At 31.9% G+C, this 57,671-nt stretch carries 59 protein-coding genes and 1 tRNA gene (1 of these 60 running past the window's edge); 11 read left to right on the top strand and 49 right to left on the bottom strand.

The window, feature by feature from the left end:
* From ACJTHF_RS00005 to bshC, 18 genes are all read right to left on the bottom strand, one after another.
* Positions 1-442: hypothetical protein (locus ACJTHF_RS00005; protein ID WP_407812512.1), on the bottom strand; the 442-nt coding region annotated here is incomplete at its 3' end.
* A gap of 287 nt (positions 443-729) precedes the next feature.
* Entirely contained in the window at positions 730-3,480 is a 2,751-nt protein-coding gene (gene ileS / locus ACJTHF_RS00010; RefSeq protein WP_058591345.1) for an isoleucine--tRNA ligase, read from the bottom strand.
* Between the two features lie 201 nt (positions 3,481-3,681).
* Entirely contained in the window at positions 3,682-4,266 is a 585-nt protein-coding gene (locus tag ACJTHF_RS00015) for a DivIVA domain-containing protein (RefSeq protein WP_025904594.1), read from the bottom strand.
* An 18-nt stretch (positions 4,267-4,284) separates the two neighbouring features.
* A complete protein-coding gene (locus ACJTHF_RS00020) occupies positions 4,285-5,058 on the bottom strand; it encodes an RNA-binding protein (protein ID WP_058591344.1) in 774 nt (257 codons plus the stop codon).
* Between the two features lie 71 nt (positions 5,059-5,129).
* Positions 5,130-5,426: a YggT family protein gene (locus ACJTHF_RS00025; RefSeq protein ID WP_048542438.1), complete on the bottom strand. Its 297-nt coding sequence runs from the start codon at positions 5,424-5,426 to the stop codon at positions 5,130-5,132.
* A gap of 13 nt (positions 5,427-5,439) precedes the next feature.
* On the bottom strand, positions 5,440-6,015 hold the full coding sequence (locus tag ACJTHF_RS00030) for a cell division protein SepF (RefSeq protein WP_025904597.1): 576 nt from the start codon (positions 6,013-6,015) through the stop codon (positions 5,440-5,442).
* Between the two features lie 11 nt (positions 6,016-6,026).
* Positions 6,027-6,698: a YggS family pyridoxal phosphate-dependent enzyme gene (locus tag ACJTHF_RS00035; protein WP_106417738.1), complete on the bottom strand. Its 672-nt coding sequence runs from the start codon at positions 6,696-6,698 to the stop codon at positions 6,027-6,029.
* Positions 6,699-6,706: 8 nt separating this feature from the next.
* On the bottom strand, positions 6,707-7,498 hold the full coding sequence (pgeF, locus tag ACJTHF_RS00040; protein WP_058591343.1) for a peptidoglycan editing factor PgeF: 792 nt from the start codon (positions 7,496-7,498) through the stop codon (positions 6,707-6,709).
* 59 nt (positions 7,499-7,557) lie between these two features.
* Complete coding sequence (gene ftsZ / locus ACJTHF_RS00045) at positions 7,558-8,715, bottom strand: cell division protein FtsZ (protein ID WP_025904600.1); 1,158 nt, start codon at positions 8,713-8,715, stop codon at positions 7,558-7,560.
* Positions 8,716-8,743: 28 nt separating this feature from the next.
* Positions 8,744-10,117, bottom strand: coding sequence for a cell division protein FtsA (gene ftsA, locus ACJTHF_RS00050; protein ID WP_232156497.1), 1,374 nt, complete (start codon positions 10,115-10,117; stop codon positions 8,744-8,746).
* A 109-nt stretch (positions 10,118-10,226) separates the two neighbouring features.
* Entirely contained in the window at positions 10,227-11,171 is a 945-nt protein-coding gene (locus tag ACJTHF_RS00055; RefSeq protein ID WP_181294762.1) for a cell division protein FtsQ/DivIB, read from the bottom strand.
* A gap of 27 nt (positions 11,172-11,198) precedes the next feature.
* The gene (gene murD, locus ACJTHF_RS00060) at positions 11,199-12,548 is read right to left on the bottom strand and encodes a UDP-N-acetylmuramoyl-L-alanine--D-glutamate ligase (RefSeq protein WP_232156499.1); all 1,350 of its coding nucleotides are present in this window, start codon (positions 12,546-12,548) and stop codon (positions 11,199-11,201) included.
* 1 nt (position 12,549) lies between these two features.
* On the bottom strand, positions 12,550-13,515 hold the full coding sequence (gene mraY, locus ACJTHF_RS00065; protein ID WP_058591341.1) for a phospho-N-acetylmuramoyl-pentapeptide-transferase: 966 nt from the start codon (positions 13,513-13,515) through the stop codon (positions 12,550-12,552).
* Between the two features lie 44 nt (positions 13,516-13,559).
* The gene (locus ACJTHF_RS00070) at positions 13,560-15,815 is read right to left on the bottom strand and encodes a penicillin-binding protein (protein ID WP_106417739.1); all 2,256 of its coding nucleotides are present in this window, start codon (positions 15,813-15,815) and stop codon (positions 13,560-13,562) included.
* Positions 15,802-16,182 carry a cell division protein FtsL gene (gene ftsL / locus ACJTHF_RS00075; protein WP_037587528.1) on the bottom strand — a complete coding sequence of 127 codons (381 nt, stop codon included), beginning with the start codon at positions 16,180-16,182 and terminating at the stop codon, positions 15,802-15,804. The genes ACJTHF_RS00070 and ftsL overlap by 14 nt, the downstream gene beginning before the upstream one ends.
* A 19-nt stretch (positions 16,183-16,201) precedes the next feature.
* Positions 16,202-17,137 carry a 16S rRNA (cytosine(1402)-N(4))-methyltransferase RsmH gene (rsmH, locus tag ACJTHF_RS00080; RefSeq protein ID WP_048542422.1) on the bottom strand — a complete coding sequence of 312 codons (936 nt, stop codon included), beginning with the start codon at positions 17,135-17,137 and terminating at the stop codon, positions 16,202-16,204.
* 11 nt (positions 17,138-17,148) lie between these two features.
* The gene (mraZ, locus tag ACJTHF_RS00085) at positions 17,149-17,580 is read right to left on the bottom strand and encodes a division/cell wall cluster transcriptional repressor MraZ (protein ID WP_048542420.1); all 432 of its coding nucleotides are present in this window, start codon (positions 17,578-17,580) and stop codon (positions 17,149-17,151) included.
* A gap of 145 nt (positions 17,581-17,725) precedes the next feature.
* Positions 17,726-19,342, bottom strand: a complete 1,617-nt coding sequence (gene bshC, locus ACJTHF_RS00090; RefSeq protein ID WP_058591339.1) for a bacillithiol biosynthesis cysteine-adding enzyme BshC — start codon at positions 19,340-19,342, stop codon at positions 17,726-17,728.
* A 134-nt stretch (positions 19,343-19,476) separates the two neighbouring features.
* Here bshC and ACJTHF_RS00095 point away from each other — a divergent pair, with 134 nt between their 5' ends.
* Positions 19,477-19,923, top strand: coding sequence for an N-acetyltransferase (locus ACJTHF_RS00095; protein ID WP_049319203.1), 447 nt, complete (start codon positions 19,477-19,479; stop codon positions 19,921-19,923).
* A gap of 48 nt (positions 19,924-19,971) precedes the next feature.
* Here the strand turns inward: ACJTHF_RS00095 and ACJTHF_RS00100 are convergent, their stop codons facing one another.
* Positions 19,972-20,967: a YdcF family protein gene (locus ACJTHF_RS00100; protein ID WP_229412510.1), complete on the bottom strand. Its 996-nt coding sequence runs from the start codon at positions 20,965-20,967 to the stop codon at positions 19,972-19,974.
* 162 nt (positions 20,968-21,129) lie between these two features.
* Here ACJTHF_RS00100 and ACJTHF_RS00105 point away from each other — a divergent pair, with 162 nt between their 5' ends.
* Complete coding sequence (locus ACJTHF_RS00105) at positions 21,130-22,188, top strand: aminotransferase class IV (protein ID WP_107603346.1); 1,059 nt, start codon at positions 21,130-21,132, stop codon at positions 22,186-22,188.
* 212 nt (positions 22,189-22,400) lie between these two features.
* Here the strand turns inward: ACJTHF_RS00105 and ACJTHF_RS00110 are convergent, their stop codons facing one another.
* The gene (locus ACJTHF_RS00110) at positions 22,401-25,748 is read right to left on the bottom strand and encodes an endo-alpha-N-acetylgalactosaminidase family protein (RefSeq protein ID WP_232156502.1); all 3,348 of its coding nucleotides are present in this window, start codon (positions 25,746-25,748) and stop codon (positions 22,401-22,403) included.
* A 169-nt stretch (positions 25,749-25,917) separates the two neighbouring features.
* Positions 25,918-26,154: a hypothetical protein gene (locus ACJTHF_RS00115; RefSeq protein ID WP_058591336.1), complete on the bottom strand. Its 237-nt coding sequence runs from the start codon at positions 26,152-26,154 to the stop codon at positions 25,918-25,920.
* A gap of 155 nt (positions 26,155-26,309) precedes the next feature.
* Here ACJTHF_RS00115 and ACJTHF_RS00120 point away from each other — a divergent pair, with 155 nt between their 5' ends.
* The 3 genes from ACJTHF_RS00120 to ACJTHF_RS00130 are packed head-to-tail and all read left to right on the top strand — an operon-like array spanning position 26,310 to position 27,812.
* Positions 26,310-26,747 carry a GNAT family N-acetyltransferase gene (locus ACJTHF_RS00120; protein WP_058591335.1) on the top strand — a complete coding sequence of 146 codons (438 nt, stop codon included), beginning with the start codon at positions 26,310-26,312 and terminating at the stop codon, positions 26,745-26,747.
* A gap of 30 nt (positions 26,748-26,777) precedes the next feature.
* The gene (locus ACJTHF_RS00125) at positions 26,778-27,347 is read left to right on the top strand and encodes a GrpB family protein (protein ID WP_078355670.1); all 570 of its coding nucleotides are present in this window, start codon (positions 26,778-26,780) and stop codon (positions 27,345-27,347) included.
* Positions 27,348-27,374: 27 nt separating this feature from the next.
* Positions 27,375-27,812, top strand: coding sequence for a GNAT family N-acetyltransferase (locus ACJTHF_RS00130; RefSeq protein WP_058591333.1), 438 nt, complete (start codon positions 27,375-27,377; stop codon positions 27,810-27,812).
* Positions 27,813-27,988: 176 nt separating this feature from the next.
* Here ACJTHF_RS00130 and ACJTHF_RS00135 read toward each other — a convergent pair.
* From ACJTHF_RS00135 to zapA, 16 genes are all read right to left on the bottom strand, one after another.
* Positions 27,989-28,062: transfer RNA gene (locus ACJTHF_RS00135), tRNA-Arg, on the bottom strand.
* 122 nt (positions 28,063-28,184) lie between these two features.
* Positions 28,185-28,400, bottom strand: coding sequence for a hypothetical protein (locus ACJTHF_RS00140; protein WP_037587508.1), 216 nt, complete (start codon positions 28,398-28,400; stop codon positions 28,185-28,187).
* 182 nt (positions 28,401-28,582) lie between these two features.
* Positions 28,583-29,089: a metallophosphoesterase family protein gene (locus ACJTHF_RS00145; RefSeq protein WP_058591332.1), complete on the bottom strand. Its 507-nt coding sequence runs from the start codon at positions 29,087-29,089 to the stop codon at positions 28,583-28,585.
* On the bottom strand, positions 29,086-29,670 hold the full coding sequence (locus tag ACJTHF_RS00150) for an XTP/dITP diphosphatase (RefSeq protein WP_048542319.1): 585 nt from the start codon (positions 29,668-29,670) through the stop codon (positions 29,086-29,088). Before ACJTHF_RS00150 ends, ACJTHF_RS00145 begins: the two co-directional genes overlap by 4 nt.
* Positions 29,671-29,682: 12 nt before the next feature.
* Positions 29,683-30,480, bottom strand: coding sequence for a glutamate racemase (gene racE, locus ACJTHF_RS00155; protein WP_048542317.1), 798 nt, complete (start codon positions 30,478-30,480; stop codon positions 29,683-29,685).
* Complete coding sequence (locus ACJTHF_RS00160; protein ID WP_048542315.1) at positions 30,477-30,911, bottom strand: MarR family winged helix-turn-helix transcriptional regulator; 435 nt, start codon at positions 30,909-30,911, stop codon at positions 30,477-30,479. The genes racE and ACJTHF_RS00160 overlap by 4 nt, the downstream gene beginning before the upstream one ends.
* 151 nt (positions 30,912-31,062) lie before the next feature.
* Positions 31,063-31,872, bottom strand: coding sequence for a succinate dehydrogenase iron-sulfur subunit (gene sdhB / locus ACJTHF_RS00165; RefSeq protein ID WP_232156504.1), 810 nt, complete (start codon positions 31,870-31,872; stop codon positions 31,063-31,065).
* 2 nt (positions 31,873-31,874) lie between these two features.
* Positions 31,875-33,638 carry a succinate dehydrogenase flavoprotein subunit gene (gene sdhA, locus ACJTHF_RS00170; protein WP_058591331.1) on the bottom strand — a complete coding sequence of 588 codons (1,764 nt, stop codon included), beginning with the start codon at positions 33,636-33,638 and terminating at the stop codon, positions 31,875-31,877.
* Between the two features lie 32 nt (positions 33,639-33,670).
* Positions 33,671-34,282 (bottom strand): succinate dehydrogenase cytochrome b558 subunit, encoded by a 612-nt coding sequence (locus tag ACJTHF_RS00175; RefSeq protein ID WP_058591330.1) that lies wholly within the window; start codon positions 34,280-34,282, stop codon positions 33,671-33,673.
* Positions 34,283-34,477: 195 nt separating this feature from the next.
* Positions 34,478-36,259, bottom strand: coding sequence for an excinuclease ABC subunit UvrC (gene uvrC, locus ACJTHF_RS00180; RefSeq protein ID WP_048542309.1), 1,782 nt, complete (start codon positions 36,257-36,259; stop codon positions 34,478-34,480).
* A gap of 150 nt (positions 36,260-36,409) precedes the next feature.
* Entirely contained in the window at positions 36,410-36,724 is a 315-nt protein-coding gene (gene trxA / locus ACJTHF_RS00185) for a thioredoxin (RefSeq protein ID WP_025904628.1), read from the bottom strand.
* A 111-nt stretch (positions 36,725-36,835) separates the two neighbouring features.
* A complete protein-coding gene (locus tag ACJTHF_RS00190) occupies positions 36,836-37,582 on the bottom strand; it encodes an enoyl-CoA hydratase/isomerase family protein (protein ID WP_048542307.1) in 747 nt (248 codons plus the stop codon).
* Positions 37,583-37,702: 120 nt separating this feature from the next.
* Entirely contained in the window at positions 37,703-40,051 is a 2,349-nt protein-coding gene (locus ACJTHF_RS00195) for an endonuclease MutS2 (protein WP_232156506.1), read from the bottom strand.
* Positions 40,052-40,077: 26 nt separating this feature from the next.
* Entirely contained in the window at positions 40,078-41,781 is a 1,704-nt protein-coding gene (polX, locus tag ACJTHF_RS00200) for a DNA polymerase/3'-5' exonuclease PolX (RefSeq protein WP_106417626.1), read from the bottom strand.
* Between the two features lie 61 nt (positions 41,782-41,842).
* Positions 41,843-42,370, bottom strand: a complete 528-nt coding sequence (locus tag ACJTHF_RS00205; protein ID WP_048542302.1) for a CvpA family protein — start codon at positions 42,368-42,370, stop codon at positions 41,843-41,845.
* Positions 42,367-42,639, bottom strand: a complete 273-nt coding sequence (zapA, locus tag ACJTHF_RS00210) for a cell division protein ZapA (RefSeq protein WP_025904633.1) — start codon at positions 42,637-42,639, stop codon at positions 42,367-42,369. The genes ACJTHF_RS00205 and zapA overlap by 4 nt, the downstream gene beginning before the upstream one ends.
* Before the next feature lie 176 nt (positions 42,640-42,815).
* Here zapA and rnhC point away from each other — a divergent pair, with 176 nt between their 5' ends.
* On the top strand, positions 42,816-43,742 hold the full coding sequence (rnhC, locus tag ACJTHF_RS00215; RefSeq protein ID WP_058591327.1) for a ribonuclease HIII: 927 nt from the start codon (positions 42,816-42,818) through the stop codon (positions 43,740-43,742).
* A gap of 175 nt (positions 43,743-43,917) precedes the next feature.
* On the opposite strand, the gene pheT is transcribed toward rnhC, so the two are convergent.
* The 5 genes from pheT to ACJTHF_RS00240 form a co-directional block, all read right to left on the bottom strand.
* Positions 43,918-46,323, bottom strand: a complete 2,406-nt coding sequence (gene pheT / locus ACJTHF_RS00220; RefSeq protein WP_058591326.1) for a phenylalanine--tRNA ligase subunit beta — start codon at positions 46,321-46,323, stop codon at positions 43,918-43,920.
* A complete protein-coding gene (gene pheS, locus ACJTHF_RS00225; protein ID WP_025904636.1) occupies positions 46,323-47,381 on the bottom strand; it encodes a phenylalanine--tRNA ligase subunit alpha in 1,059 nt (352 codons plus the stop codon). The genes pheT and pheS overlap by 1 nt, the downstream gene beginning before the upstream one ends.
* 297 nt (positions 47,382-47,678) lie before the next feature.
* Positions 47,679-48,419, bottom strand: coding sequence for a TrmH family RNA methyltransferase (locus tag ACJTHF_RS00230; protein ID WP_058591325.1), 741 nt, complete (start codon positions 48,417-48,419; stop codon positions 47,679-47,681).
* A 122-nt stretch (positions 48,420-48,541) separates the two neighbouring features.
* Positions 48,542-48,715, bottom strand: a complete 174-nt coding sequence (gene rpmF / locus ACJTHF_RS00235; protein ID WP_025904638.1) for a 50S ribosomal protein L32 — start codon at positions 48,713-48,715, stop codon at positions 48,542-48,544.
* A 38-nt stretch (positions 48,716-48,753) separates the two neighbouring features.
* Positions 48,754-49,296, bottom strand: a complete 543-nt coding sequence (locus ACJTHF_RS00240; RefSeq protein WP_025904639.1) for a YceD family protein — start codon at positions 49,294-49,296, stop codon at positions 48,754-48,756.
* A gap of 125 nt (positions 49,297-49,421) precedes the next feature.
* On the opposite strand from ACJTHF_RS00240, the gene ACJTHF_RS00245 reads away from it, so the two are divergent.
* Positions 49,422-50,567, top strand: a complete 1,146-nt coding sequence (locus tag ACJTHF_RS00245) for a nucleotidyltransferase (RefSeq protein WP_058591324.1) — start codon at positions 49,422-49,424, stop codon at positions 50,565-50,567.
* Between the two features lie 19 nt (positions 50,568-50,586).
* Here the strand turns inward: ACJTHF_RS00245 and coaD are convergent, their stop codons facing one another.
* Positions 50,587-51,081 carry a pantetheine-phosphate adenylyltransferase gene (gene coaD / locus ACJTHF_RS00250; RefSeq protein ID WP_037587476.1) on the bottom strand — a complete coding sequence of 165 codons (495 nt, stop codon included), beginning with the start codon at positions 51,079-51,081 and terminating at the stop codon, positions 50,587-50,589.
* Complete coding sequence (gene rsmD / locus ACJTHF_RS00255; protein ID WP_058592394.1) at positions 51,074-51,628, bottom strand: 16S rRNA (guanine(966)-N(2))-methyltransferase RsmD; 555 nt, start codon at positions 51,626-51,628, stop codon at positions 51,074-51,076. The genes coaD and rsmD overlap by 8 nt, the downstream gene beginning before the upstream one ends.
* Positions 51,629-51,709: 81 nt before the next feature.
* Between rsmD and ACJTHF_RS00260 the strand changes: the two genes are divergently transcribed.
* Positions 51,710-52,099: a hypothetical protein gene (locus ACJTHF_RS00260; protein ID WP_058592395.1), complete on the top strand. Its 390-nt coding sequence runs from the start codon at positions 51,710-51,712 to the stop codon at positions 52,097-52,099.
* Here the strand turns inward: ACJTHF_RS00260 and ACJTHF_RS00265 are convergent, their stop codons facing one another.
* Positions 52,100-52,366, bottom strand: a complete 267-nt coding sequence (locus ACJTHF_RS00265) for a YlbG family protein (RefSeq protein WP_037587474.1) — start codon at positions 52,364-52,366, stop codon at positions 52,100-52,102. It abuts the gene before it with no gap.
* Between the two features lie 158 nt (positions 52,367-52,524).
* Between ACJTHF_RS00265 and ACJTHF_RS00270 the strand changes: the two genes are divergently transcribed.
* Positions 52,525-53,439, top strand: coding sequence for a glycerophosphodiester phosphodiesterase (locus ACJTHF_RS00270; RefSeq protein ID WP_048542289.1), 915 nt, complete (start codon positions 52,525-52,527; stop codon positions 53,437-53,439).
* Between the two features lie 50 nt (positions 53,440-53,489).
* Here the strand turns inward: ACJTHF_RS00270 and ACJTHF_RS00275 are convergent, their stop codons facing one another.
* Together ACJTHF_RS00275 and ACJTHF_RS00280 are read right to left on the bottom strand one after the other, a co-directional pair.
* Positions 53,490-53,930, bottom strand: a complete 441-nt coding sequence (locus ACJTHF_RS00275; protein ID WP_048542287.1) for a YlbF family regulator — start codon at positions 53,928-53,930, stop codon at positions 53,490-53,492.
* Between the two features lie 15 nt (positions 53,931-53,945).
* A complete protein-coding gene (locus ACJTHF_RS00280; protein ID WP_048542285.1) occupies positions 53,946-55,013 on the bottom strand; it encodes a CAP-associated domain-containing protein in 1,068 nt (355 codons plus the stop codon).
* A 168-nt stretch (positions 55,014-55,181) separates the two neighbouring features.
* Between ACJTHF_RS00280 and ACJTHF_RS00285 the strand changes: the two genes are divergently transcribed.
* Together ACJTHF_RS00285 and ytvI are read left to right on the top strand one after the other, a co-directional pair.
* Complete coding sequence (locus ACJTHF_RS00285) at positions 55,182-55,553, top strand: YugN family protein (RefSeq protein ID WP_048542283.1); 372 nt, start codon at positions 55,182-55,184, stop codon at positions 55,551-55,553.
* Between the two features lie 80 nt (positions 55,554-55,633).
* The gene (gene ytvI, locus ACJTHF_RS00290) at positions 55,634-56,680 is read left to right on the top strand and encodes a sporulation integral membrane protein YtvI (RefSeq protein ID WP_048542280.1); all 1,047 of its coding nucleotides are present in this window, start codon (positions 55,634-55,636) and stop codon (positions 56,678-56,680) included.
* Positions 56,681-56,731: 51 nt separating this feature from the next.
* Here ytvI and ACJTHF_RS00295 read toward each other — a convergent pair whose 3' ends face one another.
* Complete coding sequence (locus ACJTHF_RS00295) at positions 56,732-57,193, bottom strand: DUF420 domain-containing protein (protein ID WP_037587463.1); 462 nt, start codon at positions 57,191-57,193, stop codon at positions 56,732-56,734.
* 11 nt (positions 57,194-57,204) lie between these two features.
* On the bottom strand, positions 57,205-57,671 hold the 3' end of the coding sequence (gene ctaG, locus ACJTHF_RS00300; RefSeq protein WP_048542279.1) for a cytochrome c oxidase assembly factor CtaG. Its footprint extends 487 nt past the window's final position; the window shows 467 of its 954 coding nt (coding positions 488-954); its start codon lies beyond the right edge, outside the window; the stop codon is at positions 57,205-57,207.

A 57,671-nucleotide genomic window follows, 5' to 3' on the forward strand; every position in this document is an offset into this window, starting at 1 on the left:
CAGATTTAGGTTCATCTTTTGGATTATTTACATTGTTATCATCAGAAGTTTTATCAGACTTAGGAATAAACGTTACACCATCTAATGGTCTAGGATGCTCTCCAACGAATAAATCAGCAGTTCGACCTTTTGATATATAAAAATTCATATATTCTCGTTGATTTTTTATATGATTATATTTAGGATTAACTTCTTTTGTTTCAACTCCATCTTTATATACATAATAATCATTAGGTTTTGGTGCGACGACCTCTAATTCAGTTTCTTCTGGTATAGTCATAGATCCATCAGAATTAATATAAATAGGACTAGCTTTCCCACCAGATTTGAACACATATTTCACTGGTTTGTCTTGTTTCACTTCTTCTGCATTTACTTTACCAATAACTGGTGTAGAAAGTGTTGTACATATTAATGTTGATAGTAATATTTTCTTTAACATAAACTTCTCCCCTTTTGAATACAAATATAGTATTTTAAATTTTTAACCTTCATATAACTTTCTTATATTTTGGTTTATTTTTTTATCACCTATATTTTATCTGTATTGAAGAAATTTATACATCAGATTAATTAAGGATATTATACAATGTAAATTTTTACCATTCAATATTTTTTTACATATTTCATATTAAATAATTACTGATATAAAATGTGTTAGACATACTTTTTTCCACAAAAAAACTCACGAGATTTTTATCTCGTGAGTTCGTTTTATGATTGATTATTTTATACTAAAGTTTTAACAACAGCTTGACAGCGTGGGCATAGGTTATCTAATTCGCCTACTGAACCTAGTTCGTCTGAATAGTTCCAACAGCGTTGACATTTTTCTCCGTCAGCGTGTTTCACTTTAACTTTCACATATTCATATTCTTCACCGTCTGTTAATTCATCAACGACATCTACTTTAGATACAATGAAGAGTTGTTGTAAGTCTTGGAATTGACTTAAGAATTCAACTGTATCAAAGTCTTCTGAATTTGATAATGTGATGTGTGCTTCTAATGATTTACCGATTACTTTTTCATTACGTGCAACTTCTAATGCTCTGTTAACATCGTCTCTTAATTTCATCAGTTTAGACCATTTTTCCACTAATCCTGTATCAACTTCATGTGGGTTTGGCATATTTGTTAAATGAACACTTTCTTCTTCAACATGTGGAATATGTCCCCAAATTTCATCAGCTGTATGTGGAATAATTGGTGCTAAGATTTTAGTTAATTTAACTAATGTTTCATAAAGCACTGTTTGCATACTACGACGTTTTAATGAATCTACTTGTTCGATATAAAGGATATCTTTACCGTAGTCTAAGTAGAAGTTACTTAATTCTACATTAATGAAGTTTTGAATATCTTGATAAATATCTAGATAGTCGAATGCTTCATAGTGAGATAATGTACGGCCAATAAATTGATTTAATCTATTGTGCATATATTGATCGATTTCAAGCATATCTTCATATTTCACACTATCTGTTGCTGGATTGAAATCATTCACATTACCTAATAAGAAACGGAATGTATTTCTAATTTTACGATATACATCAGAAGTTTGTTTTAAGATGTCGTTTGAGATACGTACGTCAGCTAAGTAGTCTACACTACTTACCCATAATCTTGCGATATCAGCACCCATTTGTTTAACAATTTTATCAGGAACGATTACGTTACCTAATGATTTACTCATTTTCTTACCTTCTCCGTCCATTACAAAACCGTGAGAAAGTAACATTTTGTATGGTGAGATACCTTTAGTTGCTACTGATGTTGTGATTGAAGAGTTAAACCAACCTCTGTATTGGTCACTACCTTCTAAATAAATATCAGCTGGGTATGATAATTCTGGACGTGTTTCTAACACACCTCTATGTGTTGAACCTGAATCGAACCATACGTCCATAATATCTGTTTCTTTAGTGAATTCACCATTTGGGCTACCTTCATGTGTGAAGCCTTCTGGTAATAAGTCTTTCGCTTCTCTTTCAAACCAAATATTTGAACCGTGTTGCTCGAATAGATTTGCAACATGATTAATTGTTTCTTCAGTCATGATAATATCGCCATTTTCAGCGTAGAAGACTGGTAGAGGTACACCCCATACTCTTTGACGAGAGATTACCCATTCTCCTCTATCTCTGATCATATTGTAAAGACGTGTTTTACCCCAATCGATTTTAAACTTCGTATCATCAATTGCATCTAAAATATCTTGTCTTACTTTACTGATTGAAGCGAACCATTGTTCAGTAGCTCTGAAAATAACTGGTTTTTTAGTTCTCCAGTCATGTGGATATGAGTGTTTGAAGAATGTAAGTTTTAATAATGCGCCAACTTCGTCTAATTTTTCTGTGATATTTTTATTAGCTTTATCATAGAATAGACCTTCAAATTCTCCTGCTTCTTCAGTGAATACACCTTTATCATTAATTGGACTTAGCACACCAAGACCATATTTTTGACCTACGATATAGTCATCTTCACCATGACCTGGTGCTGTATGAACACAACCTGTACCTGCATCAGTTGTAACGTGGTCACCTAAAATTAATAATGAAGTACGATCGATAAATGGATGTTGCGCTGTTGCATATTCTAATTCAGCTCCACTGAATTCTTTATCAATTGTAATTGTTTCTTTATTCCAGTCTAATGCTTCACAAACTGAATCAAGAAGTGCTTGGGCAACAACGTATTTTTTGCCTTCTACATTTACTTGTACGTAGTTTAATTTAGGATTAACAGCAATTGCTAAGTTTGATGGAATTGTCCAAGGAGTTGTTGTCCAAATAATAAATGCTGCATCTTCATCTACAACACCTTTACCATCTACTACATTAAATGCTACATAGATTGAAGGTGATTTTTTATCTTGGTATTCAATTTCAGCTTCAGCTAATGAAGATTCACTTGAAGGAGACCAGTAAACTGGTTTTTTACCTTTATAGATTAAACCTTTAGCAGCCATTTCACCGAATACTCTAATTTGCGCCGCTTCAAACTCAGGTTTTAACGTAATATATGGATTATCCCAATCACCGTTTACACCTAAACGTCTGAAATCAGCTTTTTGTAATTCAATTTGTTCTAATGCAAATTCTTTACATTTTTCTCTGAATTCAGCAACTGACATTTCTTTTCTTTTAACACCTTTGTTTGTTAAAGCTTGCTCGATTGGTAAACCATGTGTATCCCAACCTGGCACGTATGGTGCATAATATCCAGACATTGCTTTTTGTCTAACGATGATATCTTTTAAAATTTTATTTAAAGCGTGACCCATGTGTAAATTACCATTAGCATATGGAGGACCATCATGAAGAATAAATGGTGAATTACCTTTATTTTTTTCTAAAATTTTATTGTATAAATCTTTCTCTTTCCACTCTTCTTGAATTTGTGGTTCTTTATTTGGTAAACCACCTCTCATTGGAAAACTTGTTTTAGGCATAAGTAACGTATCTTTGTAATCCATAAGTCTTAATCTCCTTCTTAATAAAAATAATATAAAAAAACTCTAAGCTGAAATAATAGGGACGACATACATCGCGGTACCACCCTTATTAACTCAACTTAGAGTTCACTCATTAAACATATATCATATTCGCAAACAGGTGATACCTAAAGAAATGAATTTATTAGGCTCTCACTATCCCTAACTCGCTTTTCAATTCGTTTATTCTTCAGACTTGTCCTCTTCACTTTTAACTGCTTGATTATTTATCTGTTCTTGATTATTTTCTTCTTCTTTGTTCAAAATGTCAATATTTTCTTCAGTAACTTTTTGTTGATCGACATCATAGTTCAGTAAATAATCCCAATCTTCATTTTTCAATAAATCTAATTGCGCTTCAACTAACATGCGGAAACGTGAACGAAAGACTTTTGATTGACGTTTCATATCTTCAGTTTGGAAACTGATATGACGCGCTTTTTGAAGTGCATCATTAACGATTTGATCAGAACGTCCTTCTGCTTCTTTAATAATAGCATCTGCTTTTAAAACAGCAGTATGTTTCGTTTCTTCACTTGTTTTTTGCGCTTGTAATAATACGTCAGAGATTGTATTTTCGACTGCTTTGAATCGACTAATATTCTCTTCTTTATCATCTATAATACTTTGCAAATGCGCTTTATCTGATTTTAATTTTTCAATTTCATCACTTAAAGTTTGTAGATATCCACGTACTTCAGTTTCATCTAATCCTTTATGAACTCTACTAAATTCTTTTTGTTTGATTTCCTCTGGGGTAAATGCCATAAGTTTTCCTCCTCAGCACTATTTAAACAATGTTCGATAAGCTATTCTTATCTTGCCTTTTTTTGAAGTTCCATTATTTTGAATGATCATCGCACGTCCATATCCTTTAATAGAAATCAAGTCATTTTCTTCGACTATAAAGTCTACTTGTTCGATTTCTCTATGATTGACTTTAACGCGTTTACTTTCAATCAATTTTTTACTAATTGTTCTACTCGTATTTGTAAGGTGCTTAATGACTACATCCAGTCTTAATGCACTTACAGTTGCGTCATGTGTCTGCCAATTCTCACTTGATTGTATCATATTTTGGAATGGAATAGAACTCAATTTGATTCCTGCACCTTTAATCTTTGTTAATTCCATCATAATATACGATTCAAATCTCTTTGTCAAAACAAACTGTATACGGTCATTAACAATAATATCCCCTAGTTGATTTCTATCAATCCCAAGCGACATGATCGTACCTAATACATTACGATGCGTCAATTTAACAAATTTTGAAGGATAAGTAAGTTCAATAAGCACCATCTCATAATCCGCTTCAGTCGGTTCAAAATAATCAGGTGCAACTATTGCACGCTTTCTTTCTGATTCTTCATTACCACCAAAGTAATGTACATTTAAATCATCGAAGCCACCCACGATTGTTTGTAAAATAAATTGTTCTCTAGGGTCTAGAAATTCTGTAAGCACTGGTTGGTAATTTCGTTCAGCAACTTCACATCTATTTAAAAATAAATCAATAATCTCTTTTTCTTCTTTTCTAAAGTGTTGATATATATCCATTTTGACACCTCTAATTCAATAAAAAATAGGATGTGACATTACGTCTCACCCTACTGTCATTTATCGTTTAATTATAATATTGGCATTACAGGTACAATCATATTAAATATATTGACTAAACCAACATAGAATAAACTTAACGTTATAAATGCCACGATTGATGATATGTCTAACATACCTAATGGTGGGATAATTCTTCTAAATGGTTCTAAAAATGGTTCATATATTTTCCCTAAAAATTGTCCAAATGCGCCTTCCCTAACGCCTGGTAACCATGATGTAAGGAAATAAACGATCATACCATATTGATAAATTTTAACGACGAATAATACAAAGCCTAATATCGTACTTAATAGTCCACTATCCATATCTTAATTTCCTCTATTCTTGGTAAGGTTCAACTTGTTCTAATTGTTCAGTAATTGATCCTGCTACTTCAACATTATCAGGTGTACATAAGAAGATGTCTGTTCCCACGCGTCTTATATCTCCACCAATTGCATAAACAGTACCGCTCAAGAAGTCTATAATTCTTTTAGCTGATACTTTGTCAATGCGTTGTAAGTTCACTAATGTTGTACGTCTATTTTTAAGTTCATCAGCGATATCCTGCGTATCTGAAAATACTCTTGGTTCAAATAAGCACATTTTTGAACTTTGCGCAAAATCCATATTCCCGCTCATACTAACGACATTCGTTTGAGATGAATTTGTACGTTTCTCAGTCATAGCCTCTTTCCTTTCAGGTTTTTTGAAATCACGAGAACGTTGTGATTGGTATCTAGTAGTATTTGATTTTTGTGTTGGTACACTTTTTAAAGATTGTTGTTTTGGTTTTTGTTCTTGTATGGATGATTCTTGTTGTGGTGCTTTCGTTTGTTCTCTTTGTGGCTCTTCGTATACTTCTTCTTCTTCATCAACTACGAAAAAGCCTTTAAATACATCTTTAATTGCCATAATTTACACTCCTATTCGCCAACTAATTTTGTACCAATTCTTATATAAGAAGCACCTTCTAATATTGCTTCATTAAAATCATTGCTCATGCCCATAGATAATTCAGTGCAAGGTGCATATGATAAGTTTAAGGATTGTACTTTCTCTTTCAATAATCTTAGTTGGTTAAAATATTGTCTTAATTTTATTTTGTCTTCAGTTAATGGTGCCATAGTCATTAAACCAACTATTTCAATATGTTTAAAATCCTTAAGCTCTTGAATAAATGGGATAACATCATCAGGCGACATACCATGTTTTGATTCTTCTCCCGAAACATTCACTTGAACAAAGCATTTTACAACATTTTCTGCACGTTTTTCAATTTCTTTAGCTAATTTTAATCTATCTAATGCATGTAAATAATCAATTTCATTAATGATGTCTTTTACTTTTCTTGTTTGTAATGATCCAATAAAATGCATGATAGCATCATCTGGAAGATGCTTTTTCTTTTCCAAAAATCCTTCAATACGATTTTCTCCAAAGTTTTTCAAGCCAGCTTCATAAGCTTCTTTAGCTCGGTCTATTGTAACATATTTTGTCACAACAATCACTTGAGGCGCCGTATTAAATTCTGATTCTTCGCTACTGTTACAAATTTGTGAATTGATTTCTAATAAATTTTCTTTTACTGATTTCAAATCTATACCTACTTTCTACCTATAAATGCAAGCATTCTACCAGTTTGTCCTTTTTCTACTCTATATGAGAAGAATAAATCTGTTTCACTAGCCGTACAATGATTCGTCTTTACAATATGTTCAGGACTAACACCATAATGTATGGCAAGTAATGCATTTGCCTGTTTTAAATCTATGCCATATCGATCTTGTCCTCTTTGCACAATGTATGTTTCAGAGTCTATCGGTAATGTTTTGAACTTTTGATAAATGTCTTCGTTAATTTCATAACTGTCAGATGTGGATGGACCTATAACGACTCTTAAATTAGAAACGTCACCTTTATATTGTTCAATCATCTCTTTAATAATTTGGGAATATGTGCCTCTCCATCCAGCATGACAAAGACCAATATAACCATTTTGAGTATCATATAAATAGATTGGTACACAATCTGCAAAGCACATCGTTAATAATAGATCAGATTCATAAGTATAAAGTCCATCTATTCCATGTAGTTCTTCAGTTAGTGCATTGATATTTGTACCTTTATCCTTTGAAGATACTTCTCGAACTTTATTCTCATGTGTTTGAATTGGAAATACCCAATTGGCACAACTGAAGTTGATTTCATTGGCTAAAATTTGCTGATGCTTTGAAATATTATCTGGATCGTCATTGATATATCTTGCCATATTAAAAGCATTCTCTGGATATGGACTATAACCACCTTGACGAGTTGTAATACCTATCGTTAAATCACTTTTGTCATCGGCTTCATATGATAAATAATGATTATGTTGATTAAAAATCTCTTTCATTTCATCTCTCCTAACAAAAAAAGTCATCAGGACTTAGCCTGATGACTTTTTAAGTTCATTTATCGTCTAGAGCGTCTAGAACGTCTATCTTCTCTATTTCGAATGAAACTTGGAATATCACTATCATCAGTTGATTCATTTGTTGATTTATTTTCAAATGAAGCTTTTCTTCCTAGTGATTCTCCTTCTTCTCTTTTAGAAGCAGGTTCTTCTGTAGTTCCACCAAATGCACCGCCACCTTGTGGTTTACGAGCATTAGAAGGTTTGTCATTAAATCCAGTAGCAATTACTGTAACAACTAATTCGTCTTGTAATTCTGGGTTAATAACTGTACCAAATATCATGTTAACATCTTCGTCTGCTGCATCTTGAACAATATCTGCTGCTTCTTGAGCTTCAAATAGTGAAAGTGACTCTCCACCTGTAATGTTCATTAAGACACCTTGTGCGCCAACGATTGAAGTTTCTAATAATGGTGAAGAAATAGCTTTTTTAGCAGCTTCGATTGCTCTATTTTCACCAGAAGATACACCGATACCCATTAATGCTGAACCTTGGTTAGACATAATAGTCTTAACGTCAGCAAAGTCTAAGTTAACTTCACCAGAAACAGCGATTAAGTCTGAGATACCTTGTACACCTTGACGTAATACATTATCTGCTTCTTTGAATGCTTCCATCATAGGTGTTGACTTATCAACGATATCTAAAAGACGATCATTAGGAATAACGATTAATGTATCTACTGCAGCTTTCATAGATTCTACACCGGCAGCAGCTTGAGTTTGACGTTTACGTCCTTCAAAGCTAAATGGACGTGTAACAACACCAACTGTTAATGCACCCATCTCTTTTGCGATTTTAGCAACAACTGGTGCAGCACCTGTACCAGTTCCGCCACCCATACCAGCAGTAACGAATACCATGTCAGCGCCTTGAATAGCATCTTCTATTTGTTCACGTGATTCTTCAGCAGCTTTTTTACCGATTTCTGGGTTTGCACCTGCACCTAAACCACGTGTTAATTTTTCACCAATTTGAATTTTAGATGAAGCTTTAGATAAGTTTAAAGCTTGACCATCTGTATTAATAGAAATAAATTCTACATTGTTCATTCCATGATCTATCATACGGTTAACAGCGTTATTACCGCCACCACCAACACCAATTACTTTTAAAGTAGCTAAATGATTAAACCCTTGCTCAAATTCTAACATTTATTATCCTCCTAATCTTTATGACCCATCAATCAAATAACGATTTCATTAATTTTTTTAATACACTTGGCTTCTCTTCTTGACTTTCCGAATCATATTCTGCTTCGGAGACTCTGTCATGCTCAGAATTTGAAGCTTTTGCGTCATTGTTTTTGTTTGATTTCTTTTTAAACCATTGTTCATATGGTTTAGCTTTAGTTTCTTGAGTTTCTTCTTCATATGTTTCTTCTTCGACATTATCAACGTCATAATTATTCATTGTAACATAATCTAGTAGCTCATCAAAGTTAATTCCACTAGATATAGTAGATATACTAGAAGTAAACTCAGGTTTACGTATACCCATTTGAGATGGTGTATGTACACGTACTTTTTCATTAACCATATCTTGTAATAATTCTTTAATACCAAGTAAGTTTGAAGTACCACCTGTTACGATGAATCCACCGTTAACATTTGTAATACCCATATCTTGTAATAAATTAAATATTTCAAAGAAAATTTCTTCTACTCTTGATTCAATAATTTCACTTAATTCTTTTTGAGTGAATTGTGCATGACCATCTTCGTTAATTTGTTCAACACTAAAGACATCTTGATCAGATGCAGAGTCGTAGAATGCATGTCCATATTGTTGTTTAATCTTCTCGGCATTGTCATATGTAGTATTTAATGATTTCGCAATATCAGTTGTTATGCTTCTACCTGCCATTTCAATCGTATCGGCATCAACTAAATTGCCTCTCTCATAAAAACCTACTTGCGTTAAATCTTCACCAATATCAATGACGCAAGCACCAAGTTCAACTTCTGTTGGAGATAATATAGATTGATAGTTATAAGCATCAGAAAATACTTCTAAAACATCTACTCCACAAGATTCAACACATTTAATGATGTTGATTAATAATGATTTTGATGTTGCGATAACACCTGCTTCTACTTTTAATGATTGTGTTGCAACCATTTCTTTAGGATCTGAAACTTCATGTAAGTCATCTACAATAAATTTCATTGGGAATACACCAATGACTTCAGTTTCCGGAACATCATTTAATTCCCTAATGCCCTCTAATACTGATTCTATATGACTGCCATTTATTTCAGTTTCTGTACCATCAAAAGGTATTTCAAATTTTTCGTCGTAAATCTCTGTATTCACGATAGGCATTTTTAAAAATACTTCTTTAATATCTATTCCAGATGCAATTGCTGCTTTTTTGATTGTATCTTTAATTGCTTGTTTAGCGATATCAAAATCATCTATACAACCATTTCTTATACCATTCGTATAAGTTTGCCCTGTACCTATCACGTTAATGCCATTATGAAATTTTTCTCCTACTATTACTTTTACACTCGATGAACCTATATCTAAACTAATATAGTAATGTTCCTCCATCGATAGGCACCTCCTCTAACACATGATAATCAAATTTAAACTATTATTAGTTTACATGATACTTGATTTAATGTGAACTAATTATAGGTTTATTTATTGATTTTTTTACTTATTCTTCTGATTTCTCAGTTGATTCTGGTTCTTCTCCAGATTTATCCAATTCTTTAGATAAATCTTGTAATGCTTGGTCTAATTTTTTCTGTTCTGTTTTCGTGCTTTCATCTTGTTTTGTTTCTTTTTCTGAACGCTCTTTTTGCTGTTCTTCCGTTTCATATGGTAAGAATGTCACACCAACTTGTAAATCTAAAAATCCAGGTGTTTTGAGCGCACCAGAATTGTCTCTCTCTAATTTATCAGAAATACTCGGATAATAGTTGATTTTATTCGCAAAAGTTTGAATATCTCCTACAACTTCCACATTATCTGTCATAAATAGTTGGATTCTATTCTGATTGTTCTCACCAGGTTTATAATTTATTTCCGATATCATTGATTTAACTTTAGGTTTAACCTTTTTCAATTCAGGAATCATTTTATTTAACTTTTTAGAACTAAAGTCATTCAAAATCGGAACATCAATTGGTAAATCTGTTGATAAATTTTTAATTGTTTTCCCATTTTCTAATAACGGTACGTAATGTTTTTTCTCTTTAACTAATCCAATTGTTTCATACTCATTTACATTAACCGTTAAGTCATTTGGAAAATGACGTTTAATTTCAACACTTTTAACGCCTTCAATTTCTTCGATTTTCGATTTCATATCACTTACAGGGATATTGTATATTCTAGAATCTTTTTTGATATCTAAAGCTTTATCAATATCGTTTTTAGATACGATTTCTTCACCTTTAATGTCCACTTGATCAACTTTACTGATGTCTGTAAACATATACAGTAAAATCAAGATAACAAGGAGTATAACACCTATGAATACACCTAATTGAATTTGACGTCTACGTTTTCTTTTCTTCTTTAAAATTTCTAATCGTTCATCTTCCGTAGTCGTTTCAAATTGCAATATATCATCATTGTTTTCAGAACTTTTATTCACGGTTGTCACTCCTTTTTTTCACAATTTCTAAAATGTTGGTAAATATTTTTGGAAACTTTCAATAAATTCGTCGCCACGAGCTTCAAATGTATCATATTGATCCCAGCTCGCACACGCTGGTGATAGCAAGACAACATCGTTAGATTGTATATAATCCTGAATCAAATTAACGGCATCTTTAACGTCATTTGCCTGCAAGACTTCTTTACCTTGACTCGCACCTAACGCTTTTAATTTATCTTTTGTTTCACCAAATGTAACCATCAAACGGACATTATCCATATAAGGTATTAAATCATCAAAGTCATTCCCTCTATCTAATCCACCACATAACCAAATGATTGGAGAATTAAATGAACTTAAGGCAAATCGTGTTGCTAAAGTATTGGTCGCTTTAGAATCATTATAATACTTGTTGCCTCTATTGTTCCCAACATATTGAAGTCTATGTTTAATACCTGAGAACGTTGTTAAAGTATGTACAACTGACTTCACGTCAACACCTGATAATAATGCAGCTAATACAGCTACAAGTACATTTTCTAAATTATGTTTACCAGGTAATACAATATCTTGCGTATTGATAATTCTTATGCCGTTATATACGACATAATCATCTTCAATATAAATGCCATTCACTTTTTGATTAGTTGAGAAATATAATATTTTAGATTTAATATCATCTGTATTAATTAAATGTCTTTGTTCATAGTTGAAAATTAAATAATCGTCTTCGGTTTGATTCTTAAAAATATTTTTCTTAGCATTCTGGTATTCTTCTAAACTACCATGATAATCTAAATGTGCTGAATAAATATTTGTAACAATCGCGATATGCGGACGATAATGTATTGTTCCTAAAAGTTGGAATGAAGATAATTCAGTAATAAGATAATCGTCTTTCGTAACTTCTTGCGCAACTTTTGATGCAACTACACCAATATTACCGGAAACTTGACCATTTACTTTACTATTACCAAACATATCACCTATTAAAGAAGTCACTGTTGTTTTACCATTTGTACCTGTAATACCGATAATAGGTGCTTCTGAAATGTAATAACTTAATTCAACTTCTGTAATGATATCCAACCCTTGATTCATCGCTTCTTGCAATAGTGGAATATTGTAAGGTATACCAGGATTTTTTACGATTAACGGTTTATTATAAAGTAATGACAATGGGTGTTCACCACCGATCACACGTACTCCTTGCTGCACTAATTCAAGTGCGTGGGGATCAGATGATAAATCTTTACCATCATTGACAGTTACATCAGCACCTAATTTATGGCATAACTTTGCACTTTCATATCCACTTTTTGCTAAACCTAAAATAAGAACAGGTTTCTCTTTTAATGCATCATATGCTTTCATTTTACATTACCCCTATCCATAAACCAATTGCACCAGTAACGATACCTGTACCCCAGAATACTAATACTATTTTCCATTCACTCCAACCAACTAGTTCGAAATGGTGATGCAATGGGCTCATTTTAAATATTCTTTTTCCTGTAAGCTTGAACGATGTTACTTGTATCATCACTGATAATGTTTCAATTACAAATACTAAACCGATTAATAATAATGTTATTTCTTGGTTAAGCATGATTGAAATCGTTGCGAAAATACCACCAAGCGCTAAGCTTCCAGTATCTCCCATGAACACTTTTGCTGGGTACTTGTTGTAAATTAAAAATCCAAATAAACTTGCAAGCATCACTAAACAGAATAACCCAATTTCTGGTTTATCAAGAATAAATGATAGTGCCGCGTAAAAACCAAATGCAATGATTGATAATCCAGTTGAAAGACCATCTAATCCATCTGTTAAGTTGACAGCATTACTGAATCCAACTTGCCAAAATACTATGAATATAATATAGAAAACAGACAATGGCAATGACCAATCTGTAAACGGTATGTTAATCGCTGTTTCAAATTCATAGTTTGGTAATATAACACTTACGATATAGAATACAACGGCTATCGCAATTTGAGCTAAGAATTTTTGTTTACTTGTTAAACCTTGGTTATTTTTCTTAACGACAATAATATAATCGTCTATAAAACCAATAAGTCCAAATCCAAGTGTTACAAATAATAACAGAATGAGCGGACCTACTTGCTCAACATAAAATAACGCGATGATTGTTACAACGATTGTTGCTAATAAGAACGTTAATCCACCCATAGTTGGTGTTCCTGTTTTCTTCATATGACTCTTAGGTCCTTCTTCTCGAATACTTTGGCCAAATTTCAATTTTTTAAGTGTTGGAATTAAAACGGGTACAAGTATCAAAGTCAATAAAAACGCAATGACAGGTAGCGTAAAATTCATAATTGTTCACCTTTTCTTTTGTATATTATCTATCATCCTGTGATTTATGATTCACTAGATGTTTTTTCTTCTTTTTCATCTTTTTTATCATCTTTACTTTTGCTTTCATCTTTAGATGTTTCTTCATCATCTGGAACTTGTCCTATTGAATCATCACCATTCGGATGATTGTTAGAAAGCGTAAACTTAACTTTAGTACCAGATTTAATTGTTTGGTTCTGACTGACAGATTGCTCAGAAACATAACCAGAACCTTCTGATTCTACTTCAATACCTGTCGCTTCTTGTAATTTTAATAAGTCTCGTTTTGTCCAATTTTCAGTATCAGGCATCGTCATTTCACCGTCAGTAACAAGTAAAATCCTTTCTTTATCTTGGACATTTTTACCTTTAAGCGGTATTTGTTTCTTAATTTTATCACCTTTACCAACTACAATTGGCTCAAGTTTTTTACCTTTTATTGCATTAGTTGCTTTTTGTGTACTCATATTAACAACATCTGGTACATCTGAAGCATTCGTTTTAGCTTTGCCTTCAGTTTCTTCTACATCTAAATATTTTAATGTATTTTCCATAATCGGATTGAAACCTCTTGACACACCATATTCATAAGCCTCTAGGTCACGTTTTTGTGCAAGTGACATACCAGCATAAACAACTACTTCAGGATCTTTAGCAGGCGCATAGCCCATAAAGCTTACGAAATACGGATTTGCACCATCTACATAACCACCGTTTTTAGTATCTGGCACTTGAGCCGTACCAGTTTTACCTGCAACTCGGTATCCATCTATTTTATAGTTTGTAGCGTGACTTTCTTTACTATTTACTACTTTATCTAATTCTGTCATCGTCTTCTTGGCTGTATCTTTAGATATTGGATTACCGACTACTTTTTTCTCGCCTTTTTTAATCGTTTCGTTACTTTCTTTGTTTTGAATCGATTTTACATAATAAGGTTCGAGCATATTACCTTGATTTAAAATTGCTGTTTCAGCTTGAAGCATTTGGACTGGTGTAACAGTAGTAGACTGACCAAATGAAGATGTCTTTCTTTGAAGTTCATTATCAAATGCAATATTCCCTGGTGCTTCACTATCAAATAAACCACCTGTTTTCTTACCAAAACCAAATTTTTCATAATATGCCTTAGCTTTATCAGCGCCAACTAAATCTTGAAGTTTCATCATTAGCGTATTCGCAGAATATGTAAAACCAGTTGTCATAGGAATATTTCCCCAACCATCATCGTTCCAATCATAAATTTTAAATCCATCTATTTCTCTATGACCAGATTTAAATTTCTTGTTTGGTTCGAATTTACCTTCTTCAATTGCTGCAGCTAAACCATATGTTTTGAATGTAGAACCTGGTTCATAAGTATTTTGATATAAATCATTTGCCCATTTTTTCCCGAAGTCTTTTTTCGTATCAGGATTAAACGTAGGTCGCTGACTGTAACCTAAAATTTCACCAGTTTTTGCATCCATTACAACCGCAAATAAATCTTTAGGTTCATAGCGGTCTACCATTTCGTCAAGTGCATTTTCAACAAAGACTTGAATATTAGAGTCTAGCGTAAGATGTACATCATCACCATTTTGAGCTTTAATACTATCTTCGCTGTTCGGAACGAGCATACCCCATATATCTTGCTTATAAGAGTTTTTACCCGTTTTTCCTTTTAAATAGCTATCAAATACTTTTTCAGCACCTGATACACCTTTTAATTTGTTGGTATCTGGATCTTTATCTGCTAAACCGATAAGATGAGATGCGAAGTTACCATTAGGATAAAATCTTTTTTTCTCCGTTTCAAAAGTCAGTCCAGGTAATTTAAGCTTTTCAATTTGTGTTTTTTGTTTATAAGTTAAATCTTTACCTTTTTGACCAAACTCAACTTGAAAGGCATTTTTAGTTTTAAGTTTACTTAAAATATCATCTTCATCCATATCAAGAATTTTAGCTAATGCTTTAGCTGTTTTTTTCTTGTCTTTTACGTGTCGAGGCTTATCGCTACCTTCGCTCATTTTTTTATCTAATATTGCCACTAATTTATAACTATCTGTATCTTCGGCAAGCACTTTACCATTGCGATCGTAAATTTTCCCACGTTCAGGTTCTGCAACTGTTTGTCTTAAATATTTTTCACTTGCCCTGTACGCTAAATCTTCACCAGCTGAGTGACCACTGATCATTAAATACGAATATCTTACGGCCAATATAAAAAAGAGCAGTCCGAAAAAACTTACTAAGAGGACTGCTCCTATTTTATTTTTCTTTATTTTAATTTTGGGCATCACTACGCACTACCTTTACATTGTCATTATTCAACTTTAGACCGTAGTCTTCAGCTTTTTCGTAGATGCGTTCGTATGACGATTGTTTCATTGATTCCGTCTTCAAATCACTGTTTGTTGTTTGTTGTTGCTCAATTTTACTGTCTAATTCTGCGATTTGTGTCTTGTTATTATACGCATCCATTTTTAAAGATAGCATATAAATACTTATCAACGCAATCATAGTTATTAATGATATGTATACGACTTTTTCGATCCTCGATATTCCTACTACCTTGGTCTTTTTTACTTTTTTCTTTTGTGGTTCGAGTTGTGGCTCTTGCCACTCATCAGGTCTATAATTCGGATATACTCTTTCTACTGCCATTCAATTGCCACTCCTCTGTTTACTTCAAAATTTCCGCAACTCTTAACTTTGCACTTCTCGCTCTATTGTTATGCTCAAGTTCTTGTTCATCAGAAATAATTGGTTTTTTGTTTACTCTTTTTAGTTTCGGCTTGTACGCTTCCGGTATAACCGGCAATCCCCTTGGTACATCTGGGCCTTTTTCATATTCTTGAAAGACTTGTTTACACAAACGATCTTCTAAAGAATGGAATGTAATAACTGAAATTCTTCCGCCAACTTTAACGTGTTGTATTGCTGCTTCAATAGATGTTTCAAATGCACCTAATTCATCATTAACTGCTATTCTAATCGCTTGGAAGACACGTTTAGCAGGGTGTCCACCCTTTCTACGTTTAGCTGCTGGAATACCTTCTTTAATTAAATCCACTAGTTCGAAAGTCGTTTCTATAGGTGCTTGTTCTCTTCTTGTTTCAATCTTTCTAGCTATTTGTTTTGAAAATTTCTCTTCACCATATCTAAAAAAGATTTTGACAAGTTGTTCATATGACCATTCATTTACCACTTCATATGCTGATAAAGATTGTGATTGATCCATTCTCATGTCTAACTTAGCATCATAATGGTAACTAAATCCTCGTTCTGGTGTGTCAAGTTGTGGACTGGATACACCAAGGTCATAAAGTACACCATCTACTTTACTAATATGTAGTTCTTCTAATATATGTTCTAAATTTCTAAAGTTGTTTTGTACAAAAATTACTTTATGCATATGGTCCTTTAAGATACCTTTAGCATGTTCAATCGCAGTTTCATCTTGATCGATTGCTATAAGTCGGCCTTGGTCATTCAATTGTTCAACTAGGTACAAACTATGACCAGCTCCACCTAATGTACAATCAACGTAAGTACCATCTGGTTTTATGTCTAATTTATCTACTGTTTCTTTCAATAGTACGGATACGTGATGAAACATTTAATTCACTCCTAAAAATCAAAGTCAATGAGATCTTCCGCAATGTCCTCAAAATTGTCTTCAGATTCATCATAAAATTCATTCCACGTAGAACGATCCCATATTTCAATTCGGTTAGAAACACCAATAACAGTACATTCTTTACTTAAATTAGCGTAACTTCTTAAATTTTGAGGGATGTTAATACGTCCTTGTTTGTCTAGTTCTACTTCAATCGCACCTGAGAAGAACATTCTCATGAATTTACGGGCATCTTTTTTTGTTATAGGTAAGGTTTTGAGTTTTTCTTCGATGCGCGCCCACTCTTCAAGTGTGTAGCCAAACAAACATTTATCTAGGCCCCTAGTGATAATAAAACGTTCGTTCAAATCATATCTGAATTTAGAAGGCACAATCATACGCCCTTTAGTATCCAATTGATGTTGATATTCACCCATGAACATTTTATCTCACCTCACCTTATTTATAATTTACCACATTCCCCCACAATCCTCCACTATTTATACAAGATTTCTTAAAATTTGTGTAAATAGTAAAAAAAACACCCAATTTACGATTTCGCAAATTGGGTGTTAATCCTTGTTATGACTATAGTTCAAGCGTTATATGTTTAAAAGTGTAACGAAGTGGTGGATAAGTGGAGGGACTGAACATAGTAATCCCAAATTGATTCATTACTTGAATAGGACTCCACACTCTTTCTTGTAATCCATGGTGAGGATGTAATGTATGCTCCACTATTTCAAAATGTCTCATACTGATTTCATTTTCTCTTTCGACATTTAATAAATATCTATCTATTAAATATTGATATTGGTGCTGATGTATTTGATTATTTTTTTCGACTAATTTTCTGTTTTGATAATCATCGCCAATTTCTTTAATCAGTTTTTGATGAAATTGAGATTGGCTTTCTTTCATTTCTTCAATTTCTCTTAACACTTCATCAGAAGCTTTTGCTCTAATAAATTTTTCTTTATCGTTTTGAATACCATCTACTAAAACAGTATCTAGATCTAAGTTATAGTTATCGATACATTTTTTTGCTTCTTGCGTTAAATAACTAATTCGCATACGAGGTGTAACTATAGGCATTTCAATATTAAATAAATTGAATACACCTTTCAGTTCACCCCAATAAACAATTTCGCTTGGCCCACCAATGAAACTTAATGTATTAAATAAATATTCCTCCATTAGAGGTCTTGTTACGACATTATTAGAAAATCGTTCAGGATGTTCTTCTACAAGACTAAGCAATTCATCTTTTGTAAAAGTTACGTCTGTATCTTTATTTAAATAGAACTTTTCATTTTCACACATAATGAGCTGTCTTTTATCGTCATACTCATAGAATAAGTGAACATTGCCATCGGTTAAAATCATGCGCTTCTTAATAACTTCAGCAAATTGGTCTTGTGTAGCTCTAAATGCTGAATCTACCGCTTCATGATTTTCAATAATTTCCTTGAAGAATGGTACTTCTAATGTTCTTAGTTCTGGATCATTTGCATCAATTAATAACAAACCATATTCTTTAAATACTTCATGTGTCATAACCTTAAAAATTTCACTCCATGATTCAGAAGACTCGATTGCTTTATGAATCAATAATTGAATATCTTTAGAGTGAACAGTCTCCCCGATAGAACTGAACATGTCGTTTAAAGCATCTTTGATCAATGCTTTATCAAAATGATAATGAGAAACACTCTTTTCTGGTGGTTCTAACGTACTATATTTTACTTTATTTAACTGTCTTGAAATACGATCATACGCATATGTATGATTCACTTCATCAAAATCATGATCTTCGCCTGCTATCCAAAAAACAGGAATGACTGGCGTATTTAATTTTTCACTTTGTTCGTTTGCTAAAACGATAATCGAAATGATTTTATGGAATGTATATAAAGGACCAGTAAAGAGTCCGGCTTGTTGACCACCTATAATGACTTTGTGACCATGTTTTAAATTTTCAATATTTTCATGTTGTTTATCTGTTAAATTTAATTGAGACATATAATTAAATATGACTTTTGAAAGTGCTTCTTCTCTGCCATTAGCTGATAAATTCGAGCGTTTTTCGAATTCAGATTGGTCCCCTGGTTTATATCCATAAAAGTTTATAATTTCAGTATTATGATTTGTATATCTCTCTATAAAACTATTTTGTTGATCAATTACAGTCTTCTTACAGTCCATACGAGTCTTTCTCCTTCGAAATTAATTACTATCAATAGTATAAAGATTGTAGATAAATAAAACAATCTAACGGCTTATAATTTAAATTTTTATTCAAATGAAGTATAATTAAGGAAAGAACAAGGGGGATTATCATGGCTAAAGTAGAACATTTACAAATTAATTACAAAACTGAAGAAGCATTCGAACAATTTCGTAACTTCGGAAACGAAGGTTTATATATGGTTGAAGAATTAAAAGGAAAAATGATCGATGCTAGTTCAGATTCACCATTTTACGGTATTTATGTTGGCGACAAATTAGTTGCAAGAATGTGTTTATTTAAACAAGATGAAGTAGAAAAAACATACTTCCCAGCATTTAATGATTACCACATTTTATGGAAATTAGAAGTATTAAGAGATTATCAAGATAGAGGATACGGCAAACAATTATTAGATTATGCTAAAAGCTTCGATTTACCAATCAAATGTATTGCCCGTAATCAATCCAAAGATTTCTTCTTAAATCACGGTTTCCAAGATATCGAGCAACAAAATCAATCCGGTGAAGACATTGTTATATGGACACCAGATAAATAAAATACTAAAAGTCCCGTAGAGTCTGTGCTCTACGGGACTTTTAGTATTTTATATTCCCCACAATGTGTAGGAAGTAACTGCCAATAATAATATAATTATGATTAGTGCATGCGTCTTTTTAAACATATAAATGATTGCTAAATATTCTCTAATGTATGCATTTGGATAGAAATAAGATTTCGATGATCCACCCGTAACGCTTGCGTTCATTTTAACTTTCTTGGATAAAAATGCTGCTCTTAAAATATGAAAATGATTAGAAACAATTGTTGCAAGTGCATGTTTTTTATAAGTATCCATTTTCTTCATAGAGAACACTAAATTTTCTTCTGTGTTAGTAGATTTGTCTTCCATTATAATTTCTTCATTACGTATACCTTGTTCCACTAAATATCGTCTCATCGCTTCAGCTTCACTGATTGCTTCATCCGAACCTTGACCACCACTTACAATCATTTTAGTATCTAAACTTTTTCGTTTTAATTTAATCGCTTTATCTAATCTCGCTTTCAAAAGTGGTGTTACTCTTTCGCCTATAATCCCTGCACCTAATACGATAATAAAATCTTGTTTCTTTCTTTTTGAAATACCACTTACAATCCAAGCATATAAGTTATGCAATATAAATATTAAATTTAAATAGTAAAACAAAGTTGAAATGGCAATTAATATTAATCCGTTCCATAATTCTACTAATAGATATGGTTTAAAAATAATGATTAAAAAATTAATTAAGATGAAAGAACCGTAACCAATGACAATCATGTTTGTTACAATTTTTCCTTCATTTGCTATTCGTTTTCTAGTATTTAATAAAGCTAAGAGCATTACCACAATAACAATTAAACAGTAAATAATATTAGCTATGATTATATAATTAATATTTAGATTTAAACCCAATGCTGGCACAATGATTTCAATCAATATCGTACTCATTAAACTGATAATGAATAGTCCTAATAAGAAGACATTTTTATATTGTCTAAAATCCACTATATAACTAATTATAAATAAAATTAAAAATGCTAACGTAACAAACATCATCGTCACCTCCTAGCCTATTATTTTCACAATCAAAGTATATCATCATAACCGACAAGATACACATAAAATTATTTTCAGAATTTTCAAAATAAATATTGAATTAGGTCAATATAGCTGATATACTATTTCACATTACTTACTTAAATATAGGAGGCAATTTATATGGAATATCAATCATCAAGTAGTCAAACAAAGGACGAATGTGGATCCACTTTTGGTAACAAAATGTTAACAATGTCGTATCAAGCATCAAAAGGATGGTCTTCTCCTATCATTAAAGATTATGCACCTATCACTATTTCTCCAAGTGCACAATGTCTTCATTATGGTCAAACTGTTTTTGAAGATATGATTGCCTATCAAATCAATGACAATATTCATATCTTTAAACCTTTCGAACACTTTGAAAAGTTCAATCAATCATTGAACCGAATCGAAATGCCAGCTATAAATAAAAACGCATTACTTTTCGGTATCCAACACCTTATTAATCAAGAACGTCAACTATTCGATTTACATGAACATCACCCTGTTAACATTAGAACAGTTATGTTTGCATCAGAGAATAAATTAGGTGTTAGTAAATCTGATACATATGAACTCATTACGTTCTTATCTCCACTACCTAAAAAGCTGAATTGCCAAACACCAGAACTTATAAAAGCACACGTAGAAGATGAATATGTTAAATCTGTTACAGGTGGTGCTGGTTTTACACAATTTGGTGGTAACTACGCCGCTTCTTACGCTGCAAAATCTAAAGCAGCTCAATTTGGATACGACCATGTACTATGGCTAGATGGAACAGAGAGATCTTATATAGAAGAATTACATAATATGAACATTTTCTTTGTTATCAATCATACACTGATTACGCCAGCTTTAGATGGTATTACAGTACCAGGTGTAACTCGACAATCAGTTATTGATTTAGCAAAAGAATTAGGCTATCAAATAGAAGAAAGACAAATTAGCATTGAAGAAGTGCTTCAATCATATAAAGATGGATTATTAACAGAAGTATTTAGTACGAGTACATTGAATGCCATCACTCCTGTTTGTGAAATCAAATATAAAGACAATATTTTAACAATTCATAACAATAAAATCGGACCTATTACACAACATTTATTTACAACTTATACATCTATTCAGCAAGGTAAGCTTCCTGATATACATCAATGGAACTATACAATAGAACGAGAACCAATTGAAATGTAATAGCTGTAAAAGACTGGCACAAAAAATGTACCAGTCTTTTTTATATGGAAAAATCAAGGTGAACGTTAGGTTCTATATTGCTTGTTTGTGGTGTCTTGCAATATTCAGCCTCCCAACATTGCTTGTCGCAACCCACTTGCAATATTCAGACCCCTATTTCTGAAAATATGGAAAAGAGTCTAGAACATTTCTGTCCCAGACCCATTTTTAACTTAATCCTCTTTTACTTCTTTAATGACTAAATTATCTAATACGAAATCTTTAGTCCCTTCAAAGTTCACTTGACCTTCATTTTTAACACCTTTATTGTCTGCCTTTTTATCTGTTGATGCTATGCCAATCCATGTTTGACCATTTTTATGACCTTTAATTTTTGTTTTAAATTGACGATGTTTCTTACTTTCTACAGTACCTTTCAATGGTGTTTCTTTGTATTTTTGATTATCAATACTGTCGCTACCTGTAGCAAAAGCATATGTGTCATCAGATCCTGCTTCATAATCAAACGAAACTTCATATGTCTTATTTGGTTCAAATCTAAAGTTTTGCGGTATCGTTTGATAAGCAAGTTTATTCTTTTCTACTTGACCATTAATTTTTAATGACCATGTACCCTCGATAACATCACTTATACGTTTATTATTCCATCCGCGTTGTGTATATGGGACATGTTTTTCAGATAAGTGTGTTCTATTATCTTCTACGCCTTCAATATCAGACACAACAAATGGGAATATGCCTTGAGGTACTTTTTCGAAATTTTGTTTAAACACTTTATCTTGTGAATATAATTGTTGATCATTTTCGAAAATTCGAATGTCATCAAAATAAGTGAGACCTTCGCCTTTATCTCTAGAAATTGTTAAAATTGCTTTACCATTTTTAGGTGCTTTAAAGTGCACATACATATTTTGGAAGTAACTATCGTTACCTTTAGTTGCTGATTCTTTAGTTGTATTATGAGTGTTAGCTTTAACATAATTTTTAGCAATGGATTTAGTAGTATAATTTTGATGTGTTGTACCATCTGCATCTACTCTAATACGTGCTTTATGATCACTTCGATTATCCACACCTACATATACTGCATATTGTTTACCTGGTTTCAAATCTGTTAATTTTTGTTTCAATTCAACATTTTTCTTCGGATTGTTAATCGTTACCATATTGTCGCTACTGTTTGATTTCGTAATAGAAACAGCTTTTTTAGATCCTTTAATTTTCCAATCTTTAAGATTTTCTGCATTAAATCCTGGATCTTTAATGTGCATATCTTCTCCGTATTTCACTTTCTCTTTATGTTGTTTTGATTTATACAATACATATGGTGTATTCGCTTTGACATTGCTTAAGGTAACTTTACCATCTCTAACACGAACATTATCAACATATTGGCGACCATGCTCAGTTAATTGGTATAATTTTAAATGCTTACTGTTCCAACCTTTTGGTAATTCCCAAGTTGATTCTCCACCATCTTCATTATAATGATAAAGTTTTTGTTTCTTACTGCTTAATTGTTTACCATTTTCATCCCAGTTCCACGGAATTAAATATTTATTGCCATCCAATATTTTTTGACCATTTAATGTGATCGTTCTAGATCTATAATTTTCTTTATCATTTTCATAATCATTAGATTTACGCTTAATAACTATTTTGTCTTTACCATTTTTTAATTGGATTTCCATTTCAGGTGTCCAATCAACAGTTTGGTCATTTGCTGTCATTTTGACTGGCTTGCCATCTACCCACTTCGTAACTTCAAAGTGCTGTAGGTATTTCGTAGATAAATTTGTTTTAAAAATATTATTAATGTATTCATCAAAGTTGTTTCTACCTTGCCAACCTTCAAAGTCTTTCATATCATATCCACCGAGTAATGGATAATCAGCTGCACCTGAATAAGTTTGGTAATTACCTACCCAAGAGTCTTTCTCGTGGTTTCGAATAAATCTTGCGACTTTTGAATTAATACCTTTGTTTTCATAACCACCATAAGTTAAATCTGCAGCCCAATGTTGGAATGTTGAATCATATTCCATACCGTGCCCCCATTCAACAGCCACTCTCCAACCTAAATCTTGAATTTCTTTTGCTAATTGATGGGACATCCAAGCTTGGTTATCACCTGATTGACCATTGCCCCATACATCTACATAAATAAAGTTTAAATCTTTACCTACTTTATCTTTAAAAGCATTTAATCGATCTTTTCTACCATGCAACATATCATATTTTGCATCAATGTTAATACCTTGATCTAACCAATTCCAACCATAATTATACGTACCGTCTTCATTTTTTCTTAAACGGTCAGGATTAAATGCTTTAGACTCTGGATATGTTTCACTCGCATTAATATGTACACCAAACTTTGCACCATATTTCTTACCGTTCTTAAGTAATTTCTTCATATCTTCAGCGCCACCGATACGTTGACCAATATTATCATAATCAAGATGACCAGAATCGTGACCCTCACTACCATATCCTTTTAATATAATTGACTGACCTAATCCATCTGTATTTAAATTAACTTTTTTAACACCATCAAGCGATTTTAAGAATGGATTTTGTGCTTGTGAACCGAAATTCATTGCGATACGGTGTGCAACTAAATCTGGTACAGATTCTGAACCTGTCGGATGATTCATGATAGCTCTATATGCAATAGCACCATCTTGCCAGTCTGTTTTTCCATCACCATTTTCATCATCCGTTATAACAACTTTTGTTTTTGGCATTAAATGTTGTTCTTTAGCATTTTCATAACTTTGACCCGGCTGCAATATCCAGTTAGAACTAGATAAACCGACATATTTATCTTTATCTACTTGTTTAGAAGTCGCATTTATTCTCGTATAATCAAGCTCTCCTGTTCCTTCAGAATGTTGTGAATTACTCCAAACACCTGCACTCGTCTTATCGTTTGAAACAAAACCATACATCATTGGATAATTAAAACCATCTTCAATATCTTTATTGACTTTAAAGTTTTTGTCGCCACTTTTCATCGTATTTGTAGACATACGTGTTGTTTGTAAGTTAGCATTTTTCTGTTTAGAATTCACAGAAACTAATGAATGATTAGGTATCTCAAAATCTTTTATAACAGTATCATCACTTTTACCATCCAACTTATTTTGGTAATCCTTCATATCAAAATGCAATTGGTTATCTTTAACTTTCATCTCAATTGTAAATTCAGCATCTATTTTTTTATCCTTATTAGAAGCAATTAATTGATATTGAGCTGCATGCGCATTAATTTTTTTATACTTAACTTTCGGTTGAACCGATTTACCATTCACTTTAATCGTCTTAATCTCTTTAACTTGGCCATCCATCTTTTTACCATTTTTCAAAGTATATTCAATAGCCCTTGGAAACGATTTATCAACCTTCACTTTCATCTTATTACTCTTTAATACGTCCCCTTTGACTTTTGCTTCTACATGATGATTCATCAGTGTAAATAAACTTAACAACATAACTGAAACAATTGAAACGACAAACAGTTTTTTCCTCCATACAAATGTTTTATTACTTAAATTCAAATTAAACACCCCTTATTAAAATTTGAAAACTTACATTAATTGTAGACTTTTATCTTATGATAGTCTAGCGTTTTTGTTCTATATTGTTTGATTTTACTTTCTGTTTTGTTCATATAAACAAAAAGAACGAAATGATGAGATTCATCATTTCGTTCACATTTCATACTATTTATTTATAATTTTTAATTACTCTAACAATCAGTGCAATCATAGGAAAAATCATTAAAACAAGAATAATATAATATAAATTAACAATACTATTTTCCCATGTAATAGGCACAATCACACCAAGCGCCATAATAAGCACTAAAATGATAATATTTACAAACATGCATACTAACAGATCACGAAAACTTGATTTATTTTTGTAATCGAATGTTTGCTTCCAAAAATTTATATATGTCATAAGCAACCCTCCATTCCATTTACAGAATATACCAAATATATCAATTAATATCAATTGTTTTTTAGTGGTTTCTTAAAAATAATAAGAACATAATTTGTTTTAAATTGCTCAATTAAGTTAAACTTAATCTACTATCTAGAACGAGGAGGCATGTTATGAATTTAAGAAATATTAAAGTTGAAGATTATAATCAATGCGCAAACAATTTAGTTGCAGCCTATGCTGGATCGCCTTGGTTTAATAAATGGACTGAACAAGAAGCTAAACTCAGAATTGAAGCTACAATGAGTGGATTTAATTCTAGAGGATTTGTTATCGAAGATGAACATAAAATTATTGCAATGTGTTTAGGTCGTATAGACTATTATTTTAATGGTTTTAATCAATTCTGTATCGATGAATTTAATGTCATTCCCAACCTACAAGGCTCCGGTATAGGTAAACAATTAATGAACTTTGTCAAAGATGAATTAAAAAATGAGAACATAAATAATATGTTCCTAATAACGGGCGGAGAATTAGCAGCCAATTTTTATACTAAAAATAATTTCAAAGTAACAAATGAAGGTTATATGATGGAAATTGAATTTTGATTAGTATAAAGTTCTCTACCACTTATTTTAATGAATTTAAAAAGGACTGATATAAAAATGAAGGTTAATATCGAAAAATATAATCCTTATTGGGTAAATCTTTTTGCAAAAGAATCAAACAATATAAAAAGAATATTTGGTGATGAATTACATTCAATCCATCATATAGGTAGTACATCAATTCCACATATATATGCAAAACCAATTATAGACATTATGCCTATCGTTAATAATATAGACAATGTGGATAAATATAATCATGATTTTGAAAAGTTTGATTATGATGTGCATGGCGAATATGGAATAGTTAATAGAAGATACTTTACTAAATTTGATAAAGAAACTAATAGAAAACTTTACCACGTTCATATTTATGATTGTAAAGATGATAAAAACATTATTCGCCATCTCGCTTTTAGAGACTTCTTAATTGAGTTTCCAGAAGTAGCTAAGGAATATGAAGATTTAAAAATGATGCTCATTAATAAGTATTGCGGAGACAAAGAACAATATGTAAATGGGAAAAATGAATTTGTAAAAAGGACTGAAAAGCTTGCTATAAATTGGTATTTACAAAACAAAAAAGGATACAGACTATAATTCATTTCAAAAATATAGGTGATAACAATGATACATATAAAAGAATTTTATAATTCATTACCAGAGTTGGAGAATAAAGAACTATCTAAATTACACAATGAAATCTTCGATACAAATGAAAATTTAAACGACAAATTCTTAAGTAAAAATAAAATTATAATTTTAGTAGCTTATAAAGAAAAAGCAATTGTTGGATATAAAATTGGATATGAAATGGATAGTTCTACTTTTTACAGTTGGTTAGGTGGCGTTGAAAAAAATAATCGAAATCATGGAATTGCACAGAAGCTTATGGATAAACAAGTAAGCATATTAAAAAGTAAAAGGTACGAAAAAATTCAAACTAAAACTTTTAATAAATGGAAAAGCATGCTCATTTTAAATATCAAAAATGACTTTCAAATAAGAAATTGTTATCCAGATAATAATGACTTAGCGATCATTTTAGAGAAAGATATCAAATAGAAAATTACAGAAAATATTCAACAACATTAAGATATCCTAAGTAGTTTATACAACTTTTATAACGTTGGCGTACAGTTGGCGTAGTTACGCTATTTAACAAGCCATTTTCATATACAAAAAAATCCCGTCATGTCTACGTTACAAGTAACGAGATACAACGGGATATTGGTAATTTACGTCCTGGGAGGGATTCGAACCCCCGACCGACGGCTTAGAAGGCCGTTGCTCTATCCAGCTGAGCTACCAGGACATTTTCAACACAAGAATAATTATATCGAATAGATACTGATTTATCAATACTTTTTAAAAAGAAAAAGGTTTATTAAATCGCTTTCGAAGTATTATTACACGTTTAGTTATTTTGTTTTACTTTTATTCGGTGATTACAATGTCATTAACTTTAACTGTATTGGCTTTTTCGGCTTTACACAAAGATTTATCTTCAAATATTTCTATAACACTCGCATGTACAAGTCCGTTTGCTGTTAATACATATATGTTTTCGTTCTTATGTAAGTCGTTATATTCGTTTTTATTTATACAAAACTCATCATCATTAATAACTGATGTAACGTGTGTTCTGCCCATTTCTACCCCTCCTATGTATGATAACTTATTAGTTTTTACATAAAATTAACGACATTCATAATTATAAAACAATTTTTGTTTAATTGAAAGTTTATTCTAATTTTTTAATAAAATTGAGATATTCGTAAGAATACCTCAATAAATAAAATCTATTTGCCATTTTTGTTTTGCAAAATATATATTTAAATTGCTAATGATAATTTTTCTACTTCTTCATTATTTCTATTTAAATATGTTAAAGTTGCATTATTTAATGCTTCATCGAATTCAATGATTGCATATGTTTCTTCCCATTGACCTCTTGTTTGAGAGATGCTTCCTGGGTTGATACAATAAACGCCATCTATTGTCTCACATAATGCAACATGACTATGTCCATAAAATGCAAATTTAGCATGATTATTTTTTGCATGAGCACTTAATACTTCTCTAGATCCTTTAATATCATATCTATGACCATGTGTATAGAAATAACCAATACCTTCTATTTCACCTTGTTCTTCTATTGGAAATTGTGGATCAAAATCACAATTTCCTTTAACTCTTTGATACAAACTTAGTTCTGTATCATCGTAGTCAAATTCAGAATCACCTAAATGTAAAAATAAATCTGCGTCTTTATATTTTTCGTATATTTCATGAAGTATACCTTGTTCGCCATGATTATCGCTAACAATTACCCATTTCATTGGAATCGCTCCCCTATATCTTCATTCATTAATTTAATTGCATTTCCACGGTGACTAATTGCACTTTTTTCTGCAGCAGTTAGTTCTGCCATCGTTCTGTCTTGTGAAGGTACGAAGAAAATCGGGTCATAGCCAAATCCGTTTTCGCCTCGTGGTTCATCTATTATTTCACCAGGTGCTTTACCTACATATGTAACAGTTTCTTTTCCAGGCTCACTTACAGCAATTGCACAAACAAATTCTGCTGCTCTATCTTCTATACCCTTTAAGTTTGTTAATAATTTTTCTATATTATCTTGATCATTTTTTTGTGTACCTGCATATCTTGCTGAATAAATACCTGGCTCACCATTTAAAGCTTTTACAGATAGCCCACTATCATCTGCAATAACGATTTTATTTAATTGTTTTGAAGCCGCTTCTGCTTTCAAAATCGCATTCTCTTCGAATGTTGTACCTGTTTCTTCTACATCAAAATCTGGTGCAATTTCAGAAATACCTATAACATTTGCTTTTGGAAAAATTGTTTTAAAGTCATTTATCTTTCCTTGATTGTTTGATGCAATAATAATATCTTTCATATTTATCTCTCCTTACAATGTTATTCGTTCAACTTGAGCATCTTCTATATGTAGCCATTCTTTTATCGTTCTCGTGATATGTTCAACATCACCATTTGCAAAAAATTGATGTTTCGGATTTGGTGTATAATATGAATGCTCATTACTAAAAGTCAATAATGCACTTACTTCTCTTGCTGTTTCTAAACCTGAAGATATGATTGTCTTGCCATCATCAAAATATTGATGAATCGCATCGTATAATAATGGATAATGTGTACATCCTAATATAACTGTATCAGAATCATCATATCGCCACTGTTTAAGAGTTTGATGGATAACAATACTCGTAATCGTCGGATCTTTATATCTCATTTGTTCAACTAAAGGAACGAATCCTGGACAAGCAACTCCTTTAACTTCTACTTGAGGATTAATAGATTTAATACTTCGTCTATATGCTTCAGATTTAATTGTTCCCTCTGTACCAAGAACAAGCACTCGATTATTTTTAGTTGTCATAATTGCTGTTCTTGAACCTGGATCAATAACACCAATCACGGGTATTGATAACATTTCTTGCAAAGGTTTCAAAGCAACCGCAGTAGCTGTGTTACATGCGATAACTAACATTTTAATATCTTTTTCAACTAAAAAGTTAGCTAATTGAATTGTAAATGATTTAACTTCTTCTCTTGTTCTCGGGCCATATGGACATCTTCCAATATCACCTAAATAAAATATCGTCTCATTTGGCAATTGTCGCATGATTTCTTTAGCAACTGTTAAACCACCAATCCCTGAGTCAATTACACCAATTGGTTTATTCATTCATCTTCACTTCGCATTCTTTTTAACATAATTTCTAAAGCTTCATTAAATTTTATTTTATCTTTATCTTCCATAATAGAAAGAAGATCTTCAGTATAAATTTGTCTCGCTTGAACAACTTCGTCAATAAGTGCCATGCCTTTTTCTAATAACTTGACGTGGAATACTCTTTTATCTTTCTCAGATTGAATTCGTTGAACGAGTTCTTTTTTTTCGAGTTTATCTACTATATCTGTAGTAGTAGAATACGCTAAAAATAAACGTTTAGATAATTCACCAATTGTAATTTGATCATGCTCATTGAGCCATTGTAAAGCTATAAATTGAGGTGGTGTGATATCATAAACCTTTAATTGTCCTCTTGATTTTAATTTCGTTCTTTCTACTATATGTCTTAACGAATATTCAATCTGTTTTGTAATTTCTTCCATAGTTGTTTGTACCTCTTTTCTCATCAAACTTATATTAATAATAATAACACATACGCTTATATGCAGTTAATGAATTGGCCTTTAAGTTTTATAAATAAACAAATAAGAGGCTAGGACATAAAATTATGTCCCAGCCTCTTTCATATCTTTATTAGTTTACTTCGTGATCTGAACCGAAGAATGATTTAAACATTTGGAAAGTAGCTTCTCTGTTCATTGCTGCGATTGATGTTGTTAAAGGAATACCTTTCGGACAAGCATTTACACAGTTTTGAGAACTACCACATTCTTGTATACCACCATCAGACATCAGTGCTTTAATACGTTCATCTTTAGTCATGCTTCCAGTTGGATGCAAGTTGAATAAACGAACTTGAGAAATTGCTTGAGCACCCATGAAATTATTATTCACGTTTACGTTCGGACAAACTTCTAAACACACACCACATGTCATACATTTAGAAAGTTCATATGCTGTTTGACGTTTCTTCTCAGGCATACGTGGCCCTGGTCCTAAGTCATAAGTACCATCAATTGGTACCCATGCTTTAACTTTTTTCAAGTTATCGAACATACGAGAACGGTCAACTTGTAAATCACGAATAACTGGGAAGGTCTTCATTGGTTCAAGTTTAATTGGTTGTTCCAATTGATCAATAATAGCTGAACATGATTGACGTGCTTTTCCGTTAATAACCATAGAACATGCACCACAAACTTCTTCAAGACAGTTCATATCCCAAGTTACTGGTGTCGTCTTCTCACCATTTGACTTAATCGGATTTCTTTGGATTTCCATTAAAGCTGCAATAATATTCATATTTGGTCTATATGGAATTTCAAATTTTTCTTCATAAGGTTGAGATTTATCATTTTCTTGACGTTTGATAATGATAGAAATCGTTTTGTTTTCTTGGTTTTGACCTTGTGCATTGTTTTCAACTGTTTGAGTGTCTGCCATAATTATTTACCTCCTTTAGATTTCTTAGAGTAATCACGTTTACGAGGTTTAATGTGACTAATATCCACTTCTTCATATGAAAATTCTGGTGCTTCTTTAGGTCCTCTATATTGAGCAATCGTTGTTTTTAACCACTCTTCATCATTACGGTCTGGGAATTCTGGTTTGTAATGCGCACCACGTGATTCGTTACGATTATAAGCACCAATCGTAATAACTCTTGCTAGTACTAACATATTCCATAATTGACGCGTAAAGAATACAGCTTGGTTACTCCAAGTAGATGTATCTTCCATATCAATATTTTGATATCTTTCCATCAACTCAACAATTTTCTTATCTGTTTCTAGAAGTTTATCATTATGACGAACAACTGTAACATTGGCAGTCATAATTTCTCCTAATTCTTTGTGTAACTTATATGCATTTTCTGTACCTTTAAGTTGTAATAAATGATCGAATTTTTCTTGTTCTTCATTTATACGTTTTTGGAAAATTTCTTCATCTATTTCTGTATATGATCTTTCGATATCTTTAACATATTTAACCGCATTTGGTCCTGCAACCATACCACCATAAATAGCTGATAATAATGAGTTTGCACCTAATCTATTACCACCGTGTTGTGAATAGTCACATTCACCAGCAGCGAATAAACCTTTAATATTCGTCATTTGATCAAAGTCTACCCAGATACCGCCCATTGAATAATGAACTGCTGGGAAAATTTTCATTGGGACTTTACGAGGGTCGTCACCAGTGAATTTTTCATATATTTCTATTATACCACCAAGCTTAACATCTAACTCATGTGCATCTTTATGTGATAAATCAAGGTAAACCATGTTTTCACCGTTGATACCAAGTTTTTGGTTCACACAAACATCGAATATTTCACGAGTCGCAATATCACGAGGTACTAAGTTACCATAATCAGGATATTTTTCTTCTAAGAAATACCAAGGTTTACCGTCTTTATACGTCCAAATACGTCCACCTTCACCACGAGCTGATTCACTCATTAATCTTAATTTATCATCACCAGGAATTGCAGTTGGATGGATTTGAATAAACTCACCATTTGCATATTTAGCACCTTGTTGATAAACAACTGAGGCTGCTGAACCTGTATTAATCATTGAGTTTGTAGATTTACCAAATATGATACCTGGTCCACCTGTTGCCATAATAACAGCATCTGAACCAAATGATTCGATTTTAGAGTCAGTTAAGTTTTGAGCCACAATACCGCGTGCAGCATCTTCCTCATCTTTAACTATCCCTAAAAATTCCCAACCTTCATATTTCGTAACTAAACCTTTTACTTCGAAACTTCTAACTTGTTCGTCTAATGCATATAATAATTGTTGTCCAGTTGTTGCACCTGCGAATGCAGTTCTATGATACAAAGTACCACCGAATCGACGGAAATCTAAAAGACCTTCTGGTGTACGGTTAAACATAACACCCATTCTGTCTAATAAATGTATGATACTAGGTGCTGCTGCAGTCATATTTTTTACAGGTGTTTGGTTAGCAAGGAAATCTCCACCATACACTGTGTCATCGAAGTGAATGTCAACAGAGTCACCTTCACCTTTAGTATTGACAGCTCCATTAATACCACCTTGAGCACAAACAGAGTGTGAACGTTTAACAGGAACTAATGAGAATAAATCAACTTGTGCACCTTGTTCAGCAGCTTTAATAGTTGCCATTAGTCCAGCTAAACCACCACCGACAACAATGATTTTGTTGTTTGCCATAAAAATTGTCACTCCCCTAAAAAGTATAAATCCTATACGAATGCAAAAATAGCTCTTAAGCCAATGATACTAATTACGATAAATACAAATAAAGTCACATAAGTCATAATACGTTGTGATTTTGGTGATTGTGTAATTCCCCAAGTGATGAAGAATGACCATAAACCATTTGAGAAATGGAATATAACACTTAATACACCAATAACATAAAGCGTTACAGAAATTGGATTAGATAAAATATCTGAAACCATATCAAAGTCAACGTGATGTCCTAATGCAGCTTGAATACGTGTTTGATATACATGAACAGCTATGAAAATAAATGATATGATACCAGTTATACGTTGTAATAAGAACATCCAGTTTCTAAATAGTGAATGTCTTCCTACGTTTTCTTTAGCTGTAAACGCTATGTATAATCCATAAATAGCGTGGAATAGTATAGGAATATAGATAACTACAACTTCTAATACAATTTTAAATGGTAAGTGCCACATAAAATCTGATGCTTTATTAAAAGCCTCTGGACTTATCGTTGCAAAATGGTTAATAACTAAATGCTGAATTAAGAATATTCCTATAGGAATTACACCTAATAATGAATGAATACGACGTAAAATAAACTGTTTTTCGCTTGACGCCAAAAGAAGTCCCCCCTAACTTTAATCTATGGCCCTATCGTTATATTAAGAACATAGTAATCTGAAAACGATTACATACATCCCAAAAAAAATTCGATGAGCATTTACATGTATATTGTAACATCATTAAGTATGAATTTGGGCATGAGAATTATTCTCACACCCAAATATATAGATTTTTTGTTGTAATTTTACCATTTATTTACTAAGCTTATCTACTAGATTTTGAGCAACCTTTTTAGGAACACCAATTTTCACAAAATCCTCTAAATGTGCTTCTCGCATTTTTTTAATTGAACCGAAATGTTTCAATAAGGTTTGTTTACGTTTTGGTCCAATACCTTCTATTTCATCTAAAGCTGACTTAAGTGTTGTTTTTTGTCGTGTTGATCTATGGAAACTAATTGCAAATCGGTGTACTTCATCTTGAATTCGTTGAAGTAAATAGAATTCTTGTGAATTTTTCTTTAGTGGTATAATTTCAGCTTGTAATCCATACAATAATTCTGAGGTTTGGTGTTTATCATTTTTACTTAGCCCTGCAATGGGTATATCAAGTCCTAGTTCATTTTCTAATACATCTCTAACTGAAGACATATGACCTTTACCACCATCGACAATAATCAAATCAGGTATTGGTAGACCTTCTTTTAATACTCTTGTGTATCTTCTTCGAACTGCTTCTTGCATAGACTTGTAATCATCTGGCCCTTTAACGGATTTAATTTTATATTTACGATAGTCTTTTTTACTTGGTTTACCATCCACAAAAGCAATCATAACAGAGACTGGATCCACACCTTGAATATTAGAATTATCAAATGCTTCAATTCTAATCGGTGTTTGAATACCCATTGCCTCACCTAAGTTCTCGATAGCTTTGACAGTTCTAGATTCATCTTTCGCAATTAATTCGAATTTATTTTTAAGTGAGATGCTCGCATTTTTTATAGCAAGATCCACCATTTCTTTCTTCTGACCTCTTTTAGGCTGAATCACTCTTGAATCAACAACTGATTCAACTGTTTTTATGTCTAAATTCTTCGGGATATGAATTTCTTTTGGTGTTAAATGTTGGTTTAAAGAATAGAATTGACCGATAAATGTATAGAATTCTTCTTCTGCTGTTTGAATAATGGGTATCATAGATGCTTGTCTTTCAATTAGTTTGCCTTGTCTAATAAAGAATACTTGAATACACATCCACCCTTTATCTACAGAATAGCCAAATATATCTCTCATCGTCATGTCGGCTGACATCATATTTTGTTTATAATTTAACATTTCAATATGTTGTATTAAATCACGGTATTCTTTTGCTTCCTCAAACTTCAATGCTTCACTCGCTTGATTCATCTTCTCATTCAAATCATTGACAATCGTTTTGTCATCGCCATTTAGAAAATCAGTAATTTCTTTAATCATCGTTTGATACTGACTTTGTTCGACTGGATATACACATGGTCCTAAACATTGTCCAATATGATAATACAGGCATACTTTATTTGGCATTGTGACACATTTTCTTAATGGATAAATTCTATCTAGTAATTTTTTCGTTTCATGTGCAGCATAAGCATTTGGGTATGGTCCGAAGTATTTACCCGAATCTTTTTTTACAGTTCTCGTCACGATAAGTCTAGGGTGTTTTTCTTTTGTAATTTTTATAAATGGATAACTTTTGTCATCTTTTAATAATATATTGTAGCGTGGCTGATGTTTTTTGATTAAGTTAAGTTCAAGTAATAAAGATTCTATTTCACTTGAAGTCACGATAAATTCAAAATCTCTAATCTCACCTACGAGCCGAGTTGTCTTTTCATCATGTGCACCTGTGAAATAGCTGCGAACTCTGTTTCTTAATCGTTTAGCTTTTCCAACATATATAACCGTTTGTTGTCTATCTTTCATGATGTAACATCCAGGCTCCGTTGGTAATACATCAAGTTTTTGCTTAATTTTCTTTTGGTAGTCTTCCACCTTTATCACCTACCTTTTTAAATTCATTATATCAATAAAATTTACATTGACCAAAACATACGTTCTATATAAATATCTATCATCACACAAAAACTGCCTACAAAGTCATATGCTTTGTAGACAGTTTGGATTAATCATAGGTTATAACGATTAATAATGTTTAGATAATACTTGTTCTAGTTGTTCTTTAGGTTGGAAACCTACTACTTTATCTACAGCTTCGCCATCTTTAAATACGATTAAAGTTGGGATACTCATAACTTCGTATTTAGCTGCTGTTGCTTGGTTTTCATCTACGTCTAATTTAACGATGTTAGCTTTACCTTCAACGTCTTTAGCTAAATCTTCTAATACTGGCGCGATCATTTTACAAGGTCCACACCATGGTGCCCAGAAGTCCACTAAACTAACGCCTTCTTTGATTTGTTCATCGAAATTTGCATCTGTTGCTTTTAATAATGCCATTGGAAAAATCCTCCTTGTTAACTTATGATAATGAGAGTATAGCACGCTTTATTTTGCAATGCATGTTGTTTGCTCAAAGTGTATTGTACTTGATATGAACTATATTAGCAATCACTTAAATTCAGGTTTTCTTTTGTTCATAAATGCATCAATACCTTCTTTTGCATTGTCACTTTCAATAATATCAACGAAATGCCTTTCTTCAATTTGATCACTTTCTAATGATAAATCTAAATTAGACATTTGCTTGATGACTTTAATAGAGTCTAAAGATTTAGAAGCGATAGTATTAGCTAATTTTTCAGTAGCCTGTTCTAGTGCTTCTTTATCTTCTACTATTTCATTAAATAAATGTTTAACTTCATCTAAATTGATATTCTCACCTGTTAACGCAGCTTGTAATGCTTTATGTTGACCTACCATAGCTGATAATCGTCTAACACCGCCAAAGCCTGGGAATATACCTAAATTAATTTCAGGTAATCCTACTTTTGTATCTTTCGTGATTAATCTCATATCACATGCTAAAGCAAGTTCAAAGCCACCGCCTAAACAAACACCATGAATTGAACTAATAACTGGCTTATGACATGTCTTAATCAATCTAAATAATTTAGCACTTGTAGAAGCTAAATCTAATCTTTCATGTTTAGTTAGTTCTGGGAATGATTTAATATCTGCACCTGCAGAGAAACATTTTTCATTACCCTTTATAACGATGACTTTCACATCTTCATCGAATCCTTCTGTTTCAATTGCTTCAATAATGCTATTTAATACTGCCTCATTTAAAGCATTTACCGGGCCATGATTTAATTGTATATAAAGAACGTGGTTTTCAACATTTGTATTTATCAAGAAAATTCCTCCTTATAAAAATATTAAGTATGCAATACCTGCTATAAATGTTAAAGCAGAAATAACGAGTAATACTTTAGCTAGTTTATACATATCAAAATTATCCAATATGTTTCCTCCTTATTTCAATGTTACAACTGTAACACCAAATCCACCTTCTGAAGGCATACCTGTACGATATGAATCTACAGAACGATGTTTTTTAAGATGGTCAGCTACACCTTTTTGTAATGCACCTGTACCTTTACCATGAATAATGTTTACTGTACCGTAATTAGAAAGTTCTGCTTGATCGATATATTGGTCTAATTCTAACATAGCATCTTCATATCGGTAACCACGTAAATCTAAATCCATTTTTATAGTAGATCGATTCGTTCTAGGAACAACTTTACTTGGTTGTTGTTTCTTTTTATCTAGTTTTTCTAAATCTTTTACTTCTATTTTCATTTTGAGTATACCCATCTGAACTACTACTTCTTCATCGCTGATTACATCGATAACTTCACCTTTTTGACCGTATGATAATACTTTAACGTCATCACCTTTTTCAATCTTATCGTGACGTTCTTTCTTAACATTTTGTTTCAGAGATTGAGATGTATATTGATTATCAAGTCGTTTCTTTCGCTCAATGAGTTCATGCTCTTTTACATTTGCAGCTGAATTATCTCGCATATCTCTAAGTTCTTGAAGGATTGTTTCCGCTTCTTCAGTCTTCTGTTTAACTTCTTGATTGGCTTTATTTCTCGCTTCATCCATCAATTGTGTTTTGAAGTTTTCAAATCGTTGTAATTCCTGTGTTAATGATTGATGCAAGTCTATAGATTCTTGTTTTAATTTTTCAACTTCAATACGATCATTTTCAACAGATTTAGCATTTTTCTCAAGTGATTCTATCATGACATTGATTTCTTTTTCATCTTGACCAATCAGTGATTTTGCATGATTGATGAGTTCATTTTTAAGCCCTAATTTTTTAGAAATTTCAAATGCGTTTGAACGTCCTGGTATGCCCATTAATAATTTATAAGTTGGTCTTAAAGTTTCAACGTCAAATTCAACACTCGCATTCATCACTTTCTCTCGATTATAGCTATATGCTTTAAGTTCAGGGTAATGTGTTGTAGCCATGATTAAAGCATCTCTTTCAATCGTATAATCTAAAATACTCATTGCTAATGCTGCACCTTCACTAGGATCAGTCCCTGCTCCTAATTCATCAAATAATATTAATGAGTCTTTATCCGCTTGATCAATAATATTGACGATATTTTTCATATGTGATGAAAACGTCGATAACGATTGTTCAATAGATTGTTCATCACCAATGTCACAAAATACTTTCTTAAATATCGTTATAATTGCGCCATCTAATGTAGGAATTAACAAACCAGATTGTGCCATTAACGTGATTAGACCAACTGTTTTTAAAGTAACTGTTTTACCACCTGTATTAGGACCTGTAATAATAACAGCATTAATATCTTCTTTAAATTCAATCGTATTGCTAACCACTTCTGATTGATTAATTAAAGGATGTCTTGCTTTAGGTAAATATATCGCTCTATCTTCAGATATGATTGGTTTAGTAGCTTTAATAATTGCACCAAATTTAGCTTTTGCTGTTACAAAGTCTAAATGCCCCATAACTTCTGTGCTTGAAATTAATTCATAGCCTACTTCGCTAACTTGTTCTGTCAGAATATATAACAATCTATCTTTTTCTTCTTTTTCTTTAGCTTTAACTTGAGCGATTTGATTATGCATTTCAACAATTGCACTTGGTTCAATATATAATGTTTGTCCAGATGCTGATTGATCATGTACGATACCATTAAAATCTTGACGATACTCTGCTTTAACCGGAAGTACATGTCTATCATTTCTAACCGTTACAATTGAATCCGATAATTTCTTCTGATTAGCTGAAGATCTAACCATTTGCTCTAATCTCGATTTAATACGATCGTTCGTTTTTTTAATTTGATGTCTCAATTCAGCTAATTTCGGACTTGCCGTATCAAACAAATCGTGTTCGTCACACTGTTCATTTATTTGATTAAGCAATTCACTTAAAACTGGCAATTGCGCTACATAACCATCGATATTTGGATAAAGGATTGCTTCATCTTCATCAACGATACTTGCGTAAAATGTTTTGAATCTATTTTGAACTTGAATATTACGTTTAATTTGGTTTAATTCTTCAACGTTTAACAAACTGCCAATTTCTGCACGTCTTACATAAGACTTAATATCTTTTAGGCCTGAATAACCAGGTACTCTATGTTTATTATAAATTTGAGTCATTTCGTCTGTTTCATTTATGCTTTGCTGAACTGTTTCAAGTTCATCACTTGGTTTAAGTTCGTTAATAATACGTTCAGCAATATCACTTGTCGCATGAGTAGACAATTGTTGAATAATTAAGGGATATTCAAGAACTTTTAATGTTTTCTCATTCATATTATCTTCCCTCTTCTTTTAATACTTTATTTTGTTGATTGGATCCATTTTTTAAATGCTTCACGTGATTTAGCATTAATCACTTGTGATTTTTTAACCCAACCTTTTTGAGCCGTCCCAACACCATATTTCATGAAATCAAAATGATCAATATGATGGGCATCTGTATTGATTGTAATCATTAGGTCAGGATTATTTTTTAATACGTCAGCGTTTAAATCTAATCGTTGTGGATTAGCATTCAGTTCTAATACTGTATTAGTTTCTCTTGCCATTTTAATAAGTTCATCAATATTAGGACGGTATCCTTTTCTTCTACCAATAATTCTACCTGTCGGATGTGCAATATGTCTCACATATTGATTTTCACATGCAGTTCTAAGTCTATTCATAATTTCTTCTTCAGATTGATTGAAACTTTGATGAATTGCTGCAATAACATAATCTAATTCTTTCAATACGTCATCTGGATAATCTAAACTACCATCTGGTTTAATATCCATTTCTGTACCACTATAAATATCAATTTCTTTATACGATTCATTCAGTTTTTTAATTTTTTCGTTTTGTTCCAATAAACGTTCAATAGATAATCCATTTGCTACTGCTAAACTTCTAGAATGGTCTGTAATACAAATAAATTGATATTGACGTTCAATTGCCGCTTCAATCATTTCTTCAAGTTTAAAAGCACCATCACTATAAGTTGTATGCATATGAATATCACCGTTAATATCTTCTAACTGAATGATATCTTGAATATCTTTATCAAATTCTGTACCATCCTCACGCATTGTTGGTGGTATATATGACACGTTAAAATGATCATAAATTTCCTTTTCACTTTGATAAGTGATGATGTTACCATTTGCTTCTTCTATGCCGTACTCGCTTACTTTTTCATTTTTTTGTTTAGCAAGTTGTCTAATTTTAATATTATGATCTTTTGAACCTGTAAAATGTTGCAATGTATGATAGAAAGCTTCTGGTTGAATCAGTCTAAAATCAACACCAATAACATCATCTTCAATTTGTAAATCTAGTGAAACTTTCGTTTGTCCAACAGCAATTTGTTCTTTAATATCTGGAAACTCGAGCAGAGCTTGTTGTACTTTTGTAGGTTCTTCAGTCGAAATAATATAATCTAAGTCTTTGCTCATTTCTTTCATTCTTCTGAAACTACCTGCAACTTGATATTGATTAATGTCTTCAATATTATCTAAAAATTGATTAATAACTTCATGTGCTTTAATCATAGTATTGATTGAATATTTTTCAGGTCGTTGACCTAACACTTTCGCTTCTTCAAGAAGTTTTTGTTCAGTCTTTTTCGCAAAGCCTGGTAATTCAGACACTTGATTATTTTCACACGCTTTGATTAAATCTTCTTTATTTTTTATATCTAATTCTTTATATAATTTCGCAATTTTTTTACTACCTAATCCAGGTATTTTTAGTAATGGAATGAGTCCTTCTGGAATTTCTTGTTTTAACTCATCTAAATAACTTTGTGTCCCATTATCAATATATTCATTTATGACATCGCCTACACCTTTACCAATTCCTTTTAAAGATGTCACATCTTCAATTTCATTTAACGTTCTTTCATCTGTTTCTAATGATTGACTCGCTTTTCTGTATGCTGATACTTTAAATGGATTCTCACCTTTAATTTCCATGTATATTGCAATTGTTTCTAACATTTTTACGATATCTTTTTTTGTTAACATGTCTATTCCTCCGTAAAAAAAGTCATAGGTTCTCCCATGACTTTTTTCAATATGAATTCATTTAATTTGAAAGCCATTTTACTAATTGTTCAGATAAGAATGGTGTCTTTGTTAATACTGCATTTCCAATAGAAGACTGTTGCAATGCATCTATAAAAGGTGCTACAGGAATAACTGCAAATGCTGCTAATATGATAATCACAACTAAATACGCTTCTATAAATCCAAGTACGATACCAAAGTACCTTGCATATTTACCCCCAAATTCCATTTGATGATAAAAATCAAATACTGTTGCTACAATTTGTAAAATTATTTTAGTGAAAACAAATAAAATGAGAATCGCCATAATATTATAAAATGCATTCTCATTATTAATATTATTAAATATTGCATTCTTACCTTCTGTAGACGCACTCGGGTAAGGTAATATTAAATGCAATTGCTTGCTAAATGGTGCGTAACAAATGCTGGCAATCACCAATGAACTAATCGTGCCGATAGAATGTAATGATTGTAATACTAAACTACGTCTATATCCAATGATGACACCTATAATTAAACATAAAAATATAAGTAATGTTATCATTCTAAATGTCCTTTATTTTTTAATTGTTTGATTTCTTCTCTTAACTTTTCATTTTCTTCTTCTAATTTAACATATTCATGCATAACATTAACAGCTGTAAGAACAGATTTACGCGTTGTATCCAAGCCTGCATTTAATTGCCCGAGCGCTTGCAACTTTTCATCCACTCTACCAGCTACATATCGAATATGTGATGGATCGTCTTCACCAATAATTGTATAATGTTGATCATTTATAACCACTGTCACTCTATTTTTATTTTCACTCATTATACTACCCCTGTTCAAATTATAAATGGATTTCTATATATGTAATCATACTATATTATACATGACATAAGTTCATTTGTGTATGAATATCCACCAACTTGATATGAGAAAATTCGTTTATATCATAAATTTATGCTACTCTATTTATAGAAAAATTAAAAAGGCAGGACTTAAAAGTGGCAAACATCGTAAAAACAATTGACTCCAATACAATCAATCAACTTATAAAACAATATAATATGGAAACAAAGAACTTACCAACTGGCACTTTAGCCCGCAAGAAAATAAAAAGTACACAAGTCCAAATATACCGTTCAAAAAAAATAATGTTTCAAGGTAAAGATGCAGAACAAGTAGCAAGTGAAGTGCTTAAACAAAACATTACGTCATCACCATCTAAAGCAACAACTGTTACAAAAAAATATGAATTTGATATACATAATACAATTGGTAGTGATGAAGCAGGAAGTGGCGATTATTTTGGACCACTCACAGTATGTGCAACATACGTATCTAAACAAAACGCTAAAATTTTAAAAGAAATTGGTGTGATGGACTCCAAGTCTTTAACTGACCCTAAAATTGTAGAACTAGCTGAACAAATAATACAAATATGCCCTCATTCTCTAATTGTACTTGATAATCCCAACTACAATACAAAGCAATCAGAAGGTTGGAGCCAAGTTAAGATGAAAGCAGTCCTTCACAATCAAGCTATTAAAAATGTCATCTCACGAATAGACGAACAAGAATTAGAACAAATTGTGATTGATCAGTTCGTGCAAGCAAGCACATATGAGCGATATATTATTGGTCAAATGCCACGTAAAGACATTACACACTTTGAAACAAAAGGTGAATCAAAATCAATCGCAATTGCAGCAGCAAGTATTATCGCAAGATATGCATTTGTTAAACACATGGATCAATTAGCAAAATCTTTAAATGTCATTATTCCTAAAGGTGCAAGTAATAAAGTAGATCTAGAAGCAGCAAAAATCGTCCAAAAATATGACATGCAACAGTTAGATAAAATTACGAAAACACATTTTAAAAATAGAGATAAAGTATTAGACCTTATTAATCGAAAAAGGAGAAATTAATATGTTACTTATCACATTCAGTTGGCAAGTCATTCTTGCCCTAATCATTATTTGCTATTTAATTTGGTTTATCGGTAAACAACTTACAAATTCAACAAACAAAAGAAAAAAATAATATAAAAACACAGCAACCCGATATGAATCTTCAGATTGCTGTGTTTTTTATTTATATCTCTTATGCTCTTAATGTAGCACCATTTTGTTCTAATGCTGTTAAGATTTGCTCGTGTACTGCTGAAACTTTATCTTCTGTTAGTGTTTCATTAACGTCTAAATAATCTAAGCGAATTGCGACCGATTTCTTGCCTGGTTCCATATGTTCACCTTCATAAACGTCAAATACTTCTGCGTGATTTAATATATCTGCACCATTTTCATTGATTGTATGAATAAGTGTAGCTGCCGTAACTTCTGTGTTAACAACAAGTGCAATATCTCTTGAAACTCCTGGGAATTTTGGAATAGCTTCGTATTCAATTTTGCCGACAGGTTGTTTTAAGATTTTTGTGAAGTTTAATTCAAACACATAAGTGCGGTCTAAGTCGTTTTCTTTTTCAACTTTAGGATGTAGCTCTGCTATTAAACCAACAACTTCTTCATTTAATTTAACGTATGCTGTTCTACCTGGATGTAATAAGTCTAATGTCGTCGCTTCATATGTGAACGTTAAGTTTAATTGTTCTGCAATACGTTCTACAATACCTTTTACTAAGAAGAAATCAACTGGCTCATCTTTTTGTTGCCATTTGTTACCTGTATATTGTCCTGTTAAAATACCACTTAAAAATTCAATTTCTGTTGGTAATTGATCTTTTGCGTTACTATAGAACACTTTACCAAGTTCATATAGAGCAACGTTTTTATTTTTACGTGCTACATTATAACGTGTAGCGTCAACAAGTCTAGGTAATAAACTTTGACGTAATACAGCTTGATCTTCACTCATAGGCATCATAAGTTCTACAACTTCTTGTTGTTCTATAGTATAGTTTTGAGCGATATCTTTATGAACTAATGAATACGTAATCGCTTGGTCTAATCCAGCACCTTCAAGAATTTCTTTAACTTTTCGTGTCTTCAATTGGTTATCGGTTAAATAGCCAGCAGTTGCATTATCAAAGTTTGGCAATGTCGAAGGTAATTGATCATATCCATAAATACGCGCAACCTCTTCGATTAAGTCCGCTTTAATCGAAATATCATTTCTTCTTGATGGCACTTCTACTTTAAAGGCATCTTCAGATACAATCGTTTCAAATCCTAAACGATTAAATATTGTATTAATTTCATCTGTAGAAAGATCGAAACCGATTAATTGGTTAACATCTTGTGTCGTAATGTCTATCGTACGAGACCATTCTGGTAAAGTACCGTCTGATACTACTTCGCTTAACACAGTTCCACCAGCAATATCTTGTAATAATTTTGCTGCTCTATCTAAAGCATCAAGTACTCTTTCACTCGCAATACCTTTTTCGAATCTGCTTGAAGCTTCACTTCTTAAGCCTAATCGTCTTGATGTTTGTCTAACATTTGTAGCATTAAATAATGCGCTTTCGATTACGACATTTTGAGTGTTTTCTGTAACTTCTGAGAAATCGCCACCCATTACACCAGCGATTGCAATTGGTTCTTCACCGTTTGTTATAACGAGGTCTGAAGTTAGTAGTTCTCTCTCAACATTATCTAATGTCGTGATTTTTTCATTTTCATGTGCGTAACGTGCAACAATTTGATCTGACCCAATTTGATCTTGATCAAACATGTGTAACGGTTGACCATACTCTAAAAGTACGTAATTCGAAACATCTACCACGTTGTTAATTGGACGGATGCCAGCTTTCATTAATCTAGACTGCATCCATGATGGTGATGCAGCAATTGTTACATTCTTAACAACTCTCGCTGCATAAAATGGAACACCTTCTTGATCTTGAACAGTCACTGATAATGATTGACTAGCTTGTTCTTCAGATTCATCTAAAGAAGTATTTGGGTATTGTATGTCATTGCCATATAATGCACTTACTTCATGCGCAGCACCAAGCATACTTAAACAGTCTGCTCTATTTGGTGTCAAATCAAAGTCTAATACATCGTCATTTAATAATAATGCTTCTAGTGCATCACTACCAGGCGTTGGTTCGTTTGAGAAGACGTAAATGCCATCTGCATATTTTTTAGGCATCACATTTGCATCGATACCTATTTCTTGTAATGAACAAATCATACCTTCTGATACTTCACCACGTAATTTAGCTCTTTTAATTTTAACGCCACCAGGTAAACGGCCACCTACTCTTACAACGATGACATATTGATCTTTATCTACATTTGGTGCACCGCAAACGATTTGTACGGGGTCTTCTTCACCTACATCCACTTTACAAATATTCAGTTTATCTGCTTCTGGATGTTTTTCTTTAGAAAGCACATATCCAACGACTAATTTTTTAATATCGTCTCCATAATGTGTAACACTATCAACTTCAATACCACTTCTTGTAATTTTCTCCGCTAAATCTTCAGTATTAGCATCTATATTTATATATTCACTTAACCACTCTTTACTTACTAACATTATGCTTCACCACCATCTTCTACAGGCTTAAATTGTTCTAAAAATCTCACGTCATTTGTATAGAAATGTCTAATATCTTCAATTCCATATTTCAACATTGCCATTCTGTCTGGTCCTAAACCAAAAGCAAATCCAGAATATTTATTTGAATCAAATCCTGCCATTTCTAATACATTTGGATGTACCATTCCTGAACCAAGAACTTCTATCCAACCTGTTTGTTTACAAACGTTACATCCTTTACCTTTACATTTGAAACATGACACATCTACTTCAACTGACGGTTCAGTGAACGGGAAGAAACTTGGTCTTAACCTAATTTCACGATCTTTACCAAATAATTTACGTGCTAATAATTCTAATGTTCCTTTTAAGTCACTCATTTTGATATTTTCAGCTACGACTAAACCTTCAATTTGTGTGAATTGATGACTGTGTGTCGCATCATCAGAGTCTCTACGGTAAACTTTACCTGGACAGATAATTTTAACTGGTCCAACACCATTACGTTTTTCTAAAGTTCTCGCTTGTACAGGTGATGTATGTGTACGCATTAAGATTTCTTCTGAAATATAAAAAGTATCTTGCATATCACGCGCTGGATGAGACTTTGGTAAATTAAGTGCTTCAAAGTTATAATAGTCAGATTCTACTTCATAACCTTCAACGATTTCATAACCTAAACCAATAAATAAATCTTCTAAATCTTCATTGATTTTAGTTAGTGGATGTTTCGCACCTAAACTTACTTTTCTACCAGGTAACGTTACATCGATTGTTTCATTCTCTAATTGTTGGTTTAATGCTTCCTCTTCTAAAAGTACTTGTTTAGCTTCGATTTCTTTCTCAACAGCTTTACGTACTTCGTTCACAAGTTGACCGAATTCTGGTCTTTCTTCTTTAGGTAATTCTTTCATTTCTTTCATAAGGCCTGTAATAACGCCTTTTTTACCTAAATAATTTACTTTCACGTCTTGTAATGATCTTTCTGCTTTTGCTTCATTAATTCTTACAAGCGCATCTTGTCTTAATTCAGATAACTTTTCTCGTAATGACATATATATCCTCCTATTTTGGTCGAAAAAAAGACTTCGCCTCCTCAAATATAGAGGGACGAAGTCTTCCGTGGTACCACCCAAATTTATACATAGTTATGCATACACTTATATGTTGATAACGGATCTACATTCCGACTTAAATTTCTTTAAGTAGCTAAAAAGATGAAAAAAATTAAGTTACAACATAGGATTTTTCAGTCTCGAATCCATTCCCTTGTCATGTGTAAACATTAATTTACGTCCTTTTGTAAGCTCATATTGATTATGAAATCATTATATTAAATATTATATAATTGGTCAACCTTTCAAATGATAAAGCAAGATACCACAAGAAACAGCGACATTTAAACTTTCAGCTTTGCCATATAGCGGTATATGAAGATTCTTGGTCGTTTGTTCAAGTATTGCTGAATCAACGCCTGCCCCCTCATTACCCATAATTAATGCAAAGTTTGAATGACTTTTTACTTCTCGATATTCAACTGCATTTTGAAGACTTGTTCCATAAGTTTCGCCATCAAATTGTTCCATAAATTCAAATATATCTTCCTCAACAACTGGTAAATGAAAGACACTACCTTGTGAAGCACGTAATACTTTATCTTGATACGGATCTGCACTACCTTTTGAATAAACAACAGCGTCCATACCTGCAGCGTCAGCGTTACGAATCAATGCGCCCATATTACCTGGATCTTGAACTCTATCTAATACAAGGACTTGCTTAAAATTACTCGTTTCATATGTAGGCATCTCAACAACCGCAAATATACCTTGAGGTGTCGTTGTGTCTGATAATGATTCCGCTACTTTAAAATTAATGACATATACTTCCTTTGCATATTCAACAATTTTCTCATCAACTCTTGCATAATCTACTGCTAATAACGTAACGATAGTCAGTTGACTATGGTAAGCTTCTTCGATTAAATGAAAGCCTTCAATAAGAAATTGTCCTTGTTTAACACGTTCTTTTTTCTTTTTTAATTTATTCATTTGTTTAATTTTATTATTTTGAACTGAAGTAATTTCTTCCATAGTAACGCCTCATCTTCTCATTATGATATAAAATTATTATAAACGAAAAAAGACTGCCAACAAAGTCAAAGACATTGATGACAGTCTTAAGCACCTTAGTTTAGGTGTTTAAATATTAATTATTATTTAGAAACGACTTCTTTACCCTTGTATGATCCACATGCTTTACATACACGGTGAGATAATTTCATTTCTCCACAGTTTGAACATTCTACCATACCTGGTACTGAGATTTTGAAATGCGTACGACGTTTTCTTTTAGCTGTTTTTGAAGTTCTTCTAGCTGGAACTGCCATGTCTTATTCCTCCTTAAATTTTATAAACACTTTTCCGATTATTTTTCGTCATCGAAGAATTGTTGTAATTTTTGAAGTCTTGGATCAACTTTCTTTTCAGTTTCTTGTTCTGAATCTTCGGTTGACTCAATTTGATCTTCGCCAATAACTTCCCAACCATCGCCTGCCATTGAAATATCTTCGCTACCTTCAGAGAATACTTGTAACGGTTTCTCTAAAATAACAAGTTCTTCAATGATTGGTAATAAATTAATCATGCCGCCTTCGAGTTTATGTCTCAATTCGTCATCATCATTATTACTTTCACTAAATTCATCTAGCTCAAATATTTCTACTGATGTAGTATCAAATGGTAGCTCTACTGGCTTTAAAGTACGGGCACATGGTAACGTCAATACACCATTAATGTCAAGATTGACAATTATCTCATGCATTCGCACTTGAACGTCTCCTGTTACTTTTATTGGAGATATATCGATAAGTTCATCTACCCTATCAATAAGGTATTTCATATCGATTTCTTTATCAAAAGTAAATGGTTCGTTTTGGTATTTTTTAAGTTGTGTTATTGACCACTTCATCTGGGTTCACCTCTTACAAACACAAAAATTATTGTAACCTTAACGACAATGTTTGTCAAGATTTTTTCTTAACATTCATTATCTGATACAATACTTATGATGAAGTGAAATGGGAGGAAATGCAAATGAAAAGTGTTGCTTTAATAACAGAATATAATCCATTTCATAATGGGCATGTATATCACGCAGAATCTTCTAGAAAATTAACAGAAAGTGATGTTGCTATTTCTATTATGAGTGGTTCTTTTACAATGCGTGGAGAACCAGCAATTTTAAGTAAGTTCAAGCGGGCTGAAATGGCTATTCAATATGTAGATTTAGTCATTGAATTGCCTCTTGTATATGCCATATCATCTGGTGATTTATTTGCTAAAGGCAGCGTTCAAATAGCAGAACAACTTGGATGTAACACATTATCTTTCGGTAGTGAATCAGGAAATATTGATGATATTAAAAAGGTCATACACGAAATAGACCAAGTATCTAAAAGTGATAAATATAAGCATATGCTTAAAGAAGGTAAATCACATCCTAGAATCATTTCAGAATTAATACCTCATAATCAAATGCTTAAAGGTTCAAATAATTTACTCGCAATTGAATATGTGAAACATATTATGCAACATAACTTAGCAATAGAACCGACAACAATTAAAAGAAAAGACAATATGTATTTAGATGCTCACTTAAACGAAACCACACACATTTCAAGTGCGACTTCTATACGTAACGCCTATTTCAAACATGACGATACATATCAATTAAGTTTACCGACAACAAGTTCAAATATATTAAAGCACGCTCATGCAGTCAACTGGGATCACTTTTTCCCATTTTTAAAATGGACCTTATTAAGAGCTACTCATGAAGAATTGAGAAACATATATATGATGACTGAAGGATTAGAATTCAAAGTAAAAAAAGAAATTAAAGATAGTATGAACTTTGAAATGTTTGTACAAAAACTCAAATCTAAAAGATATACGTGGACAAGAATACAACGCTTGTTAACCGCAATTTTGTTAAACGTTACGAATGAACAAGTTTCTGATTATAATCCAACTGCGATACGTGTACTTGCAATGTCTAAAAAAGGACAAGCTTATTTAAAATCTATTAAAGATGAATGTCCATTACCTATCGTCACAAATGTTAATAAACAAACTGCTATTCACTTCACAAATGAAATAAAAGCAACAGATTTATATCAATATATTTCAGGTGATTCTGATACTGATTTTAATAAACCAGTCATAATAAAAAACGCATGACATATGCATGCGTTTTTTATTATGACTCTTTATTTTTAATTTTTTCTTTCAATGCTTTATTCACATTTTCAGGAACAAATTCCGAAATATCGCCGTCAAATTGAGCAACTTCTTTCACAACACTTGAACTTATAAATGAATAATGATTATTTGTCATCATATATAATGTTTCAATGTCGTCATCTAATTTTTTATTCATAGATGTCAATTGCATTTCATACTCAAAGTCACTAACAGCTCTTAATCCTCTTACAATCGTGTTAGCATTTATTTCTTTACAAAAGTCTACAAGTAAACCATGAAATGAATGAACCACTATGTTTGGTACATCTTGTACCGCTTCTTTAATCAATTCAACACGTTCTTCTGTACTAAATAAGCCTTTTTTAGAACCATTTTTCAATACAGAAACATGAATCTCATCAAAAATTTTAGCACTACGCTTAATAATATCAATATGTCCTAATGTTATTGGATCAAAGCTACCTGGAACAACTGCTATTCTCTTAGTCATTGTCTTCTCCTTTTGTTAGCAACATAACATGCGTCAGTCCATATTCATACTTTTTAAGAACTTTAAACGCACCCGTATCTATGTCTTCACTTTTATCAAATTCGCAAATTATTGTACCATTTACATTTAATAAGTCAAACGCCTGAATTTTTTCTAATGATTGATCTATAAGCGATTTCCTATATGGTGGATCTAGAAATATATAATCAAACTTAATGTCGCGCTTATTTAAAGCTTTTAACGCTCTAATTGCATCATTTTTATAAACTTCGTATTGAGTTTCAGATATATGTAATGTATTTAAATTTTCTTTTATCATTTTAGTCGCTTTGAAATTACCGTCCACAAAAATCACTTTATCTAAACCTCTAGATAATCCTTCGATACCAAGTCCACCGCTGCCAGCAAACAAATCTAACCCAATACCTTCTAAATCTTGAAGGCCATTAAAGATATTCTCTTTCACTTTATCTGTTGTCGGTCTCGTTGATTGACCATCTATTGTTTTTATATGAAGTCTCTTGTATTTTCCACCTATTACTCTCAATGTTAATCATCACTTTCTTTATTATTAATTATTATTTATACTTATCCATATAGTATTTAAACGAAAACGAGGTTTATAAAAATGAAACAATCATTTATCGTCATCGGTCATGGTCTAACTGATTTATTTGAATTTCAAACGTTAATCGAATATAACCATGAACGTATTTCCGACATTATTATGTTACATACACCATTATCTAAAGAGAAACTATCTTCAGCTTGTATCATTATGAAGCCTACTAAAGGTCAACATTTCCAAGCGATTTACATGATAATGGAAGGTATAAAATATCCTTACCCTGATTCAAATAAGAAGTTTGATTTAATCAATAAATGGGCAAATGCATATCACATACAAGTTAAAGGTCTAGATGTTAAATCTCGTGCTGATTTCGCTGAAGATGAACTTTACTTCGCCTATTTAAAAGGTGTATTAAGACTTGAAAGATACTTGCCACCGCTTCAATAGTTAAAAGTTTAAATACTCTTTTTTGTCCGTATTCGAATTAGAGTAATCTCTTTTAACATATTTAAATGGTGAGACTTTTACATCTTTAACATATTTTAGTTTCATTAAATGTTGAACAGTGTCATCTATTTTATCTTCATTTGTATATAACATGACGTATTGTTCTTTTCTATGTGCAAAGTATATATTACCAAACTTGCGTAATTGTCGTTCGTGTTTCATATTTTTTAAATATACGACAATACTTATTCGTTCTACTAATTCCATCAAAATAACCTCCTAACGCTTTTTATTTTTATATTAGCACTTTCTATAAAATGATGAAAGAAGATAACTTCAAGCGTATGTGACTTGCTTTCTTATCTTAAATCAATTTGATAGAATATATATAAGTCTTTATTTGCATTTCGAAAGGATAGGATAACATGTCAAAAATTAATTTATTAAAAACAACAGGTCTTATCGGAGGCATTGTTGCAGGTTCTTGGATTGTGACAAAAGCAACATCAAACGTTAAACCTCGTACAATTAAACCATTCTTTACACAACCAGCTCCTTATGTATTCGCTCATCGTGGAGGCATGGCATTAAGACCAGAACATACACGCTTAGCTTTTGATCATGCACTAAAATACGAAGTAACTGGATTTGAAGTAGATGTTCGACTTACTAAAGACGAAGTACTTGTCGTAACACATGACAATACTGTTGATCGTACAAGTAACGGTTCAGGGTATATAGGTGATCATACATTAGAAGAACTACGTCAATTAGATTTCGGTTACCACTTCAAAGATATTAATAACGAGCATCCTTATAGAGGAGATGCAAAAGCTAAAATCGTCACTTTAAAAGAGCTATTAACTGAATATCCAGATGTCTTAGTAAATATAGATATTAAAGATCATCCTGAGTCATATAGCGGTAGTTTAGCACCTTCTCACTTATACCGTTTAATTACAGAACTTAAAGCTGAAGATCGTGTTAATATTACGAGTTTCTATGATGAACAAATTGATCGCTTTAATTTATATGCTCAAGATTCTATTGCGTTGGGGACAGGACAAAGCGAAGTAGCAAAAGCTTTCTTAGCTTATCAATCAGGATATGGTCATACGTATCAACCTAAATCTGATACATTCCAAATACCAACACAAGCTAAAGGTCTTCCGTTAGACTCTGAAGGTTTCATTCAATTTTTAACATCACTTAATATATCTGTTGCTTATTGGGTTGTAAATCAAATCGATACAATGGACGATTTAATCCAAAAAGGTGCACATACGATTGTAACTGATCGCCCAGATACTGCGCACTTCTTAATTAAAAAACACTACTAATTTAAAAAGCTTTCCATCTGTCTAATGACAAATGGAAAGCTTTTTTTATGTTATGTTGAACAGCCACAAGATCCACCAGTAGAACAACCGCCACCGTGTGATTCGCTACTAAAGAATGGATTACCCGTATCCACTTTAACATTGCTTGAAACTGAATAAGAAACAATGCTAATCACTTCATCTAATAAATCTTGTAACGCAGTTTCTTTAGTCTTAAATTCAGAAACAACTGGATGCATTTCATATGCTCTCTTTTGTTGTCTTGTTTCTTTCATTACTCTATTGTAATCAGGATGATATCTACCAAATCTTAAACAATCATCATAATGTGATTTAATTTGATCAAATTTTTGCCTTAATATTTTAACTTCAAAATTTGTTTCAAGTTGATGTTTTGCTTCGAGATATTCTTGATAAATATATGAATCCTTAATACATGCGCTTAATTCATCTGATTGATCAAGTATATCAACTGTTTCTGCAGTAAACATAATATGATTCCCCCCTTATTCTTTATTTTCTTTGAAAACAAGTGAATAGTATTCGCGAGAATTACCAGCACCAAATTCATCATATTGACTACCTAATAACTTTTCTCTATAGGTGTTGTTGTTTAACCAGCTATTAATAAGTGTTGGTACATCATAGAAATTGTAAGCTAAATTTTGGTTAATGGATTCATATTCAATCTTTTGATTATTGATATGTTTTGTAATGCCATCTTCTAATGATTTAACTGCTTCTTCCTCATTGATATCATCTTCAATTAAATCTGCTTCCATTTGTGTTATATACGTAAGTTGATCATTAATCTGTAATGGTTTGACATCTTTCATCTCTCTAATTTCATTAACGATTTCAAGAAGTGATAAATCTTTATTTATATGAGCTTGAAAGTCTTGTTTGTCTGTTCTCTTTAGTTTGTTATCTTTATCACCATTTATTTTAGACATTGAAAAAGGTGCATTTTCAATAACAACATCTGAATCCATAAACTGTACACCCATAACTTCATTTGTTTCACTATCAATTAAGACCTGTGTATAAACATTACCATATTTAATCAGTAATTGTGTCTTAATATCACGTTCAGATAACTCTAATTGATATTTTCCATATGTACTTTCAATAACTGGTTCCATATCTATATTTGTACCATTGAAAATCTTTGTTGCATCTTGTTTCATTTTAATCGGTGAAACATTCACTTTATTTCCTGTAGCAAATACTGAAGAGACTTTATCATTTTTAGTAGATATTAAATAATAATGCTCTTTATTTTTGAAGACATAATTCTTTCGACCGTGCTCTGCCTTATATACCCTATCTGGTTGTCCTAAATCATTTATAACTTCTTTAATATTTTTATAGACATATGTACCTACGCCTTCTTTCAACTTTGCATTACCAGTTGATTTTTCAGCTTGCTGCTCATAATAATTCTCATTTGCTTTATCATGAGAGTAGTTAGGATTCTTTAAAACATCAAATTCTAATTTAGGTGAATAGAATAAATAAAAGAGTACAATGATTAAAATAGTTATTGCTACAACTTTTATGATAATATTTTTCAACTATTTACCTCCTCATTTATTCCTATATTCAATTATATCATTTTACAGGAAAACATTTACCTAAATCAATCGAAATGTTGTCATATTTGTTAAATATAAATGTACATTGCAACATTGGCGCTTTTATCATAAAATAAACTTAAAGGTACTTAGAGGGAGGAAAAATACATGGTATTTGATAATACAGGTCTTGAAAAGGTTATCATAGAACAAGAGCTATTAAAAGATGTTATGAATAAACATGGTTTTATTGCTGGAGGACATTGGGATTATGAACGTATCACTTATGATTTTAAATATGAAATAAGTGAAGGCGTCTATTACCTAAGAATTCCTGGTTATGCACTTAAAGGGGACATCGGTGCCAATAACGCAACAATTCAATTAATGGATCCATATCTCGGTAAACACTACTATCCAACAGGTGTAGAATATGGAGATGATGAAGTTTACCCAGATAATTTAGTTGCACATTGTAACTTACTAATTGAACGTATCACATCAGATATTAATGCATTAAATACATTAGGTACGCATTAATTAAAATAATACTAACAGAGTAGAGACGTGATATTTCACGTCTCTTTATTTTTATATAAATGAGCAAAGAGGTTATCATTATGAAAAAATGGATAAACAAACGAAACATAAGCATATTCATCATTATAGTTTTATCTATTCTATTTATTTATTTCATTTTACCGATATCAATTCCTTTAATAACAGCACTTGTTATCGCATTAGCGCTCAATCCACTTGTTAATAAATTAGCACATAAAATTAAAAGCCGAAAATGGAGCGTTACGATTATTTATACGTTACTCCTCACAATAACAGGATTTATTATATTTTTATTTTTAACAAAATTAATAGACCAGATTGTACTATTTATTAAAGATTTACCTAATAAAATTAATATTCTCATCACTGTAATTGAACAATATAACGACAAAATGAAAGCTATATTACCCGATGAAATGGCAGTAACAATCAACAAAGAACTACAGAATTTTGTTGCTTCATTGAGAGATTCAATCGCAAATTATTTAAGTGTTGAAAACATAACAGAAGTTGTATCTTCTTTACCAGGTTTCATTATAAGCCTTGTTGTATTTCTTGTAGCATTATTCTTATTTATGCTAGAAATACCTAATATTCATAAATTTATAAAGCAACATCTTTATCCGTCGACTTATCATGAAGTTTATAAAATATACAATAAAATAGGTCATTCTATTATCGGGATGATATCTGCTACTGTTGTATTAAGCTTTATAACTTGGTTATTTACTTATGTTGGTCTATTGATTATCGGCGTTGACTCAGCGTTTGTCATCAGTTTATTTATATGGTTTATAGACATCTTACCGATTATTGGTGCGACAGGTTTTACAATTCCGTGGGCAATCTACGCATATATAGTTGGAGATTCGACACTCGGTATCCAACTGATTATTCTATCTGTTATTTTACTCGTTCAAAGAAAAATATTAGAACCTAAAATATTCGGTACGGGTGTCGGTTTATCTCCATTACCCACTTTAATATCCATGTTTATCGGTTTAAAATTACTCGGCTTTATTGGATTCTTTATCGGACCATTATTCTTAATTGTCATCAAAACGATACTAGAATCTGGTCTTATCAAAACAGACTTTAAAATATAATATGAGCAAAAAACCTCTCAATCCGTTATAAGCAGATTGAGAGGTTTTAATTTAATGTCCTAAAATTGCTTTTATCATAGATGTTGTATCTCCACCGTGATAGAACACATATAATAATAAATAAACGGCAACACCTGTAATAGCTGTACAGAACCAAATAATAGATGTTACTGGCCCAAATTTACGGTGTCTATCCAGTTTATTCGTCCAACCTAAATAAATCGTATAGATCCCCATCACTGCCCCGACAGTCGCTAGCGTTATATGGAAAATCAAGAAAATTGTATAATAAATCTTAATATTATCCGGTCCACCAAATGAAGTATTTCCAATAAATACTGTTCTACTAGCATAAATGGTAAAGAATACGACTGCAGCAACTGCAGCAGATATCATAAATTTTTTATGTGTTTCAATTTTTCGTTGTGCAATAAAGTACCATCCAATAGCAACTAAAATTGCGCTTAATACGATGAAAGTTGTACTTATTGTCGGTAAAATTGGTAAATTCATTTTCATACATCCTATCTAAATTGATTATATAATGCTTTTTGCTCTTGTAATTTTCTCAAGCTATCTTCAGTGATTTGCTTTTCATTTTTCCTCTCATATCTAAACCATCTCATGAAAATAATATATAAATAAATACCAAACACGATTTCTTGCATAACTTTCATGATGACGCCACCTGTTTGCTGATCTTCTAAAGGTGTGAAATTCGTAAAGTATTCTGGACCAGATAACCCTGTTCCTTGTACGACTGTATTTAACGTATCAGCAGGTACACATAAAGTCATCGCACCAAGCCATGCTTTACCTGATGTGTATGTTTCATACATTGCAGTTCCACTAAATATGATAAGTCCACATGAAGGTGTTAACAGTACACCGATAAAGAAGATATATAAGATTTTCTTAATATTACTCATGTGCAATTCTTCAGGAATATGTTTATTAAATATTGGATGCCACATAAACCATGCACTAATGA

The sequence above is a fragment of the Mammaliicoccus sp. RAM2 genome, from assembly GCF_045897195.1.
Taxonomy (GTDB): Bacteria; Bacillota; Bacilli; order Staphylococcales; family Staphylococcaceae; genus Mammaliicoccus; species Mammaliicoccus sciuri.

Excerpts from the sequence above, each read along its gene's own strand:
- ileS (WP_058591345.1), bottom strand. The coding sequence starts at position 3,480 with ATGGATTACAAAGATACGTTACTTATGCCTAAAACAAGTTTTCCAATG.
- ACJTHF_RS00015 (WP_025904594.1), bottom strand. The coding sequence starts at position 4,266 with ATGGCATTTACCCCAGAGGAAATCAAACAAAAAGAATTTAGTAGAGTT.
- ACJTHF_RS00020 (WP_058591344.1), bottom strand. The coding sequence starts at position 5,058 with ATGGATATATATCAACACTTTAGAAAAGAAGAAAAAGAGATTATTGAT.
- ACJTHF_RS00025 (WP_048542438.1), bottom strand. The coding sequence starts at position 5,426 with ATGGATAGTGGACTATTAAGTACGATATTAGGCTTTGTATTATTCGTC.
- ACJTHF_RS00030 (WP_025904597.1), bottom strand. The coding sequence starts at position 6,015 with ATGGCAATTAAAGATGTATTTAAAGGCTTTTTCGTAGTTGATGAAGAA.
- pgeF (WP_058591343.1), bottom strand. The coding sequence starts at position 7,498 with ATGAAAGAGATTTTTAATCAACATAATCATTATTTATCATATGAAGCC.
- ftsZ (WP_025904600.1), bottom strand. The coding sequence starts at position 8,715 with ATGTTAGAATTTGAGCAAGGGTTTAATCATTTAGCTACTTTAAAAGTA.
- ftsA (WP_232156497.1), bottom strand. The coding sequence starts at position 10,117 with ATGGAGGAACATTACTATATTAGTTTAGATATAGGTTCATCGAGTGTA.
- murD (WP_232156499.1), bottom strand. The coding sequence starts at position 12,548 with ATGAAAGCATATGATGCATTAAAAGAGAAACCTGTTCTTATTTTAGGT.
- mraY (WP_058591341.1), bottom strand. The coding sequence starts at position 13,515 with ATGAATTTTACGCTACCTGTCATTGCGTTTTTATTGACTTTGATACTT.
- ACJTHF_RS00070 (WP_106417739.1), bottom strand. The coding sequence starts at position 15,815 with ATGCCCAAAATTAAAATAAAGAAAAATAAAATAGGAGCAGTCCTCTTA.
- ftsL (WP_037587528.1), bottom strand. The coding sequence starts at position 16,182 with ATGGCAGTAGAAAGAGTATATCCGAATTATAGACCTGATGAGTGGCAA.
- rsmH (WP_048542422.1), bottom strand. The coding sequence starts at position 17,137 with ATGTTTCATCACGTATCCGTACTATTGAAAGAAACAGTAGATAAATTA.
- mraZ (WP_048542420.1), bottom strand. The coding sequence starts at position 17,580 with ATGTTCATGGGTGAATATCAACATCAATTGGATACTAAAGGGCGTATG.
- bshC (WP_058591339.1), bottom strand. The coding sequence starts at position 19,342 with ATGGACTGTAAGAAGACTGTAATTGATCAACAAAATAGTTTTATAGAG.
- ACJTHF_RS00095 (WP_049319203.1), top strand. The coding sequence starts at position 19,477 with ATGGCTAAAGTAGAACATTTACAAATTAATTACAAAACTGAAGAAGCA.
- ACJTHF_RS00100 (WP_229412510.1), bottom strand. The coding sequence starts at position 20,967 with ATGATGTTTGTTACGTTAGCATTTTTAATTTTATTTATAATTAGTTAT.
- ACJTHF_RS00105 (WP_107603346.1), top strand. The coding sequence starts at position 21,130 with ATGGAATATCAATCATCAAGTAGTCAAACAAAGGACGAATGTGGATCC.
- ACJTHF_RS00115 (WP_058591336.1), bottom strand. The coding sequence starts at position 26,154 with ATGACATATATAAATTTTTGGAAGCAAACATTCGATTACAAAAATAAA.
- ACJTHF_RS00120 (WP_058591335.1), top strand. The coding sequence starts at position 26,310 with ATGAATTTAAGAAATATTAAAGTTGAAGATTATAATCAATGCGCAAAC.
- ACJTHF_RS00125 (WP_078355670.1), top strand. The coding sequence starts at position 26,778 with ATGAATTTAAAAAGGACTGATATAAAAATGAAGGTTAATATCGAAAAA.
- ACJTHF_RS00130 (WP_058591333.1), top strand. The coding sequence starts at position 27,375 with ATGATACATATAAAAGAATTTTATAATTCATTACCAGAGTTGGAGAAT.
- ACJTHF_RS00140 (WP_037587508.1), bottom strand. The coding sequence starts at position 28,400 with ATGGGCAGAACACACGTTACATCAGTTATTAATGATGATGAGTTTTGT.
- ACJTHF_RS00145 (WP_058591332.1), bottom strand. The coding sequence starts at position 29,089 with ATGAAATGGGTAATTGTTAGCGATAATCATGGCGAACAAGGTATACTT.
- ACJTHF_RS00150 (WP_048542319.1), bottom strand. The coding sequence starts at position 29,670 with ATGAAAGATATTATTATTGCATCAAACAATCAAGGAAAGATAAATGAC.
- racE (WP_048542317.1), bottom strand. The coding sequence starts at position 30,480 with ATGAATAAACCAATTGGTGTAATTGACTCAGGGATTGGTGGTTTAACA.
- ACJTHF_RS00160 (WP_048542315.1), bottom strand. The coding sequence starts at position 30,911 with ATGGAAGAAATTACAAAACAGATTGAATATTCGTTAAGACATATAGTA.
- sdhB (WP_232156504.1), bottom strand. The coding sequence starts at position 31,872 with ATGGCAGACACTCAAACAGTTGAAAACAATGCACAAGGTCAAAACCAA.
- sdhA (WP_058591331.1), bottom strand. The coding sequence starts at position 33,638 with ATGGCAAACAACAAAATCATTGTTGTCGGTGGTGGTTTAGCTGGACTA.
- trxA (WP_025904628.1), bottom strand. The coding sequence starts at position 36,724 with ATGGCATTATTAAAAGCAACAGATGCAAATTTCGATGAACAAATCAAA.
- ACJTHF_RS00195 (WP_232156506.1), bottom strand. The coding sequence starts at position 40,051 with ATGAATGAGAAAACATTAAAAGTTCTTGAATATCCCTTAATTATTCAA.
- polX (WP_106417626.1), bottom strand. The coding sequence starts at position 41,781 with ATGTTAACAAAAAAAGATATCGTAAAAATGTTAGAAACAATTGCAATA.
- ACJTHF_RS00205 (WP_048542302.1), bottom strand. The coding sequence starts at position 42,370 with ATGATAACATTACTTATATTTTTATGTTTAATTATAGGTGTCATCATT.
- zapA (WP_025904633.1), bottom strand. The coding sequence starts at position 42,639 with ATGAGTGAAAATAAAAATAGAGTGACAGTGGTTATAAATGATCAACAT.
- pheT (WP_058591326.1), bottom strand. The coding sequence starts at position 46,323 with ATGTTAGTAAGTAAAGAGTGGTTAAGTGAATATATAAATATAGATGCT.
- pheS (WP_025904636.1), bottom strand. The coding sequence starts at position 47,381 with ATGTCATTACGAGAAAAGTTATCTGAATTAAGACAAGATGCGCTTGTA.
- ACJTHF_RS00230 (WP_058591325.1), bottom strand. The coding sequence starts at position 48,419 with ATGGAAGAAATTACTTCAGTTCAAAATAATAAAATTAAACAAATGAAT.
- rpmF (WP_025904638.1), bottom strand. The coding sequence starts at position 48,715 with ATGGCAGTTCCAGCTAGAAGAACTTCAAAAACAGCTAAAAGAAAACGT.
- ACJTHF_RS00240 (WP_025904639.1), bottom strand. The coding sequence starts at position 49,296 with ATGAAGTGGTCAATAACACAACTTAAAAAATACCAAAACGAACCATTT.
- ACJTHF_RS00245 (WP_058591324.1), top strand. The coding sequence starts at position 49,422 with ATGAAAAGTGTTGCTTTAATAACAGAATATAATCCATTTCATAATGGG.
- coaD (WP_037587476.1), bottom strand. The coding sequence starts at position 51,081 with ATGACTAAGAGAATAGCAGTTGTTCCAGGTAGCTTTGATCCAATAACA.
- ACJTHF_RS00260 (WP_058592395.1), top strand. The coding sequence starts at position 51,710 with ATGAAACAATCATTTATCGTCATCGGTCATGGTCTAACTGATTTATTT.
- ACJTHF_RS00265 (WP_037587474.1), bottom strand. The coding sequence starts at position 52,366 with ATGGAATTAGTAGAACGAATAAGTATTGTCGTATATTTAAAAAATATG.
- ACJTHF_RS00270 (WP_048542289.1), top strand. The coding sequence starts at position 52,525 with ATGTCAAAAATTAATTTATTAAAAACAACAGGTCTTATCGGAGGCATT.
- ACJTHF_RS00275 (WP_048542287.1), bottom strand. The coding sequence starts at position 53,930 with ATGTTTACTGCAGAAACAGTTGATATACTTGATCAATCAGATGAATTA.
- ACJTHF_RS00285 (WP_048542283.1), top strand. The coding sequence starts at position 55,182 with ATGGTATTTGATAATACAGGTCTTGAAAAGGTTATCATAGAACAAGAG.
- ytvI (WP_048542280.1), top strand. The coding sequence starts at position 55,634 with ATGAAAAAATGGATAAACAAACGAAACATAAGCATATTCATCATTATA.
- ACJTHF_RS00295 (WP_037587463.1), bottom strand. The coding sequence starts at position 57,193 with ATGAATTTACCAATTTTACCGACAATAAGTACAACTTTCATCGTATTA.